Genomic DNA, 55,999 nt, shown 5'->3' with positions numbered 1-55,999 from the left:
AGCGGCGCCAGGATCGTCGGCATCACCCCGTGGCAGGCGCTCGGCCAGCTCGGCGAGGAGATCAACGTCGACGAGCTGCGCGACCTGTCGGCGGCGCTCGGCCTGGTGGCCGACGACGGCGCCAAAGTCCGCGCCTCGCTGACGGCCAGGGCGGCCACGCTGCGCCGCCGGGAGCTGGCCGAGATCGAGGGGCGGGCGGGCGAGCGTTCGCAGTCGATGCTCGTGGCCCAGCTCCTGCTCTGCGCCGGTTTCGTGATCTTTCTCAGTTTTCCAGCCGCAATGAAGATGTTGGGGGTCTGACCGATGCACCATCCCTGGATCGTTTACCTCACCGCGTACCTGGGCGATCGGGTCCACCGTGCGCGTACCGCGCCGACCCGCGGGGCGTCCGCCGTCGAGTGGGTGATCATCACCGCCATCATCGCCGGTGTCGCACTCGGCCTGGCCACCTTGATCAAGAGCCTCGTGGAGCAGCAGCAGAGCAACCTCGAACAGAGCTTCGGCGGTGGCGGCACCGGTGGCAACGGAGGGGACGGCGGTGGCGGCCAACCGTGACCGCCCGGCGGCGACGGACCCCGCGCGGGCCCGGCCGCCGCTGGACGAGCGCGGTGCGACGGTGATCGAGCTGGCCATGCTGATGCCGGTCATCCTCGCGACCGTGCTGCTCATCGTGCAGGTCGCGCTCTGGTTCCACGCCCGCGAGGTCGCCGAGGCGGCGGCCAGGGAGGGCGCCAGGGTGGCCAGGTCGGCGCCGTTCGACTCGGGCGGCTGGCAGGGGGCGGCCACCGGTAAGGCCACCGAGATCGTCCGGACCATCGGCCCCCGGCTGCTGCGCGACGCCGCCGCCACGACCTCCGAGAAGGAGCCCGACGAGCGCTTCGTCACCGTGACCGGCAGCGCGGTCCAGGTGATCCCGCTGCTGCCCGACCTGACCTTCACGATCACCGCCACCTCCGGCGGTCCCGTCGAGTGCTTCCGTCCCGACAACGGCGGCGAGGACTGCGAATGAGCCGCGATCGCGCAGGCCGCGAGCGGGGGTCCATGGCGGTGGAGACCGTCATGCTGGCGCCGGTGTTCCTGCTGTTCCTCATGTTCCTGGCCGGTGCGGGGGTGCTGGTGGAGTCGCAGGGCCGGGTGAACGGGGCCGCCCGCGACGCCGCCAGGTCCGCGTCCGTGCAGCGCACGCTCGACGACGCGGAGGCCGCGGCGCAGGCCATCACGACCGGCGTGCTGGAGGACCGCTGCCGGTCCTCCGCCGTCTCCCTGGACGGGTCGGAGTGGGAGCAGGGCGGCCACGTCCAGGCCGAGGTGACGTGCGAGCTGGACCTCGCCTTCCTCGGCTTCGGCGGCACCAAGCAGCTCACGGGCACGGCCGTGGTGCCGCTGGAGCAGTTCAGGAGGGTCGAATGAGGTCCGGCGAGTCCGGCGAGCGCGGGTCCATGTCGGTGTTCACGGTGCTGTTCTCGGTGGTCGTGTTCCTGCTCGCCGGGCTGCTGGTGGACGGCGGGTCGGCGATCAACGCCCGGCTGCGCGCCGCGGACGTGGCCGAGCAGGCCGCACGGGCCGGGGCCGACCAGCTCGACGTCGACCACCTGCGCCAGACGGGCCAGACACGGTTGCTCGGCGAGGACCAGGTGTGCGCCAGGGCGGACGAGATCGTCGCGGCCCAGGGCGGCGACGACGTGAGCCCCGGCGAGTGCTCGGTCGGCCAGGGCCAGGCGCAGGTGACGGTGACCGTCTTGGTGCGGTGGGAGGCGTTCTTCCTCAGCGCGATCGGCTTCTCCGGCTCCGAGATGACCGGCGAGGCCACCGCTGCGCCGGAAGCGAGATAGCCGAAGAGACAGCCGAAGCGAGACGGCCCAGAGGCGAGACAGCCGAAGCGAGACAGCCGAAGTGAGATGGCCGAAGCGAGTCAGACCGAATCCCGCCACTCGATGGATGCGGGACACCAGAGGCACGACGCTGGAGCGGAGAAAGGAGAGGCGATGCCGTCGCGACAGCCCGCGCGTGCGCACGGACGTCACAGTCCCGTGCGCGCCCCGGCCAGGCGCAGCGCCGGTGACGTGGTCGCCGGGTTCGGGGCGCTGCTCGTGCTGGTGGCGCTCGTGGGCGGGGTGCCGTACGCGCTGCTCACGTTCGTGGGACCGCCGCTCAGGCCCGAGTTGCTCGACCTGGAGACGCTGGCCGGGAGCGTCGGCCCGAGCACGATCATCGCGGTGCTGGTGCTGCTGGTGTGGCTGGCCTGGTTCCAGCTCTTCGCGTGCGTGCTGGTCGAGGTGTACGCCGGGGTCCGCCGGGTCGGCATGCCCGCCCGCGTACCGCTCTCCGGCGGCACGCAGTTCCTGGCCAACAAGCTCGTCTCGGCGGTGTTGCTGCTGTTCACCGCCGGGGCGATGGTGGTGCCGCTGGCCAAGCTGGCCCCCACGCCGGCCGCTCCGCCGGTGACGGCGGTCGCGTACGCGGCCCCGCTGGTCGAGCAGACGCTGGAGACGCCCAAGACCAAGAAGGTCTACGTGGTGCAGCCGCCGCACGGCCGCCACCACGAGAGCCTGTGGGAGATCGCCGAGAAGTGCCTCGGAGACGGCCGAAGGTACCCCGAAATTTACCGACTCAACCAGGCGAAAGAGCAGCCCGACGGCAGCCGTCTGAGGATGGCCGACCTGATCAGGCCCGGCTGGGTGCTCGACATGCCGGACGACGCGAGGAACGTCCACATCGTCCCCGTCGATCAGCCCCGCGACCAGACCCTGCGCGACCACCCCGGCCGGGCCCACGTGGACCGCGACGCCGACGGCCGGCAGGCCGCGGGCAACGGCCAGGCCAAGCACCGCCAGCAGGACCAGCGCGCCGACCGACAAGAGCAGCGGGGCCAGGACCAGGGCAAGAACGGCCAGGACCAGCGCCAGAGCGGCCAGGCCCAGCGGCAGGACGACCGGCGGCCGGACCGGGACCAGCAGCCGGTCATCCAGGAGGCCCGCGACGGCGAGCTGGTCGACTACCTCGCCCCCGCCTCGCTGGCCGCCGCCGGGCTGCTGCTCGTGCTGGCCAGACGCCGCCGCGAACAACTCTGGCGCCGCGTGTTCGGCCGCCGGATCGTCCGCCCGCGCGACGACGCCGCGCAGGCCGAGGTCGCGCTCCGGCTGGGCGGCGACGCGCCGGGCGCCCGCGTCCTGGACGTCGGGCTGCGCATGCTCGGCGCCGAACTGGCCGCCCAGCGCCGCACCCCGCCCATCGTGTACGGAGCCCACCTGTCCGCCCGCACCCTCGACCTGTGGATCCACCCGCCGGACCCCAACGCGCCCGCCCCGTGGACGGCGGCCGACGGCGGCCAGATCTGGCGGCTGCCCGCGCACGAGGGCCGCCTGCTGCCCGACCCCGGGAGCCACGGCCAGGGGCGCGGGGCGCCGTACCCGGGGCTGGTCTCCATCGGCACCGACGACGGCGGGCGCGTGCTCATCGACCTGGAGGCGGCCCAGGGCCTGATCAACGTACGCGGCCCGCAGACCACCGCCGCGCTGGCCGCCCTCGCCGTCGAGCTGGCCACCAACCGCTGGTCCGACCGCATGCGCATCACCCTCGTCGGCTTCGGCGCGGAGCTGACCGCGATCGCGCCCGCCCGCATCAGGGCGGTCGGCAGCCTGGCCGAGGTGCTGCCCGAGCTGGAGGCGAGCGCCGCACCACGCAGGGAGGTGCTCACCGGCCGCATCACCGGCAGCCGGCGCGGCGCCCACTACCTGCTGTCCGCGGTCGCGCCCACGCACGAGGAGGCCCGCCGCCTGGCGCTGCTGGCCCGCCGCGACACCGCCGGCTACGTGCTGGCGGGCGAGGTCCCGCACGCCACCTGGACCCTGGAGATCGGCGACGACGGCAGGGCCAGGATCGCCGAGCTGGGCTTCGAGGTGGAGGCGCAGCTCCTGCCGCGCCGCCACTACCGCGCGCTGGTCGACCTCTTCCGCACCGCCGACCGCTACGACGGCGAGCCCATCCCCGAGGCCGAGCCGCTGGCCGGGCTGCACCCGCCGGCCGTCGAGCTGAGGATCCTCGGCCCCGTCGAGATCGCCGGCCTGCCCCCGCTGGAGGCCGGCCGCATGGAGCTGGCCACCGAGCTGCTGGTCTACCTGGCGACGCACGTGGGCGGCGTCCATCCCGTGGTGCTCGGCGGCGTGCTGTGGCCGCGCGGGGTCCAGGACATGGTCAGGGACGCCACGATCGCCAGGGTCGCCGAATGGCTGGGGCCCGAGCACCTGCTCACCGACGAGGCGGGCCGGTTCAGGCTGGGGCCGGAGGTGCGTACGGACTGGATGTTGTTCCGCGAGCTGGTCCGCCGCGCGCACGGTGACCCGACGACCAGAGCCGTCCTGCTGGAGAAGGCGCTCGGCCTGGTCAGGGGCCCGCTGCTGGCCAGTCGCCGCCCCGGCGGGTACGCCTGGCTGGCGGCCGACGACCTGGAGTACGACGTGTCCGCCGAGGTGGCCGACGCCGCCCACCAGCTCTGCGAGCTGCGGCTCGCGCACGGCCAGCCGGACGCCGCCGTGTCCGCCGTACGGGCCGCGCTGCTGCTGGCGCCCGACGACGAGGGCCTCTGGCGCGACCTGCTGCGGGCCACGCACGCCACCGACGACACCGTACGGCTGCGCGCCGTCGTCGAGGGCCTGACCCGCCGGGCGGCCTCGCACCCGTACGGGGGCGGCATGGCCCCGGAGACCGAGGCGCTGATCGAGGAACTGCTGCCCACGTGGCGCATTCATGTGGTGAGGGAGTCGTCGGCATGATCGGCATGAGACGAGCGGCGATGGTGCTGGGCCTGCTGCTGCTGGTGGTGGCCGGCTGTGGTGCGGCCGAGCGGGCGTACCGGCCTCAGGAGGCCGCGTCCGCGCCGCCGCCGAGCACCGCGCCCCCCAGCCCCACCGGCGAGCAGCCGCGCTCGGGAACCGAGACGGTGGAGATCGCCGAGGGGTTGCGGACGCGCATCGAATGGCCCGCCGACCCCGACCCGCTGCTGAAGGTCATGGTCGACCAGTACGTCGGCACCCGCAGGGCCGTGGCCGAGGGCCTGCGCGTCTACAAGGACGGCCTCGAACTCGACGCGGCCGTCCAGGCGACCGACTGGGTCGAGTCGTTCGCCGACGAGGGGTGGTCGATGCGCGGGGTCGGACGGCTCTACAACCTGCGGGTCAGCGCCCGGATGGGCAAGGGCGCTCAGGTGGACGCGTGCGTCGACGAGTCGGGGATCCGGATGGTCTCCACTCGCACAGGGAAGGCCGTCAGCCCTCAGCCCGACTGGCTCCGCACCCCCTACGGCCAGAGCGTGGCCGCCCGCCGCGGCGACGACGGGGTGTGGCGCATCAGGACCTACGTACCCTCCAGAGAGAGATGCCCCAGATGAAATCTTGGCTAGCGGCCCTGCTCGTGGCTCCGCTGCTCCTCGATCCCGCCCCGGGCCCCGGCGAGCGGACGACGCAGGAGAAGGAGCAGTCCGGCAACACGGTGGGATGGGTCGGGAAACACACCAACATCAACGTCAGCGGTGACGTCAAGGGCGGCCGGGGCGACGGCTACCGCATCCCGCGCCCGTGCTGGTACGAGCCGGGCCCCACCCCGGAGGAGATGCTCCGCCAGCGCTCCGAGGGCCGCGACGCGGCCAACCGGGCACGGATCGACGAGGAGAGCCACCAGGCGTTCATCCAGCAGTTCAAGGACAAGATCGGGGAGGACGGGCGGTGGTGGCTGCCCGGACTGAACGAGGCCGACCCCAACGGCGTGGCCTGCTGGACCGACCTCGAACAGTTCATCTTCGTGCCCACCGGCACCACGCCGCCCTCCGGCCTCACGATCGAGCAACTGGCCCAGATCGCCAGGGCCGCGCTGACCGTGCCCGAGCCCACCGTCAAGCTGAACCCCGACGCCAAGAGCTACGTCAACCTGCCCACCTGGGTGTGGCTCGAAGGCATCGGCCAGCCGACCCGTACGGTCACGGCGGAGCTGCCCGGCGTCATGAGCGTCACCCTGGTCGCGACCCTCGAGAACATCGAGATCGACCCCGGTACGACGCCCGAGCGGGCGGAGGTGGCCGAGAGCGGTTGCGGGGCCGCCGGCAAGGCGTACACCAAGGGCGGCACGTTCTCCTGCGGCGTACGTTACCTGCGCTCGTCGATCGACCAGCCGCGCGAGCAGTACACGATGACCGTCACTACTGTGTGGCCGGTCGAGGTCGAGAGCGAGGGCGGCGTGGTGCCGTTCCAGTTCGCGCCCGTGCAGGTCGAGACCACGCGTGACGTGCAGGTCGGCGAGATCCAGAGCAACGTGCGCCCCTGACCGTGGATCTGCGCCGAGTCTTCAGGGGCCGGTAGGGGGTTGCCGTAGCGGCCGGGGTCGGTGGATCAGTCGAACAGTTCGTCAGTGCTGGTGGCGGTGATGGCCTTGGTGATCCATGATTCGAGGATGTCCGGGTCGGTGCACTCGGTGATGCGGGTGCGTGCCTCGTCGGTCAGGTGGAGGCCGCGTGCGTTGAGGATCAGCAGGATGGACCTGACCTCGCCTTCGACCTTCCCTTCGACCTTCCCTTCGGCTTTGCCTTCGACCTTTCCTTCGGCTATGCCTTCGGTTTTGCCGCGTTCGACCCACTCGCGGACGAAGGGGAGGTGCATCAGGTCTTCGACGCCTACGGTCATCTCGAGCTCCTTGTACAACTTCTCCGCATCGGGCCTGGGCGCAGTCCGTGAAGTCGGTGTTGGCCAGCGATGCTACCGAACGCAGTTGCGTCTTTACTTAACGTTAGCGATACCTCCAGATTCGTGGGCAAGAAGCCATTCTTTGATGGGTATGCCGTAGTAGTAACCCCCATATCCGCCGCTGCTCGGCAGTATCCGATGGCAGGGGACGAACGGGGCGATCAGGTTCTGGGCGCAGGCCGAGCCCGCCGCGCGGGCGGCCGTCCTGGGCAGGTCCGCGCGCTCGGCCAGCTCCGCGTACGAGATCGTGGTGCCCGCCTTGACCTCCCGCAACACTGCGTGCAGCCGCTTGCGGGTGGGGCTGCCGGGCTGCGAGACCGGCACGTCGTCCAGGGCGTCGAGGTCCCCGTCCAGGTAGGCGCGTACGGCCTCCACGGTGGGCCCCACGGCGTCCACGACCTCCAGCCCCTCGGCCTGGAGCGCGGGCGTGAGCCGGACGAACATCTCCTTGGGCTCGGCCGTGAAACCGGCCGCGACCAGCACACCTTCGCGGGAGAGCAGCGACAGCGGCCCCACCGGCGTCGGTACGAGCTGTGCAGCGATCATGAGGAGCTCCAGAGGTGCAGGGCGGCGTACGCCCGCCACGGGCGCCACCGCTCGATGTGGTCTTCGGGAATGCCCAGGGCGGCCATGCGCTTGACGAGCACCAGGTCGCCCGTGGGCCAGGCGTCGGGGTCGCGCAGCGCACGCAGCGCGACGTAGCTGGCCGTCCACGGCCCGATGCCGTGGACGTTCAGGAGTGCGGCCACCGCCTCGGCCGGGTCCTGTCCGCCGTCGAGGTCGAGGTGCCCTCCGGCGAGGAGGGCGGCCAGCTCCTTGAGCGTGTCGATGCGGCGGTTGGTCAGGCCCAGCCCGGTGAGGTCCGTCTCCATGAGCAGGGTCGGCGTGGGGAAGAGCCCGCCGGGCACGGCGGCTCTGGCCACGATGCGGCCGAGCAGGGTACGCGCCCCCGCCACCGAGATCTGCTGCCCCACGACGGCGCGCACGGCCAGCTCGAAGCCGTCGAACGTGCCCGGCACCCGCAACCCCGGCCGCGCCGCGACGAGCGGGCCCAGCGAGGACTGGCCGAGCACCTCCGAGATGGCGTCGGGGTCGGCGTCCAGGTCGAGCAGGCGGCGGCAGCGGGCGACGAGGCGGGCGAGCTGCCGCGTGTCGTCCACGGCCACGTCGAGGGCGACGTGGCCGCGTTGCGGTGTGAGCGTGATCGTCCCGCCCGGTACGGCTCTGGAGTACGACGTCCGGTCCGCCACCTCCAGCCCGGGAATCGCCCGGGAGGCGAGGAACGCGAAGACCCCGTCCACGTCGTACGGCTCCCGCCGGTGCAGCCGCAACCTGAGCGTGGCGGGCCCGGCCGTCTCCGCCGGCGCGTCGGCGGCCACGAGCGCCTCCGCGGTCAGAGGCGTCGCCGTGGTCGCAGAGGTCGACGTGGTCGCAGGCGCCGCCGCGAGCCGGGCCGCGCGTGGACCCGCCGTGGCGCGCAGCTCGCTGGGCGTGAAGCCGTACGTCTCCCGCATGGTCGCGTTGAACTGCCGTACGCTGCCGAACCCCGCCGCGAACGCCACCTCCGTCACCGGCAGCCCCGTCTCGGTCAGCAACTGCTTGGCCAGCAGCAGCCGCTTCGTCCTGGCCACCGCCAGCGGCCCGACGCCCAGCTCGGCCACGAACAGCCGGTGCAGGTGGCGCTCGGTGATGTGCAGCCGCCCGGCCAGCCCGGCGACGCCCCGCTCGTCGGCCGCCCCGTCGTCGATGAGCCGCAGCGCCCGCCCGACGAGATCGCCCCGCACGTCCCAGCCGGGGTCACCGGGGGACAGCTCGGGACGGCAGCGCTTGCACGGGCGGAACCCGGCCGCCTCCGCCGACGCCGCGTGCCGGTAGAAGCGCACGTTGCGGGACGCGGGCGTACGGGCCGGGCAGATCGGACGGCAGTAGATGCGGGTCGTCGTCACCGCCGTGTAGAAGCGGCCGTCGAACCGGGAGTCCCGGGCGGAGACGGCCCGGTAGCAGGAGTCGAAGTCGAGCTCTGAAGGGGCCATGCCTTCGACGGTATGCCCTTCCAGAGAGTGCTGACTGGCGGAAATCAGACGTGATCGTCACCCCACGCGAGCGCCACCGCGCCGCCCCCGTCCCCACGCATGGGGCAGCCCCCGCCGCATGGGGCGGATGCCGCGTGCGGGGCGGATGCCACGCGGGGCGGCCCCAGCGCGGCGGAACGGATTCCCGCGGGTGGAACGGCCCAAGGAGCTCCAGCGCGCGGGAACGGATTCCCGCGGGTGGAACGGCCCAAGGAGCCCCAGCGCGCGGGAACGGATTCCCGCGGGTGGAACGGCCCAAGGAGCCCCAGCGCGCGGGAACGGATTCCCGCGGGTGGAGCGGCCCAAGGCGCGTGGGGTGGATCCGGCAGGCCGGGAGGAGCGCTCCGCGGGCGTGGCGTGGGCCCGCAGGGCGCTCTGTCCGGGTGCTCTGTCCAGGTGCTCTGTCCGGGCGCCCCTGCCTGGGTGCTCTGTCCGGCACTCTGCCTGGGGTGCTCTGCCTGGGTGCTCTGTCTGGGCGCTACTTCGACGAGACGCCGACCCCCAGGTCGAACTCCCGGTAGACCCGGGCCCAGAACCCGTCGCGCAGCCACACCCGCGCCTCCGGGTAGGGCCGCAGCGAGTGCCCGAGCTCCTTCTCCGCCTCGATCAGCAGCTCGGTGTCGATCACGGTCGGCAGGATCGGCCCCGGCAGCAGGTCGCGGATGTTGTCACGGCCCCGGGTGAGGATCCACTTCTGGGCGACGTGCTCGCCCACGTCCTCCACGCGCGGGCGGCTCGGCCCGAGCTTGGCGACCTGGCCGGGCTTGGCGTGCGGTTTGACGGGCGCGCGCCCGGCGAAGACCTGGGCGGGCGAGGGGGCGGCGGCCGGTGGAGCGACCGGCACGGGTTGCGGAGCACGGCTGAAAAAGGGCCTCAGGAAATCAGCGGAGATCACTTCGACGGTGTCGGACTCCCACACCAGGCGCTCGGCCTGGTTGGTGCCGTACGGTGGCTCGACGCCCCAGAGGTGGATGCGCACGCCGTACGCCTGCGCCGCCTCGACCGCCGGGACCATGTCCTCATCGCCCGCCAGCAGGATCGTGTCGGTGACCGCGTGATGCCTGGCCAGTGCCTCCAGATCGCTCCGGATCTGCGCGTCCACGCCCTTCTGCTGGCCACGGGCGTTCAGGTTGCCAAGTCGCACCTTGACCCATGGAAGCTGGGCGATGACCCGCTGGTCGACGGTGGGCACGCGGTCACGGGCTGCGTCATACCAATAGATCCGCAGAAGCTCGCCGGAAATACGTTCCTCTGCATGTTTCTGTAGACTCTGGATGAGCTCATCGGCGGCCACCCGATATTCCTTGCGTTCCTTCGCACCGAGCAGCACTTCACCCGCCGCGGCGTAGAGATAACCTACATCCACCAGGACGGCGTACTTGGCTGCCACAGGATGCGGCATGAGGTCTGGGATGGCCATGTCGTCCTCCAGGCCGCGGTGTTAGTTGATCGGCTGACTATATACGCCTACTTTCTCTAGATAGTCCCAACTCCCGGGGAAGTTGACACCCGATTCTCAGGATCTATCTAGGGTAGTGCGCTCATCCGCCATGCCGACTTCCCTGGGACGACAGGCTTACGCATAGCTCTAGCCGGGTTTCGCCAAGTTTGGCTTCGGGGTATCGGAGAAGTCTCCGTTTCGGCTCGGGCAGTGGTTCGGGTGGCGGCCCGCGCGGCGAGTACGGCCGTCAGGGCCGCGATCTCCTCAGGCGTCGGATCGCCCCGGACAATATGCAGATGTGCCGTCATAGCGGGATGTTCCCATGCTTCTTGGGCGGCAGCGTCGCCCGCTTGTTCCGCAGTGCCCGCAGCGCCCTGACGACCTGGGGCCTGGTTTCGGACGGCCGAATCACCGCGTCCACGTAGCCGCGCTCCGCCGCGATGTACGGGTTGGCCAGCGTGTCCTCGTACTCGGTGACGAGCCTGGCCCGTTCGGCGTCGGGGTCGTCGGAGGCGGCCAACTCACGTCGATACAGAATGTTGACCGCGCCTTGTGCTCCCATGACCGCGATCTGGGCCGTGGGCCAGGCAAGGTTCACGTCCGCGCCCAGGTGCTTGGAGCCCATGACGTCGTACGCCCCGCCGTACGCCTTACGGGTGATGACCGTGATCAGCGGGACGGTGGCCTCGGCGTAGGCGTACAGGAGCTTGGCCCCGCGGCGGATGATTCCGTTCCATTCCTGATCGGTGCCGGGAAGGAATCCCGGCACATCAACAAAAGTCAGGATCGGAATATTAAACGCATCACATGTTCGAATAAATCGGGCGGCCTTCTCGGAGGCGTTGATATCCAGGCATCCGGCGAAATGCATGGGCTGGTTGGCCACGACGCCCACCGGCCGGCCGTCCACCCGGCCGTACCCGACCACCACGTTCGGCGCGAACAACGCGTGGACCTCCAGGAACTCCCCGTCGTCCAGCACGTGTTCGATCACCCGGTGCATGTCGTACGGCTGGTTGGCCGAGTCGGGGATCACCTCGTCGAGCCCGGGATCGGGCTCCAGGTCGTCGGCGGCCTCGAACACCGGCGCCTCGTCCAGATTGTTCGACGGCAGGTACGACAGCAGCGCCTTGACGTAGTCGAGCGCGTCCTGCTCGTCGGCGGCCTGGTAGTGGGCCACGCCCGACTTGGAGTTGTGCGCGTGTGCCCCGCCCAGCTCCTCGAACGTGACCTCCTCCCCGGTCACCGTCTTGATCACGTCGGGCCCCGTGATGAACATGTGCGACGTCTGGTCCACCATCACCACGAAGTCGGTCAGCGCGGGGGAGTAGACGTGGCCGCCCGCCGCGGCGCCCATGATGAGCGAGATCTGCGGGATCACGCCCGAGGCGTGCACGTTGCGCTTGAAGATCTCGGCGTACAGGCCGAGCGCGACCACGCCTTCCTGGATGCGCGCGCCGCCGCCCTCGTTGATGCCGATGATGGGGCAGCCGGTCTTGATCGCCAGGTCGAGCACCTTGACGATCTTCTCGCCGTACACCTCGCCGAGCGAGCCGCCGAACACGGTCACGTCCTGCGAGAACACGCACACCTGCCGGCCGTCGACCGTGCCGTGCCCGGTGATCACCCCGTCGCCGTACGGCCGCCGCCGCTCCAGCCCGAACAGCGAGGACCGGTGCCTGGCGAACTCGTCGAACTCGACGAACGAGCCCTCGTCCAGCAGCGCCAGCACCCGCTCCCTGGCGGTCATCTTCCCCTTGGCGTGCTGCTTCTCCACGGCCGCCGCGGACCCGGCGTGCACGGCCTCCTCCAGCCGCCGCTCCAGCTCGGCGATCTTCCCGGCGGTGGTGTGGAGGTCGCGCTCTTCCGGTTGCGGTTCCGCGGCTGTGCTCATGCGCGCAAGGCTAACTCCTCCTCCTAGAGTGGTTCCATGACGGACGCCGTGCGCACCCATGGCCTGCTCAAGCGATACGGGCAGCAGATCGCCGTCGCGGGTGTGGACCTCGTCGTACCGGCGGGGAGCTTCGCCGGGCTGGTGGGTCCCAACGGCGCGGGCAAGACGACCACCCTGAGCATGATCACCGGGCTGCTCCGTCCCGACGGCGGCTCGGCCGAGGTGGACGGGTTCCACGTCTGGCGAGATCCGGTCGAGGTCAAGGCGCGCATCGGCGTGCTGCCCGAAGGGCTGCGGCTGTTCGAGCGCCTGTCGGGGCGCGAGCTGCTGCTCTACAACGGCAGGCTGCGCGGCATCCCCAAGGCCGACGTCGAGCAGCGCGCGGGCGAGCTGCTGGCCGTGATGGACCTGACCGGCGCCGCCGACAAGCTCGTCGTCGACTACTCCACCGGCATGCGCAAGAAGATCGGCCTGGCCGCCGCGCTGCTGCACAACCCGTCGGTGCTCTTCCTCGACGAGCCGTTCGAGGGCGTCGACCCGGTCAGCGCCAACACGCTGACCGAGGTGCTCCGGCGCTTCACCGCCTCCGGCTCCACCGTGATCTTCTCCAGCCACGTGATGGACCTGGTCGAGCGCCTGTGCGACTGGGTGTCGGTGATGAGCGCGGGGCACATCGTGGCGCAGGGGCCGCTGGCCGACGTACGCGGTGGGCGCAGCCTCAACCAGGCGTTCCTCGAACTCGTCGGACGCGCGCCCGGCGGCGGCGAGACGGGCCTGAGCTGGCTCGGCGCCAAGCCGCGGGCGGAGTCGTGAGCACGCCGTCCGGTGCGCGCCGACCTGGCCACGGTGGCCTCACAGGCACGACGGCCCCCTTGAGCCTCCTGGGCACGGTGACGCTCTTCGCGCGGCTCAAGCTGCGCCTGATGGCCGGGAGCCTGCGCGGCGACCTCCAGCGCAAGCTCGGGTTCGTCTTCACCCTCCTCGCCGCCGCGGGCCTGGCCGTGCTCGGCTTCTTCCTGATGAGCCTGCTGCGGCTGGCGCCGCCCCACGTCGCGCTCTCGCTCGTGACCGTGGTCTTCTTCCTCCTGCTGCTCGGCTGGATGACCGTGCCGCTGCTGGCCTTCGGCCTCGACGACACGCTCGACCCGGCGAAGCTGGCGTTGTTCCCGCTGGACACGCGGCGGCTGGCGGTCGGCATGTTCACCGCGTCGGCGACCGGCGTGTGGCCGGTGGCGATGCTGGCCGCCACGTTCGGCGCCCTGGTCGGGCTGGCCTACGGCCTCGCCGGGCTGACGATCGGGATCCTGGCCGTGCTGCTGCAGTTCGCGCTGTGCCTGGTGGCGTCCAGGCTGGTCACCACCGTGCTGTCGAGCGTGCTGCGCACCCGGCGCGGCCGTGACGTGCTGGCCGTGGCGGCGCTGCTCGTGGTGGTGCTCGTCCAGCTCCCCAACCTGCTGATGAACTCCGGCTTCGGCGACCCCGCGGCCATGCTGTACCGGACGGCCGCCGTGCTCAGGTGGACCCCGCCCGGCATGATGGCCCACGCGATCGCCGACGGCGGCCTCGTCGCGCTGGGCGAGGTGGCGCTGGTGGCGCTGTTCGTGGCGGCGCTGGCCTGGCTGTGGATCAAGGCGCTGAGCCGGGCCCTGGTCACGCCCGACGGCTCCACCCAGGCCGCCTCCGTGCGCAGGCAGAGCGGGCTGGCCGACCGGTTCCTGCCTGACGGGCCGCTGGCCGCCGTGGTGACCAAGGAGCTGAAGTACATCAGGCGCGAGCCCCGCTTCCGCGTGGGGTGGTTCAGCGCCGTCGTGGTGACGGTCGTGTTGTCGGTCTCGCTGAGCAACACGGGCGAGGGCGGGGTCGGGCCTGGCACGCCCATCGTGCTGACCACCATCGGCGCGCTGATGATGGCGCTGCAGTCGGGCAACGCCTTCGGCATCGACGGCCGCTCGCTGTGGATGAACGCCGTCGTCTTCGGCTCGGAACGCGACCTGTCCACCGACCTGGCCGGCCGCCATCTGGCCAACGCGCTGATCGCGGTGCCGCTGCTCGCCGCCGTCGCCGTGGCGACCGGGCTGTTCACCGGCCATCCCGGCTCGATCCTGCCCGCGGCGCTGGCCGGGTGGGGCGCGCTGGGCATCGGGCTCGGGGTCGGCTCGATGACCAGCGTGGTGCTGCCGTACACGGTGCCGGAGCGGGTGAACGCCTTCACCGGGGCCGCTCCCGGCCAGGGCGGGCAGGCGTTCGCCTCGGCCATGGGCGGCGCGCTGGGCATCGGGGCGCTGGTGCTGCCGTTCGTGTTGCCGCTGATGTTCGGGCTCACCTGGGTCTGCGTGCTGGCGCCCGGTTATGGCCTGCTGGCGGAGGTGCTGGGGCGGCGGCTGGCCGCCAGGATCGGCTTCGCGCGTACGCCGGAGCTGCTCGCGGAGGTGTCGAAGGGCACCTGACCAGTGGTCTAGTCCAATTACTGAGACCCGTCTACGGCGTCCAGAATTGACTCGATACCCTTCGAAACATGATTGACCAGGGGTTTGAGCGTCGCAGTGTCGCCGTAACCGAGATGCCGGACGAGCTGCGCCACGATGTGCGCCTGCTCGGCAAACTGCTCGGCCAGGTGCTGGCCGAGCAGGGGGGCGAGGACCTGCTGGCCGACGTCGAACGGCTGCGCAAGGCCGTCATCGCCGCCCGCAGGGGCGAGATCTCGGCCGACGTGATCACCGAAATGATCGCCGGATGGGAGATCGAGCGGGCCGTGGCGGTGGCCCGCGCGTTCACTTGTTACTTTCACCTGGCCAACCTGGCCGAGGAGCACTACCGCATCCGTACGCTGCGCGAACGTGACGCGGAGGGCGCGGTGCAGCGCGAGTCGCTGGCGCAGGCCGTGCAGGAGCTGGGCCACGAGCGCGTCACCGAGCTGCTGGACGGCCTGGAGCTGCACCCGGTGCTCACCGCGCACCCCACCGAGGCGCGCAGACGAGCCGTCGTCACCGCCATCCAGCGCGTCAGCGGCCAGCTCACCGAGTACAACACCCCGGGCCGCGGGGCCTCCGAGCGCGCCGAGAGCAAGCGCCGCATGCTGGAGGAGATCGACCTGCTGTGGCGTACGGCCCAGCTCCGCTCGACCAAGCTCGACCCGCTCGACGAGGTGCGCACCGCCATGGCCGCCTTCGACGAGACGCTGTTCCGCATGGTGCCGCAGGTCTACCGCCTGCTCGACGCCGCGCTCGACGAGGGCACCGGCACCCGTCCCCCGGTGGCCCGGCCCTTCATCCGCTACGGGAGCTGGATCGGCGGCGACCGCGACGGCAACCCGAACGTCACCTCCAAGGTCACCCGCGAGACCGTCCAGATCCAGTCCGAGCACGTGCTGAGCGCCCTGGAGACCGCCTGCACGCGCATCGCGCGCACGCTCACCGCCTCCGCCCAGTTCGCGCCCCGTTCGCCCGAGCTGAAGAGGGCGCTGGCGGCGGCCGTCGACGCCCATCCCGACGTGGTCTCCGAGCTGGCCACCCGTTCGCCGCGCGAGCCGCACCGGCAGTGGCTGCTGTTCGTGGCCGCGCGCATCGCCGCCACCCACCGCCGCGATCTCGACCTGGCCTACCGTTCGCCCGCCGAGCTGCTGGCCGACCTGCGGCTGGCGCAGGAGTCGCTGGCCGCCTCGGCGCCGCGGCAGGCGTACGGCGAGTTGCAGCACCTCATCTGGCAGGTGGAGACGTTCGGCTTCCACCTGGCGGAGCTGGAGGTGCGCCAGCACTCCCAGGTGCACGCGGCGGCCCTCGCGGAGCTGCGGGCGGGCGGAGAGCCGTCGGAGCGCACCGAGGAGGTGCTCGCCACCATCCGGGTGATCGGCTGGATCCAGGAGCGCTTCGGGGTCACGGCCTGCTCCCGCTACGTGGTCTCCTTCACCCGGTCCGCCGACGACGTCGCGGCCGTGTACGAGCTGGCCCGCCACGCCCTCGGCGACCGCGCGCCGGTGCTCGACGTGGTGCCGCTGTTCGAGTCGGGCCAGGACCTGGCCAACTCGCCGCGCGTACTGACCGGCATGCTCGACATCCCGGAGGTCCAGCGGCGGCTGGCCGACACCGGACGGCGCATGGAGATCATGCTCGGCTACTCCGACTCGGCCAAGGAACTCGGCCCCGCGGCCGCCACGCTCCGGCTCTACGAGGCGCAGGAAGAGCTGACCGCCTGGGCCGCCGAGCACGACGTGAAGCTGCGCATGTTCCACGGCCGTGGCGGCGCCCTGGGCCGGGGCGGCGGTCCGGCCAACCGGGCCGTGCTGGCCCAGGCGCCCGGCTCGGTCGCGGGCCGGTTCAAGGTCACCGAGCAGGGCGAGGTCATCTTCGCCCGCTACGGCCACATCGCCATCGCGCGCCGCCACATGGAGCAGGTGGCCAACGCCGTGCTGCTGGCCTCCTCGCCCACGGTCGGGGCCCGCACGGCGAGCGCCGCCGAACGGTTCCGCGGCCTGGCCGAGCAGGTGGCCACGGCCTCCGAGCAGGCGTACCGGGCGCTGATCGAGGCGCCGGGCTTCCCCGAGTGGTTCGGCCTGGTCAGCCCGCTGGAGGAGATCGGCGCGCTGCGGCTGGGCTCGCGCCCGGCCCGTCGCGGGCTCGGCGCGCCGCGCTCACTCGACGACCTGCGCGCGATCCCGTGGGTGTTCGCCTGGGCCCAGACCCGGGTCAACCTGCCCGGCTGGTACGGCCTCGGCACCGGCCTGGCCGCGGTCGACTCCCTCGACGAGCTGCGGGCGGCGTACGCGGAGTGGCCGCTGTTCAATGCGATGCTGGACAACGCGGAGATGTCGCTGGCCAAGACCGACCGCTCGATCGCCAAGCGCTACCTGGCGCTGGGCGGCAGGGACGACTTCGGCCGCCAGGTGCTGGAGGAGTACGACCGCACCCGCGAGCTGGTCCTGCGGGTCACCGGGCACACCCGGCTGCTGGAGAACCGCAAGGTGCTCTCGCGCGCCGTCCAGCTCCGCGACCCGTACGTGGACGCGCTGTCGCACCTCCAACTGCGGGCCCTGCGCGCGCTGCGCACCGGCAACCCGTCGGAGCAGGAGCGCGACCGGCTCTCCACGCTGCTGCTGCTGTCGGTGAACGGGGTGGCGGCCGGGCTGCAGAACACCGGCTGACGCTCCCGGGCCGCCACCGCCGGGGCTACCGGTTCGCGAAAAAGGAGATGATGTCCGAGGTGAGCGCGTCCGTGGCGGTGTGCGCCGTGTAGTGGCCGTGGGCGGGGGCCGGGAGGGTCTTCCACGAGACGAGGTTCGCGTGGTCCCGCTCGGCGAAGCGGCGGATCGACCTGAAGTCGCCCTCGCCCATGGCCAGCGCGGTCGGCACGGTCGTGGGTTCCTTGGGCTGCTCGGCGCGGGCGTTCTCCCAGTACAGCCGCAGCGCCGAGCCGGCCGTCCCGGTGAACCAGTGGACGGCCGCGTTGGCCAGCACGAAGTCGTCGTCCAGGTCGTCGTCGAAGAGCTGGGCCAGCCAGCCGAGGAGCCCGGCGGGCGAGTCGGCGATCGCGTGCGCGAGCGTCTGCGGCTGCTGGGAGTGCAGCACGTTGAAGGCGCCCTTCTCCTTCCAGAACCAGTCGAGCACGGCCAGCCCGGCCTGGTCCTCCTCGCTCAGGTCGGCGAACTCGGCCGGGTCGCCCGACGGGAACGAGAAGAGCTGGGTGACGTGCACGCCCACGACGTGCTCCGGGTCGATCCTGCCGATCTCCGGAGAGATCATCGAGCCGGCGTCGTTGCCGACCGCGCCGTAGTGCTCGTGGCCGAGCCTGGCCATCAGCTCGGCCCACGCCTTGGCGATGCGCTGGTTGTTCCAGCCCAGCTCGCGCGTCGGCCCGGAGAAGCCGTAGCCCGGCAGCGACGGGATGACGAGGTGGAAGTGGCGCGACAGGGGCTCGATGGCGTCGAGGTATTCGACGATCGAGCCGGGCCAGCCGTGGGTGAGGATCAGGGCGAGCGCGTCGGGGTTGCTCGAGCGTACGTGGAAGAAGTGGATGTTCTGGCCGTCGATCTCGGTCGTGAACTGCGGGTAGGCGTTGAGCCTGGCCTCCAGCGCCCGCCAGTCGAACCCGTCGCGCCAGCGGCCGACCAGGCGCCTGACCCGCTCGACGCTCACGCCCTGCTCGGCGCCGGTGATCTCGTCGGTGAAGCGGGTCAGGGCGAGACGGGCGCGGAGGTCGTCGAGGTCGGTCTGCGGGATCTCGATGCGGAAGGGCGTGACGGTGCTCATCGGAGCTCCTCTTTGTGGATCGGAACGCTTCGTTCTGGTTCTAGAGTATCAGAACGGAATGCTTTATTCCACTCAATATCGGGGCGCGGGCTCATCGCTCCGCCTTCCCGCCTGCGAGGATGGGGAGATGCCCGACTCACGCTACTCCGACCTCGACCGGCCCCCGCTCTCGGAGGCGGCACTCAACCGCGCCCTGGTCCGTCCTGGCTCGCTGTGGACCGGTGTCACCGTCGTCGACAGCACCGGCTCCACGAACGCCGACCTGGCGCGGGCCGTTGCCGAAGGCGCCCCCGAGGGCACGGTGCTGGTGGCGGAGGCGCAGGAGGCGGGCCGTGGGCGGCTGGGGCGCGTCTGGGTGGCGCCGCCCCGCTCGGGCCTGACGTTCTCGATCCTGCTCCGGCCGCGCGTGCCCCTGGCCGCGCAGGGCTGGCTCTCCCTCCTGTACGGCGTCGCCGCCGCCTCCGCCGTCCGCCGCCTGGCCGAGGTCGACGTACGCCTCAAGTGGCCCAACGACCTGCTGATCGGCGAGCGCAAGCTGGCCGGGGTGCTGGCCGAGCGGGTGGACGACGCCGTCGTCATCGGCATGGGCATGAACGTCACGCTCAGGCCCGGCGAGCTGCCCGTCGAGACCGCCACGTCACTGGAGATCGAGAAGGCGGCCTGCACCGACCGCGACCCGCTGCTGCGGGCCGTGCTCAGGGAGATCGAGAGCCACTACCGCGACTGGACCGCGGCCATGGGCGACGCGGAGGCGTCCGGCCTGCGCTCGGCCTACCTCGCCGCCAACGCCACGGTCGGGCGGCAGGTACGCGTGGAGCTGCCGGGGGAGCAGTCGGTGACCGGGCTGGCCACCGGCATCGACCGCTTCGGCCACCTCCAGGTGGAGGCGGAGGGCGAGCGCTACACGCTGAGCGTGGGCGACGTCGTCCACGTACGCGCGATCGACTAGCCACGGCGACGGCGGCCCGGCCTGAACCGGTGGCGTTTTCGCGGTGCCGTGGCAGCCGGGCGGCGATGGTGGCACGATTTGGGCCATGACCATTCCCGACCACCATCTGACGCAGGGTGAGCGGCGCGTGCGGTCCTTCCACCCCCATTGGAAGCGGCTCGTCGTCCCCTTCATCGCGCTGGTCCTCATCGCCGCGGTCTCGGGCGCGGCGATCTACTTCGTTCCGAGCGACTTCGCCTACTCCGTCCATGCCCGGATCGCCGTCGTCGTCCTCGGACTCGTCCTGCTGACGATCTGGTCGTTCGTGCCGTACCTGCAGTGGAAGAACACCGGCTACGTGCTCACCACGCACCGCTTCACGATCAGCACGGGGGTGCTCAACAAGTCGACCGACGAGATCCCGATCACGAAGGTCAACACGGTCAGCTCCGACCAGACGTTCGCCGAGCGGCTGCTCGGCTGCGGCACGCTGACCGTCGAGTCCGCGGGCGACCGGGGCGAGATCGTGCTGCGCGACATCCCGAGGATCCAGGACGTCCGCACCGACCTGTTCCGGCTGGTGGAGGACGCCTCCGACGGCGAGGTCGACGGCCGCTGAGGGGGTCTCGCCGCCGTGGGCGGACCCCGTACGGGCCGACCTCACCGAGGAGTGCCCGGCGCGGTGCGGCCCCATGTCTTGCGGAGATCATCCTCCTGACACAAGATGACTGGCATGCCGTACGAAGTGCAGGGCGTCGTCGCCCGAGGCAAGGGTCAGGAAGTTTCCCTCGAGACGGTGATCGTCCCGGACCCGGGTCCGGGCGAGGCGGTGGTCGACGTGCGGGCCTGTGGCGTGTGCCACACCGACCTGCACTATCGGGAGGGCGGGATCAGCGACGACTACCCGTTCCTGCTCGGCCACGAGGCGGCGGGGATCGTCGAGGCGGTCGGCCCCGGCGTCACGGAGGTCGAGCCCGGCGACTTCGTGATACTCAACTGGCGCGCGGTGTGCGGCCAGTGCCGCGCCTGCCTGCGCGGACGCCCGTGGTACTGCTTCGCCACCCACAACGCCCGGCAGAAGATGACCCTCGCCGACGGCACCGAGCTGTCCCCGGCGCTCGGCATCGGCGCGTTCCTCGACAAGACGCTCGTGGCGGCCGGCCAGTGCACGAAGGTCTCGGCCGAGGCTCCGGCCGAGGTCGCGGGCCTGCTGGGGTGCGGCGTGATGGCGGGACTCGGCGCGGCGATCAACACCGGCGGGGTCACGCGCGGCGACAGCGTGGCGGTCATCGGCTGCGGCGGCGTGGGTGACGCGGCGGTCCTGGGCGCGTCGCTGGCCGGGGCCGCGAAGATCATCGCGGTCGACGTGGACGCCCGCAAGCTGGAGTGGGCCAAGGGCTTCGGTGCCACCCACACGATCAACTCGCGCGAGAGCGACCCGGTCGAGGCCATCAGAGACCTCACCGGCGGCCACGGCGCCGACGTCGTCATCGAGGCGGTGGGCCGGCCCGAGACGTACGAGCAGGCGTTCTACGCCCGCGACCTGGCCGGCACGGTCGTGCTGGTCGGCGTGCCGACGCCGGAGATGCGCCTCGAACTCCCGCTGCTCGACGTCTTCGGCCGCGGCGGCGCGCTCAAGTCCTCCTGGTACGGCGACTGCCTGCCCTCCCGCGACTTCCCCGTGCTCATCGACCTGTTCCTGCAGAACCGGCTGCCGCTGGACAAGTTCGTGTCAGAGACGATCGGGATCGGCCAGGTCGAGGAGGCGTTCGCCAAGATGCACCGCGGCGAGGTGCTGCGTTCGGTGGTGGTCTTCTGATGATCGACCGCGTGATCACCTCGGGCACGTTCTCCCTCGACGGCGGCACCTGGGACGTCGACAACAACGTCTGGCTCGTCGGCGACGCCCGCGAGGTCGTGGTCATCGACGCCGCCCACGACGCCGCGGCGATCGCCGAGCGGGTGGGCGGGCGCGCGGTCAGGGCCATCGTCTGCACCCACGCGCACAACGACCACATCAACGCCGCCCGCGATCTGGCCGGGCGGACGGGGGCGCCGATCCGGCTGCACCCGGCCGACCAGGTGCTGTGGGAGCAGGTGTACGGGCCTGAGGTCGCGTACGAGCCGCTGGACGACGGCGAGAAGCTGACGGTCGGCGGGATCGGGCTGCAGATCCTGCACACGCCGGGTCACTCGCCGGGGGCGGTCTGCGCGTACGCGCCCGACCTGGGGGCGCTGTTCAGCGGTGACACCCTGTTCAAGGGCGGGCCGGGGGCGACCGGACGCTCGTACAGCTCGTTCGAGACCATCATCGACTCGATCAGGGAACGGCTGCTCACCCTCCCGCCGGAGACCGTCGTCCACACCGGGCACGGCGATTCGACCTCGGTGGGCGCGGAGGCGCCGCACCTGGAGGAATGGATCGCCCGCGGCCACTGAGGGCGTGGACAGGGGAGTGTGACCCACCCAACATAGGCAAGCCTTACCGAAGTGGGCTACCTTAGGTGTGCCTAACCTATAGGCGCCCAAAGGTGCCGCCCCCTTCGCGAGAGGTAAGTCCCCGGATGTACGTATGCGTTTGTCGTGCCGTGACGGAGAACGACGTGCACGACTGCATCGCCGCCGGGGCGACGAGTGCGAAGCAGATTCGCGACACCACTGGTGCCGGTGGTGACTGTGCCCGTTGTGTACGGAAGATCTGTGCGATCCTGAAACGGTCTGAAGAACTGACGACCGCATAGCCGGATAGCGACGAGGGGCCCGTTATGCAGGGCGACAAGCAGATCATCGAGTTGCTCAACGAGCAGTTGACCGCGGAGCTGACCGCGATCAACCAGTACTTCCTGCACTCCAAGATGCAGGAGAACTGGGGATACACCAAGCTCGCCGAGCACACCCGCTACGAGTCGATCGACGAGATGCGCCACGCCGAGCGCCTCACCGATCGCATTCTCTTCCTGGAGGGCCTGCCCAACTACCAGCGCCTGGGCACGCTGCACATCGGCCAGACCGTCGAAGAGCAGCTCAAGGCCGACCTCGAGGTGGAGATGTCGGTGGTGCACCGGTTGCGCCCGGCGATCCAGCTCATGCGGGAGAAGGGCGACATCACCTCGGCGAACATCTTCGAGGACATCCTCCGGGACGAAGAAGAGCACATCGACTACCTGGAGACCGAGCTGGGGCTCATCCGCAACCTCGGTGAGCAGCTCTACCTGGCCCGCTACGCCGAGCCGCCGTCCACGGACGACTGACCGGCGCCGGATCGGCCTCGCATCGGTCCCGTGTCGGTGCGTTCATTGACATTCCCTGATGTACCCGGATTCGGGCGATTCTGGGGGAAACGCGGGCAGGCGGAGAAGCGAGGCCATCCGGCCGGGAATGATCGTCCGATGAATCCCTGGCCGGTGGCGGCGGCGTTTTAATCGCGACGTACCGTATTTTATTCGTGTTTGCCCAGGTCAATGGATAGGTCAACGACGAGTCAAACCGCGCGCTGTGCCCGGGAAACGATCGCCTAAGGTCCTACGATCGCTTCATGACCTGCGTACTTCTCGCCGAGGATGACACCTCGATTTCTGAGCCGCTCGCGCGTGCGTTGCGCCGCGAGGGCTATCAGGTCGAGGTGAGTCCCGACGGCCCACAAGCCCTGGAAAGGGCGCTATCGGGCGGCATCGACCTCATTGTCCTTGACCTTGGCCTGCCTGAGATGGACGGCCTCGAGGTCGCCCGCCGAATCCGCGCGGAGGGCCACGGCACTCCGGTTCTCATACTCACGGCCCGTGTCGACGAGGTCGACACCGTCGTCGGCCTCGACGCCGGCGCCGACGACTACGTCACGAAGCCGTTCCGGCTGGCCGAACTGCTCGCCAGGGTGCGCGCGCTGCTGCGGCGCGGCACCTCCGAGACCCCGGTCGTCCAGGGCGTGCGCATCGACGCCGACTCGCGCCGCGCCTGGATGGGGGAGAAAGAGCTGCACTTGACCACGAAGGAGTTCGACCTGCTGCGCGTCCTGGTCCGCGACGCCGGCAAGGTCGTCACCCGCGAACAGATCATGCGCGAGGTCTGGGACACCAACTGGTGGGGTTCCACGAAGACACTCGACATGCACATCTCCTGGCTGAGGCGCAAACTCGGCGACGACGCGGCCAAGCCGCGCTACATCACGACCGTCCGGGGGGTCGGCTTCCGGTTCGAGCGCGAGTAGGAGATGCGCCGCCGACTGCTCTCCTCCACCCTGGTCGTCGCGGTTATCGCGGTCCTGCTGCTGGGGGTCCCCCTGGGCGTCGTCGTCAGCCGTCTGATCGTCGATGAGGCGGCTCAGGAGCTCGGGGCGGAAGCCAAGCGTCTCGTGGGAGAGGTGGAGTATGCCCGCGTCCAGGAGACGCCGCTCGACCCCCAGCAACTGGAACAGAAATACCCGGGCCGGTTCATCCAGATCTGGGAACGCGGAACCCCCCTCAGGGTGACCGTCGTCGGCGAGCCCCCGCCGTCCGGTCACCTGATGACGGAGGACGCCCAGACCAACACCGGGGTCTACGTACGGATCAGCCGCGACCGTGACCAGGTCGAGCAGGACGTACGGGCCCGTCTGCTGCTCATCGTGGCCCTGGCCGTCGCCGCACTGGCGGTGGCCGTGAGCCTGGCCGTGGTGCAGTCACGTCGGCTCACGCTGCCCTTGCAGGACCTGGCGAAGATCGCCGACCGGCTGGGCTCCGGGGACGCGCGTCCGAGCAAGCACCGCTACGGAATCCCCGAGCTCGACCGCGTGGCACAGGTGCTCGACCGCAGCGCCACCCGTATCTCCGACCTGCTCACCCGCGAGCGGGAGTTCGCCACCGACGCCTCCCACCAGCTCCGCACCCCGTTGACCGGCCTCACCATGCGCCTGGAGGAGATCGTGGCCTCCTCAGACGAGCCGGAGACCGTGCGCGAGGAGGGTGAGGCGGCGATCGTCCAGGCCGAGCGGCTCACCGCCGTGATCGACGAGCTGCTGGCCGCCGCCCGCCGCCAGCGCCACGCCCAGGCCGAGCCGGTCGCGGTCGACGAGGTGATCATCCAGCAGATCACCGAATGGGAGCCGGTCTTCCGGGACGCGGGACGCATCCTGCGCCTCGAAGGCACCCGAGGGCTGAAGGCCATGGCCACCACCGGCGGATTCGGCCAGGTGATCGCCTCGCTGCTGGAGAACTCCCTGCGGCACGGCGGCGGCCCCGTCACCGTGACCACGACCTGCGGCGAGAACTACGTGGTGATCGAGGTCGCGGACGAGGGCCCCGGCATCGCCGACGAGATCGCCCCCAAGATCTTCGAGCGGAACGTCAGCGGCGGCGGAGGCACCGGGCTCGGCCTGACGCTGGCCCGCGCGCTGGCCGCGGCCGACGGCGGACGGCTGGAGCTGGTGCTGCGGCGGCCGGCGACGTTCGCCATCTTCCTGCGGCCCGCCGAGGACGACGGCAGCAGGAACCGGGTGGTCAGCGGTCCGGCCTGACCCCGCCGGTCTCGGGCAGCTCCACCGGGATCGGCTCGGTGGCCTCCAGGAACACCCACTTCTTGTACGACCAGTAGCGGAACAGCGTGCCGAACCCCACGCCCACGATGTTGGCGATGTTGAGGCTGAGCGGGTCGTCGAGGCCGAGCGTGTAGGTGGCGAAGCCGATCGTCAGCACGCCGAACAGCAGTGCGATGCCGTTGAGCAGGAAGAACAGGAAGTATTCGCGGCCCAGCCCGCTCTGCTCGCGGTCGCGGAAGGTCCAGAAGCGGTTGCCCAGATAGGCGAACGTGGTGGAGACCGTCGTGGCCGCGACCTTGGACGTCATCGGCCCCAGATCGAGCACGACGTTGCAGAAGTTGAGCAACCCCGTGTCGATCACGAACGCGATGGCCCCGATGCTGCCGAACTTGGCGAGCTCGTGCACAAGGGACGAGAACCGCTGGTAGAGGCGTTTGGCGACGTCCACGTCTCTGCTCGGTCCCTTCCTTTGTCGAGCCGGACCTCCCTAGCGTACCGGGGGCGATGTAGCCCGGGTGTCAGACGTATGAACATACCCAGCAAAGAACGCCTCCATAAATATCGTCCTATGACCGGCATAGCTGTTACGGCGGCATTACGCTGCGGTGGCGGCCCGAGGCCCGAGGCCCGAGGCCCGAGGCCCGAGGGTGGGCGGGGGCGCGAGGCGGCGGTCGCGCCTGTGAGCCGCTGGTGAGCCGCTGGGCGGTCGTGCCTGCGAGGCGACCCGGAACGGCCGCCCAGCTCCCGGCGTGGCGATCGCCCTTCGGCATGGTGATCGGCCCCTCGGCATGCTCGGCGTGGGGATCGGCCGTCGTCAGGGGCGGTGCCGGGGCTGGGACGTCGTTGGTCGGGGGCGGTGCCGGGGTCGGGTGTCGTGGGTGCGTCGGGGGAAGTCGTACCGTCCCGGTAAGCTCACCAGGCGTGAGTTCCTACCACCCCATCGGGCCGGTCGTCGGCATCGTCGGCGCGGGCCAGCTCGCCAGGATGACGCAGCCGCCCGCCATCGCGCTCGGCGTCGAGCTGCGGGTGCTGGCCGGCAACCCCGAGGAGAGCGCCGCCCGGGTCGTCGTCGACACGCGCGTCGGAGACTACCGTGATCTTGGTGACCTCCGCGAGTTCGCCCAGGGTTGCGATGCGATCACGTTCGACCACGAGCACGTGCCGACCGAGCACATCAGGGCCCTGGCCGCGGCCGGCCACGTCGTGCGCCCGGGGGCCGACGCCCTCGTGCACGCCCAGGACAAGGCCGTCATGCGCGAGCGGCTCACCGCGATCGGCGCGCCCTGCCCGGCGTGGGCGCGGGTCTCGTCCGCCGACGACGTGGCGCGCTTCGCCGCCGAGCACGGCTGGCCGGTGGTGCTGAAGGCGGTGCGCGGCGGCTACGACGGCCGGGGTGTGTGGGTGTGCCGCACGCCCGACGAGGCCGCGGAGGCGTTCGCGACCGGGGTGGAGCTGATGGCCGAGGCGTTCGTGCCGTTCGAGCGGGAGCTGGCGGTGCTGGTCGCCCGCTCGCCGCACGGGCAGGGCGTGAGCTATCCCGTCGTGGAGACCGTCCAGCAGGACGGCATCTGCGTCGAGGTCATCGCCCCCGCGCCCGGGCTCGACGCCGAGGAGTCCGCCCAGGCCCAGCGCATCGCGCTCAAGATCGCCGACGAGCTCGGGGTGACCGGGTTGCTGGCGGTGGAGATGTTCCAGACGTCCCGGGGGCTGGTGGTCAACGAGCTGGCCATGCGCCCGCACAACAGCGGTCACTGGACGATCGAGGGCTCGACGACCTCCCAGTTCGAGCAGCACCTGCGGGCCGTGCTCGACCTCCCGCTCGGCACGCCGCGGATGACGGCCCAGGTCGTCGTGATGGCCAACCTGCTCGGGGGCGACGACCCCGACCTGTTCAAGCGCTACGAGCACGTGATGGCCCACGACCCGGGCATCAAGCTGCACTTCTACGGCAAGGAGGTGCGCCCCGGCCGCAAGATCGGCCACGTGACGGCCCTGGGCTCCAACCTCGACGACGTGCGCGCCCGCGCCCGCCACGCCGCCGTCTACCTCATGACCGGGGAGTACACGTGAGAGACCGAAGCCGACGACCGGCCGTGTGCGCCGCCGCGGCGCCGGAGAAGGCACCGGAGAAGGAGGCGCTGTGACGATCGGCATCGTGATGGGCAGCGACTCCGACTGGCCGGTGATGAAGGCCGCGGCCGAGGCGGTCGCCGAGTTCGGGGTCCCGTTCGAGGCCGATGTGGTGTCGGCGCACCGCATGCCGGTCGAGATGATCGAATACGGCACCCGGGCGGCCTCCCGGGGCCTCCAGGTGATCATCGCCGGCGCGGGCGGGGCCGCCCACCTGCCCGGCATGCTGGCCTCCGTCACCCCGCTGCCGGTGATCGGGGTACCGGTGCCGTTGAAATACCTCGACGGGATGGACTCGTTGTTGTCGATCGTCCAGATGCCTGCCGGGGTGCCGGTCGCCACGGTGGCCGTCGGCGGGGCCCGTAACGCGGGGCTGCTGGCCGTACGCATCCTGGCCGCCTCCGACGCCGGGCTGCGTGAGCGGATGGTGGAGTTCCAGGGGCGGTTGAAGGAGCAGGCGTACGCCAAGGGCGAGAAACTCCGCGCCGAGGCCGCCGAACTCTGACGCCGCCGAACGCTGTCGGGCTCTGGGGCCGTTGAGCTAGGTGGCGGGCCTGGTCGGAGGGTCTGGTCGATGGGGTTGTTGTCGATGGCGGGCCCGTTGGGAGACGCCTTTTTTCCTGGGCGTACCGGCAGTTAGGGTGCCGCCATGGACGACCCGATCAAAGGACACGCCGCTCGCGTGAACGCCATGGACCCGCTCGTCGCCGGTCAGGACGACCTTCCGGCCAAGGACCAGGACGAATTACTCGAAGCACCCCATGCCGTCGGCCTGGCCTCGGTGGACCGGATCGACCCCGACAGCCTGCAGGCCACCTGGTCCCCGCTGACCGTGCACCGACTGCGGGCGAGGGTCGCGGGTCCCGACCCGGAGGCCGCGTTCGGGTCGCTCCTCGACCGCTGGCTCGCCCGGACCCGCGCTGACACGCCCGGTCAGGCGCTGAGCGTGTCGTGGCCGAGCCGTGACACGGTCCCCGTCAGGGCGCTGGCCGTACGCGGCTTCGCCCCCATCAACGTGGTGGCCGTCCACCGTGTCAGGCCGCCCGCCCCGGCCGCCTCCTCCCTCGCCGTCCGCCCCGCCACCGCGGACGACCTGGAGGCGCTGGTGCGGATGTACGAGCGGCTGGTGGCCTTCGACGCCCAGTTCGGCTGGGTAACGGAGAGGGCGTCCACCGGGGAGCGCATCAGGGAGTCGGTGGTGGCCGAGGTGCTGCCGCATCAGTGGTGCTGGCTGGCCGAGGTGGACGGCGAGCCCGTGGGGTGCGTCGTCGTGGAGCCGCCCGCCCGGTCGGGCTGGATCGCGGACGTCGTGAACGACTCGCCGGTGGGGTACCTGGGGGTCATGTACGTCGAGCCGTCGGCGCGCGGCCGGGGCGTGGGACCGGCGCTCGCGAACGTGGCCCACGGCCGTGCGGCGGCGGAGGGGGTGTCGTCCCTGCTGCTCCACCACGCACTGCCGAACCCGTTCTCGACCCCGTTCTGGGCCCGCCGCGGCTACCGCCCTCTGCTCACCCAGTGGGTACGTCACCCGGTATAGCGGCCTCCTGCCCGCGGGTGCGTCATGAGGACCGGTCAGTACAGCGTTGCCGGAGGTCGTCAGCCACGAGATCGCTCCTTGCCGTCGAGAGACGTCAGCCACTCTGCCGCCTGCTCGACGTGCAGATCACGGAGCCCTCGCCGTGGGCCGACATCGATGATGCGGAAGGCGTCCACATTGTCGTGGGATTTCAGGTATTGACGGTCGGCGCGTTCGAGGTCGTCGTCGAACCATACGAACGGCCTGCGGTTGACGTAGGCGGCGACGGGCGGCGTCTTCGGATGGACGCGAGGTGCGGAGGATCCGGAGTTGACGGGGATCACCGGTAGCTCGGGCAACCCGATCCGGGGTCCGATCTCCCGGTTCGCGTGCTCGACCCAGGTGGTCGCCCACGCCAGTTCGGCTCCGGTCTCGTGGGAGAGCTGCAGCAGCATCGGCCCGTGCTCGGGGTTGAGCACCACCGGGAAGGCCACGCCGTCGCAGACGGCCTTCACGCTCAGCCAGGTGGGGCCTTGCCTGTGATAAGGGTTCAGGACACCGTCAACGTCTAACAAGATCAGGGGACGGAGGTCGTCAGCCACGGCTCCCAGTCTCCCATCTGGCGATGAACTTCCTGACTTCCTCCACCAGCGGGTCAGGTCTGCCGGAATCAGCCCCCAGGCGTGAGCGCGCTCGAAGTACGGCGGGAAGCCCCATCGGCCGTCATGAACGCCTGGTAGTGGCCCGCCTGGGCGTGTCCTGTCCGATGAGGCCCATCGGTGCTGCCTGATCGCGGGCAGTCCGGGGACAGGACAAGAGGGCTGCAACAGTAAGGGCGAGGGGTAGCTCAAGGAGGCGGGGTGAGGGAGCTTCCGGAGGTGGAGCGAGAGGCCGTTTCAGGGGAGAACTGGAGGTCAGGGGCGGCCGAGGGCGCGGTAGTGCCAGCCGGCCGACCGCCACATCTCGGCGTTCAGCGCGTTGCGCCCGTCCACGATGCGCCGGGTGGCGACCACGGCCCCCAGCTCGTCGGGGTCGAGCTGCACGAACTCCTGCCACTCCGTCAGCAGCAACACCACGTGCGCCCCGCGAGCCGCCTCGATGGCCGATTCGCCGTAGTTCAGCTCGGGGTGAGCCTTACGGGCGTTGCCGAGCGCGATCGGGTCGTAGATGGTGACCTGTCCGCCCTGCTGCCCGATCGTGACGGCCACGTCGAGGGCGGGGGAGTCGCGGATGTCGTCGGAGTTCGGCTTGAACGCCGCCCCCAGCACGCCCACCGTGCACCCGTGGAAGGAGCCGCCGGCCAGCTCTCTGGCCAGCTCGACCATGCGGGACCTGCGGCGCATGTTGATGGCGTCCACCTCGCGCAGGAACGTCAGCGCCTGGTCCGCCCCCAGCTCACCGGCCCGTGCCATGAAGGCCCTGATGTCCTTGGGCAGGCAGCCGCCGCCGAAGCCGAGCCCGGCGTTGAGGTAGCGGCCGCCGATGCGGTCGTCGTACGACAGGGCCTCCGACAGCAGCTCGACGTCGGCGTGCGCGGCCTCGCAGACCTCGGCCATGGCGTTGATGAAGGAGATCTTGGTGGCCAGGAAGGCGTTGGCGGCCGTCTTGACCAGCTCGGCGGTGGCGAAGTCGCTCACCACGATCGGGACCTCGCCCAGCGGCTCGTACACCTCGCGCAGCATCTTCTCCGCCTGCTCGGAGCGTACGCCGAGGACGATGCGATCGGGGTGCAGGGTGTCCTCGACGGCGAAGCCCTCCCGCAGAAACTCGGGGTTCCAGGCCAGCTCGGCCGCGCCACCGGCGGGCGAGAGCCGGGCCAGCTTGTCGGCCAGCCGTTCGGCGGTGCCGACGGGCACCGTGGACTTGCCCACCACCAGGCACTGGCGGTCGAGGAGCGGGGCCAGCGATTCGATGGCGTTGTCGAGGTAGGTGACGTCCGCGGCGTACTCGCCGCGTTTCTGCGGGGTGCCGACGCAGACGAAGTGCACGTCGCCGAAGGCGGCGACCTCCTCATATGAGGTGGTGAAGCGGAGCCTGCCGGAATCGAGGCCGCGGCGGAGGACCGGTTCGAGGCCGGGTTCGTGGATGGGGAGCTCGCCTGCGTTCAACCGGCGGATCTTGTCGGCATCGATGTCGAGGCCCAGGACGTCGAATCCGAGATCCGCCATGCACGCCGCATGCGTGATGCCCAGGTATCCGGTCCCGATCACCGTGAGGCGATATGGCACGAGAGAGCTCCTTTCGATCGCGCAGGCATGTTACCGGCCTTAGCTACCTCCTACGTGCCACCTGCACCTCTTCGCAAACCGTACCGGCTGGTAACAAGATGCTCGGACGTCCTAGTATTCGATGCATGAGCTTCCCTCTTTACGCGCCCGCCGAAGAGCACGACATGCTCAGGGAGACGGTCCGGGCCCTGGCCGACGAGAAGATCGCGCCGCACGCCGCCGAGATCGACGAGACCGAGGAGTTCTCCTGGGACGTCTACAAGGCGCTGGTGGCGTCCGACCTGCATGCCGTACACGTGCCGGAGCAGTACGGCGGCGCCGGGGCGGACGCGCTGGCCACCGTGATCGTCATCGAGGAGGTGGCGCGCGCCTGTGCCTCGTCCTCCCTGATCCCCGCCGTCAACAAGCTCGGCACGGTCCCCCTCCTGCTCTCCGCCTCCGAGGAGCTGAAGGGCCGCTATCTGGCGCCGGTGGCGAAGGGGGAGGCGATGTTCTCGTACGCGCTGTCGGAGCCGGAGGCGGGCTCGGACGCGGCGGCCATGAGGACGCGGGCGGTGGCCGACGGGGACTCGTACGTGCTCAACGGCACCAAGATGTGGATCACCAACGCCGGTGTGTCGGAGTACTACACGCTGATGGCCGTCACGGACCCGTCGGCAGGGGCGCGCGGCATCTCCGCCTTCGTGGTGGAGAAGTCGGACGAAGGCGTCTCCTTCGGCCCCAAGGAGAAGAAGCTCGGCATCAAGGGCTCGCCCACCCGCCAGGTCATCCTGGACAACGTCCGCATCCCGGCCGACCGCCTGATCGGCGCGCCCGGCACCGGCTTCAAGACGGCCCTGGCCACCCTCGACCACACCCGCGTCACCATCGCCGCCCAGGCCCTGGGCATCGCACAGGGGGCCTTGGACTTCGCGATCGGCTACGTCAAGGAACGCAAGCAGTTCGGCCGCCCGGTGGCCGACTTCCAGGGCCTGCAGTTCATGATCGCCGACATGTCGATGAAGCTGGAGGCGGCCCGGCAGCTCACGTACCACGCGGCGGCCAAGTCCGACCGGGCGATGAACGGCGTACCCCAGAAGGACCTCACGTACCTGTCGAGCGCGGCGAAGTGCGCGGCCTCGGACGCCGCCATGGAGATCACCACAGACGCGGTGCAACTGCTCGGCGGGTACGGATACACCAAGGACTTCCCGGTCGAGCGCATGATGAGAGACGCCAAGATCACCCAGATCTACGAGGGCACCAACCAGATCCAGCGCATGGTCATGGCCCGCCAGCTCCTCAAGTAGCCCTGACATGCGGAAACCCCGCCTGCTGATCGCCAGCGGCGGGGTTCGATGTATCGTGATCGGGAGCTGAACGATCACTGTTCCGTGCCTGTTCCGTAGGACACTCTGTGCGGACGGAACAGGCGGTCGTCGATCGCCCGGCGGGCCCGGTCGTAGGAGCCGGGCATCATGTGGGCGTACACACGGAGGGTGAAGCCGGGATCGGCGTGGCCGAGGTACTCGGCGAGTTCCTTGACCGAGACCCCACCGGCCAGCATGACGCTCGCGTAGTAGTGCCGGAGCTGGTGCAGCTCCTCCTTGCGGGAGGTGGCATAGCGGCTCCTCTTGCGTGGGTCCTTGTCCGGTGCCGGGATCACGCCCGCGGCCACCAGAGCGGGCTTCCAGACGGTTTCGCTGTAGCTCCTGGCCTTGACGAAGCGATCGTCCGTCCAGCGGAACAACAGGTTGTGCGTGCGATAAGGCGGGTGACCTGCGTCACTGGCAGAAAAACTGCCAGTCGGTGGGCATGCGAAACCGCAGGTTGGCCTTCGACCTGCGGAAACGCCCGTCACAAATCAGTTGCCAACTGTGACGCTACGTGTGCATGGCTTGCCGGTTCTGTGCGGCGTTACCTCGCTTCCCCGTTCATGAGCTGTCGCCACAGCGCTATCGCATCGACGACCCGCACGCGCGGGCTCTCGGCGATACCCCACGGCAAGACGGACCGGTCATACCGCCGAATGAAGCCCTGCCCGCCGGCCATGCACTGCTCGAAGACCAGCGACAGGCACTCGCAGGTATAGGCCCGGACGCGGGCCGCACCCGGACGCTGCTGGACCGGGGTCCACCGCACCGGCACCGCGTCCGGGCGAGGCGCGGCGGGGTGCGTACCGTGGAAGTCGTAGTCATCTACCACCGAGGCTCACCGTCCTTCATGACGCGCGACCCCGACGAGCCACCTTTGGCGCCCGCGGAAACCGCAATCGATGAACAGGCGTTGGTGAGCGAGGAGCCGACCCCGGCCGCGGGACGCACCCATCACGGGGCGGCCAGCCGGAGCGCACTTTGCGGAGCCCCACCCGGAGGGGCCCACCGTCGCTCACCAACGCCATGCGAGCAAGCTAACTCAACCTGTCCTATCCTGTCTACGGCATTCCTAGGACTTCCTGTTCTATGTTGATAGGTCCACCACTACGTAGAGTCGTCCTGTGATTGAGTGGGACCCCAGGCTCTACAAGTGGGAGCAGATAGCCAACGTCGTGGCCGAGCGCATCGACAGCGGCACCTACCCCGCACTCACCTTGATCTCCGAGGTGAAGCTCCAGGAGGAGTTCGACGTCGCACGCGTCACGGTGCGCAAGGCGATGGAGGCCCTCAGAGAACGCGGGCTCATCACCACCAAGCCAGGCAAGGGCTCCATAGTCGTCCCGCAGTAGCCACGGGCACGGGCAACGACGGCCGAAGGCGACGCCGGGCGGCGTAGGCTCCGGCACATGAGCAAGCGGATCGACTACTACGACGACCCGAACGCACCTGCCGCCAACAGCCTCGTGCCGTCCGTGAACGTCGTGGTCACCAACGAGGCCAGCGAACTGCTTCTCATCCGCCGATCCGACAACGGCAACTGGGCGTTGCCCGGCGGCGCCATCGACCTCGGAGAGTCCATCCCCCAGGCGGCTATCAGAGAGACCCTCGAAGAGACCGGGATCATCTGCGAGATCACAGGCTTGGTCGGCACCTACAGCGACCCCCGGCACGTCATCCATTACACCAGCAATGACGAGGTCCGCCAGGAGTTCTCTCTCGTGCTCGCGGCCAGGGCAACGAGCGGTCAGCTAACACCGAGCGCAGAATTCCACACGGGTGCATTGGGTGCCCAGGCACCGGCTTGACAACTACGCCATGCACCAGTCGATGAGGCTGAGGATCAACCACTACCTCCAAGGGGCCGGCCCGCACATCGGTTGAACCACAGCCCGTCCATACGGTCAACCATCAACCGAAGCCGCAGCCACGAGGCAGAAAACCAGCAGGTCAGGAGCATGATCTATTGACCGGATGAGACTTTTCTCTACGGTTTCAAGGGCAGCCCGCCTCCGGCGGCCCGCCGCGCGTCGGGCGGTCGCTGGCCGCGCTGCGGCTCTCCGGCCGGTCGCGGCCCGCGCCTCCCACGCGCTAGAACACATCGGGCCAATTCTTCGAGTCGACGCTCGTGCCGGGGCAAGACCATCTACTCTTAAAAGAGGCATAACACGGTCTACCGGATGGACACGCTATGGATCTTGCTGCTCTAGTGGGCGAGTTGACCCCATATGTTTCTGCGGCCCTTGGCGCATACGGTGGCGCTGTTCTCGCTAAAACTCAAGACCAAGCTGCGGATGCCACGGTGTCATGGGGAAAGAGAATCCTTCAAAGGGTGTTCGGCGTAGCCGAGACGGCAGATGAGTGCCCAAGCAGTATCAAGGGTGTGCTTGATAATCCTGAAGATGCAGATAGTCTGACCACTCTCCGCGCAGACATCCATCAAGTGCTGGCGGAAGACCCGGACCTGGCAAAAGAAGTAGCAGAGATGCTTCAGAGAGCCAAGCAAGAGGCCGCCGTGACATCTTCTGTTACCGTGGTAGCCAACTCTTATGATCACGCACAGCAAGCGGTGCTCGGAGAAGGAACACAGCACAATACATTCAATGCTAAATGATGGAAACAGCTGACCATAACAATGGCGCGATCGGGCGCGTTCAAGCTTTTGATGGTGCCCAGCAGGCAGTTCAAGGGTTGGGCACGCAGAATAACTACTTCTACGCCCGTACCAGTGGAGGACCTGAACGTAAGCCCTTCACGATACATGCTCCTCCCAACCTAATAGGTCGAAGTGCCGAGATGGCACGCCTGAAGACCCTTGCAGCTTCGGAGGAGCCGCACTCGGGGCCAGTAATACTCACAATCCATGGCATGGCTGGTGTTGGCAAGACAGCTCTCATGCGAGTGTTTGCCCAACAACTGCAAGCATCATATCCAGATGCGTGTATCGAAGTGGACCTACAGGGCTTTACGCCCGGCAAGGAGCCACGCAGATGCCTGGAGGTCCTAGCCGAACTGCTGGCACTTGTCGGATTCCAAGGTACGGATATTCCATCTGACGAGAATGCTGCCGCTCAGTTGTGGCGCTCGTGGCTAGCAGGGCGTCGAGTGTTGATATGTCTTGATAATGCACGGGACCCTGATCAGGTCGAGCTCTTGCTTCCTGGTGTGAGCGCAAAAGACTGCCTAGTTCTTATATCGAGCAGGCAACGCCTGGGACGTTTGAATGCTCAGTCCATGCATCTCAAGCCGCTAGAAGAAATTGACGCAGTCGAACTTCTTGTCGGCAAGAATGCAGCTGGCAGAGAGGATCGCGATACGCTTGCAGATGTTGCCGCGGCATGCGGGTTCCTACCGCTGGCTATTCGGGCGGTGGGGGTACTTCTCGAAGTGGCAAAGCCGCGAGATGTTCTGGCAACAATGCGTGAGGCCAGTAATCCGTTCCATTATCTCCCTGTAGAAGAACGAGCTATACGCTCTGCTTTCTCCGTTTCCTATGACGCGCTGTCAAATGATTTGAAGTCATTCCTTCGCAGATGTGCATGGCATGACGGACCGAATTTCGATGACTACTCTATGGCAGCACTTACTCAAGTACCCCGTTACATTGCTGCGGCCCGACTGGCTGACTTGTTTCAATACAACATGCTGCTACAAGTGGGGTCAAGTCGATATAAGCTGCATGACCTGTTCCTGGGATATGTGCGTGAAAGATCAACTCTAGACGAGACCGAAGACCTGATCGGGCGTGCGAGAATTCGACTGTACGAAAGTCTCGATATTCGTCTCGCAGACGCGCTAGCGTTTATCAAGAAACACGACCCGCGGTCCGGTTGGAGTCGCATATCTCCAGAATCGGAAATGGAGGCGATTGAAGACGCGAGGGACTGGCTCACGAGTGCAATAGAGGAAATAAACAATGTAGCTGCTAGTGCCGTGAGGGATCGCTGGGAAGACTGTGCTGTTCTCGTCTCGAACGCTGCATGGTGGCTAATGGCGAGTAAGAGACTTGCGACCTCCCGTAATCTATACTCATTGCTAAGTGAGATCGCAGACGCCGAAAACAACAAAGCATGGAAAGCTGTAGCTGTATCTGGCCTTGGATCTCTTAGTCGTGCACGAAATGAGCTTCAAGAGGCTGAAGATTACTACTCTCAGGCTCTGGATCTATTTCATGATCTGCGCGCCTGGGTTAATTGGGCAAATGTTTGTAGTGGCCTCGCCGAGATCGCGTTCATGCGCGGCGGGTACGATCTTGCTGAGAATCTATATAGAGAAGCGATTGCAATCTTTACCAAGCAACTGCAGTGGGAGTCGAAGATTCGCGCAATACAGGGCTTGGGTGCGATTGCCTTTGAGAGAGGTGATTATGCGACCGCTCTTGAGCGCTGTAGCGGAGCTCTCGCTTTTTGCAAGATGGTCGACGATAGGTTTGGGGAAGCGCAAGCATGTAGTGCATTGGGTAGCATCAACAAGAAACTAGAGAAAATCGATGAGGCTCTACATTGTTACAATATGGCTCGCAATCTATTTGAAGAAATGGGGTTAGGGATAGCGGCCGCCGGCGTGACTGTTGAGCTCGCCGATTTAAATATAGATAGAAAGGAGCACTCCGAAGCGGAGAGGCTGTACTCTGAGGCTGCAAGGACTTACGCCTCCCATGGCGAAATTCGGGGTGAGCTAGAGGCCCATTATGGCGTTGGGCGAGTGGCCTATGACCAGGAAGATTTTGGTGCAGCTATCACAGTCTGGCGTCGGAGTGCCGAGCTCGCTCGCGACAAGGGTGAGATGTGGCACGCAATGAAGTTGACGTTTGCTGTAGGCGCGGCACATGAGTCGATTGAAGAAATAGAAGAGGCAGTAGCATGTTATCTTGAGGCAGAGTCTTGGTATCGAGCGAATGGCTTCCAGGAAGATGCCAGCGAATGCGAGCAAGCGTTGGCAAGGACTCTGAAAATCAATGACGCAAATGGTTAGGCATGCTGAGGAAATCGCTAGCCGTGGCCTACATTTCTTGATGGCACCTTGAAGCCGGTTGGTCCAGGCCAAATGTCAACATTTATCTCATCCCCGCCAGCAAGGTGCTGCACAGCAATGCCGACACAAAGAGCGCATGACACCATCTAGCACCCGCCGCGTGACCAGGCGGAAGACCGCTCGACATTGTGGCTGGCTCCCGATATAAATAGCCCGCCCGCCTCGCACTTTTGGGAGACACGACGTTGCCAGTCGAGGCCGTGACGATCGCTCACTTCGCCTCTCGCCGACCATGGCCGGGGCGATCGACGCCGAGGCCCTCCTTCGTCGGGCCCCGGCACCGGGTGACCATGGCTGAGGTGACAGCAGCGCTGACAGCAACGTCCCCATACGCCGACGCATCTGCGCCACCGTCCACACGTGCCTGACCACGGTCTCCATCACCGGAGCAGGGTGATTGCTCCGCCTGAAAAGCGGACGGTCGCAGCTCTCTCCCGAGACCTCTGCCTCTGCCTCGGCCTACCGCCTATCGATCTCCCTTACCTGGGTGGCTGCTGCCTCTGTGAAGTTCAGTAGGGCGCGGCGGGCCTTGCGTCCTCGGTCCTTCCTGTCTGACTCATCGGATGCTAGTGGGATGTCTTCGGTGTGCTTCAGCGCGAAGTATGCGAGTTCGGTGAGTGCCTCGTTCGCTGCCACCAGACGCAGCCTGAAGAGAGCTGAGGTGGCATCGGTCCGCTTCTTGTAGGACTCATCCCGTGCCGCGATGAACGCCTGGCTTTGCGGGTCTTCCTGCTCGTGATGCCATCGGTCGTTCTGGCTCTGCCGGAAGTCGGTCAACGCGCCGGCGAAGGTACTGTAGGCGGCTAACTGCTCCTGCCAGAGTCGATCTTCTCGTGCGGTCTGACGAGCTTGTCTCGCCGCACGAGTCTGGAACACGTACGTGACCGTGACCCCGAGCAGCGTTCCTGCGACCGCGATGATGCTCGTTATCGCGCTTGCCATTCAGCTAGTGGAACACAGGAACACCTTCAGCCTTGCGGTCTTGCCCCAAGGTCTACTGTTTGAGGATCAGTCGGACGTTTGAGCGACCTTGATGAGAAGTGACACGGTCGCGTTTCCGCTCGTGCGCCTGCCCCGTTCCGTCGCTGTTCCGTGAGAACACCAGAACCAACGAAAGCTGATGAGAGTCGGCCACAGCCGTAATGCCTGATCAGCCCGCTGATCGCCGAGCTTCCCCAAGTGCCTGCGATGGGCGTCGGAGATCACCCAGATCTACGAGGGCACCAACCAGATCCAGCGCATGGTGATGGCCCGCCAGCTCCTTAAGTAGCGCGTTGACGTGCGGAAATCTGGCGCGTTAGTGCGTGTGGTGCCGGGTTTCGCGCGATGCCCGAGCCCGGTGAAAGCGGGCCGCGTTCCGTGATCTGTACAGAGGGCTCGGAGGCTGCCATGATCGCGTCTTATGGACGTTGCCGGCTTCTGGGCGATGATCGAGCGTTCCGCGCAGGAGACGGACACAAGGGCGGAGCGCGTGGCATGGCTGGAGGAGCGCCTGTCCGCTCTGCCGGTCGCAGAGATCGTCGACTACCAGACGTGGTGGACCATCGCCGCCAATCGCGGTTGCTCCTGGGACATGTACGCGGTCTATTGGACGCTCATGGGCAGCGGCTCGTCTGACGGGTTCGAGTACTTCGTGAGCTGGCTGATCAGCCTTGGCCGCGAAGCCTTCGAAACGGTGGCCGACTGTCCCGACGCCGCTGTCGATTTGCCGCAGGTCCAGCACGTCCTGGAGTTGGAGCGCTCGTTCTTTCGCGGCTACAGGCGCGTGACCTGGTCCAAGGATGGAAAGTTCCGCCTCACGCGGCTCACCCGACGCCGGCGTGAGATCTGGACACGGGAGGAGTGGCCAGAGTTCGAACTCCTCGAATACGTGACCTTCGAGCCCTACAAGAAGGCGACCGGCCTGGAAACGGACAGCCTGGGTGATGCCGTCCGGGCTCGGGGCGTGAAGAGCAAGTTCCCCTCCCTGACGTACCATGCGGAGCCCGACGGCGCGGAATGGGACTTCGGAGACGAAGCGGAGTTCATTCGCCGTCTCCCGCGGGTCGCTCGCCACGCCGGGGTCACTCAATAGGTCCGGCCGGCGGGGAGCGGACCACGCCATGGGAGAGGTCCGCGGTTCCGGGTGACCGGTTACCGGCCGGAAGGTGTCTCCTCGTCGGAGGGGGTGTCGTTTCGGGGGTGGATCTGGACGGCTCGTGGGAGGTCTTTGATGCTGCCGCCCTCAGGGATCAGGCCCCAGAGGAACGGGATCAGGTAGCGGGGTGGTTCGCCGAGGAGCGCGGTCAGGTCGTCCTCGGTGACGTCGAGGGTGAAGGGCGAGCCCGGCCGCCGCGGGTCCCACCCTGCTTCGACGGCTCGCCGGATGCATTCGCTGACGAGGACGGGACGGATGGCCATCGTTCGTGCGCCGAACCCGTTGTCCGGCCGGGCAAAGGGGAGCGAGACCGTGAGAACGCCTCCCGCCTCTTCGACTCGCTCGACCGCGAAGCGGATCGGGTTCCACGTGTCGCCCCGGTTGGACGGGTTGTTGCTGACCCGCCAGCGGTAGTCGGTGCCGTCGACGCTGATGCGCCGCGAGCCCTTCTTCGGCATTGTCACAGCCGCCTCCAAGTTCCGGTCGTGCCCGGTCGCCGTTGCGTGGGAGCGTCAGAGTAGCGAGAGCTGATGTGAGAAGCCTGTGAGCGGGCGGGCGCCCGGCCGGTCCGCGTCATCCCGCAGGTACGGGACCTCCTACGTGGGCAGGTCGGTCAGGTCTTCGTCGGTCAGGGTCAGTTCGAAGGCGTTGCCGGCCCGCGACGGGTCCCAGCCGCCCGTGCGGGCCCGGCGGATGGTCGCCGCCACGAGCGCCGGGCGTACGGCGGTCGTGCGCTCGCCCAGCCAGGCGTCCGGACGCGAGTAGGGCAGCGAGACGAGCAGGACGCGGCCAGGCGCCTCGGCCCGTTCCACGGCGAAGGTCATGGGTCCCCAACCGTTTCCCTGGCAGTGGGTCGGCTTGTGGCGTATCCGCCAGCGGTAGCCGGTGCCGTCGACGGTGATGGGGCGTGCGCCCTTCTTGGGGATCGCCACGGTGGGGGACCTCCTGAGTCCGTTCGGTGGAGCGACCGTCGTAGGGTCCCTTCATGAGCGAGGAGCACGCAACTGGTTTGTTGCACCATGTCGAGATCTGGGTCCCCGACCTGCGGCGGGCCACGGTCGGTTGGCAGTGGCTGCTGGAGGCGCTCGGGTACGCGCTCCACCAGGATTGGGAGCACGGGCGGAGCTGGCGGCTGGGGGCGACGTACATCGTCGTCGAGCAGTCGCCCGCGCTCACCGCGGCGCGGCACGACCGGTGTCGTCCGGGGCTGAACCACCTGGCCTTCCACGCGGGGAGCCGTGCGCGGGTCGACGAGCTGGCCGGGCAGGCGCCCGCGTACGGGTGGACGTTGATGTTCCCCGACCGGCATCCGTGGGCGGGTGGGGACCGGCACTACGCCGCCTACCTGGAGGATGGGGACGGGTTCGAGGTGGAGCTGGTGGCGGCCCGCTGAAGGCGGCTCGCTCGTACCCGGAGTGAAATCCACTGGCGCGAGCCCGGGAGACTGCGGCATCATGGCGCACATGATCTACGGAAAGGGCGGCCACCGCCCCAGCCGGTGAACCCCGGCACGAGGAAGCTGAGCGACGACGACCGGCTCACCTTCCTGGCACACGCGATCTCCATGTCCTCCCTGTACGGCCCCGGCCCCTGGCCGCCGCATGCCCAGGAGCTCCCGGACGAGCCGCCTCGCCCTGACGACGGCCGGCCGTACATCTCCAGTGCCGTCATGGACGGCATCAGGACCCACCACTTCGCGATCGACCCCGATCCCGGCGCGGTCGCCGAGGTCGCCGACCTGCTGCGGAACGACGCGCCGTACGAGCGACTGCACGACCGGCTGGCCGCGGCGTCGGCGCTGGCCATCTGCGACGAGCTGCTGCGCGAGCTGTCGCGACGGCCGCCGCTCGGCCAGCGGCTCTACGACGCGGGACGGTGGCTGGCCGAGCACGGCACCCGGCGTGAGGCGACGAAGATCGGTATCGTCCTCGTCGGAGCCTGCGGCGGCGAGCCGGACCGCGAGCTGCTGCTCCTGCTCGGCACGCTGGAGGAGTTCACCCTGTACGCCGTCGTCGCGCTCCTGCGCACCCAGCCCGACCCGGAGCGGGCGGTGTTCGAGCTGGCCGGGCGCGTCAAGGACTGGGGGCGCGTGCACGCGGTCGAACGCCTCGCAGGCAGCCACGACCCCGAGGTCAAGGCTTGGCTGCTGCGCGAGGGCTTCCGTAACGGCATCACGAACGAGTACCTGGCCCCGATCGCCGCCACGACCGGCGACCTGTACTCCGCGCTGCTCGACCCGGAGCCGGACGACGCGCTGGTGGACGGCGCGGGCGACCTCCTGGCCGCGCTCGTCGTCGGCGAGGGCGGCCCGACCTCGGGCATCAGCGCGTACGCCGACGCCGTGCCCGCCCTGGCCCGCTACGCCGACCTGGCCGCGACCCGCGAGGCCACCCTCGGCCGCCTTCTCAGCCTCCTGTCCGTGACCGAGGGGCTGCGCGAGGCGCCCGCGGACGGGTTCGGCTGGCGGGGCGGCGACCTGGAGGTGTTGCGCCGGCGCTACGAGGAGGTGCTGGGGCAGCCCCGCTGGAGCGGCCTGGCGCTGGCGGGCGTGGCGGACCCGGCGGGCGCGGACTTCGGCGCGGCGCTGTACTGCGCGTCCCGGCTCGGCCTGCCGATACTCCCGCAGGCCGAGGCCAGGGTACGGCTGGAGCCCGGCGACGACTCCGCCTGGGCCGCGGTGATCCGCCTGGCCGCGCCGGAGGCGCTCGTCGCGCTGGCCGGCGAGCTGCTGCCGGTGGAGAGCCTGGCGAACGGTCCCGGCGAGCGCCTCTTCGGCGACGGCCACGAACAGGTGCTGGAGTCGGTGGTCGAGGAGCTGGGCGCGTATCCGGGGCTGGGCCTGCCGCTCATCCGGGTGGCGCTGCGCAATCGGCTGATCAGGGTGCGCGCGAACGCGGTGCGGTCGCTGGCCGCGTGGCCGACCGTGCCCGAGGAGGCCCTCACCTGGGTACGGGCCGCGCACGAGGCCGAGCCGGACGACGGCGTACGCGCGGACATGCGCACCCTGCTCACCCGCGACGTGCTCACCCGCGACGTGCTCACCTGCGATGGCGACCGACCGCCGCACCGACGAGACGACGAACGGAGGCGAGGCGGCCATGCGGCCTCGTGAACTTTCCCCGCGCGAACTGCTCGACGAGGTGGAGCCGCTGCCGTACGCGCAGCGGCTGCGCCGCCTGGCAGAACACGCGAGAGCGCTCACCGGCCGCCCCGAGCTGCGGGCGCTGCTGGACGGCCTGGCCGGGCTCGGCCAGTACGAGCGCTCGCTCGGAGTGCGGCTGGCCGTCGTCGCGAACGAGGTCGAGCACGTCACGCGCGCCATGGCCGACCCCGATCCGGACGTCTCCCGGTACGCGATCAACCAGGCGATCCGGCTCGGCGGCCCCGACGACGCCGTCGTGGAGATCGTCCGTACCGCTTCCGCTGACCGCCGGATGGCTGCCTACCGGGCCATCAGGCAGGCCGAGCGGCACGACCTGGCCGGGCGGCTGCTCGACGAGGTACGCGAGCGGTGGGGCGACAGGGAGGCGGCCGGTCTGCTCACGTCGTGCCCGGCCGGGATGGTCGCGGCCCGGCTGGCCGACCTCGCGTACGCGGTGCCGAACTGGGGCGCCCTGGCCCGGCGGCACCCCGTCGTCGTGCTCGACCACGCCGAATCGGTGCTGGCCGAGCTGCCGCGCCCGTTACGTCCCGCGTGGTGGCTCGCGGTCGGTCCCGGGATCGAGGCCGCCGCCGAGCACGTCCCCGAGCGGGTGATCACGCTGCTGGAGCGCCACTGGACCGACAGGACCTGGCGGTGCGCGGGACGGCTGCTGGACGCCGACCTGGAGCGTACGCTGGCCCTCTACCTCATCCCCGGGCGGGAGCCGCAGCTCGCCGGGCTGCTGCGGCGGCGGGCCGTACGGCGGCGGCTGGCCGCACTCACCGACGACCGGCTCGGGGAGCTGGGACGCGCGGTGCGCGAGCACGATGACTGGTTGGTCGACCTGCTGCTGGCGGTGCCGCCCAGCCGCAGGGAGGCGGTGTTCGCCGCGGCGACGGAGGGTGTCGACGTCTCCCAGGCGGTCTGCTCGGAAGACCTGCTGAAGGTCCTGCCGCTGGGCCGCCGCGTCGCCGAGGCCCGCCGCATGCTGGGGCTGCGTTCCGTCGCCGGAGACCCGTACCACGTGCTCGAGGTCACCGCCTTTCTCCCGTACGACGAGGCCGAGGAGACGTTGCGGGCCGTCACCCGCCGCTCCGACGGGCGCGAGCGCGCCAACGGCTACCTCCACCTGATCGCCTGCGCCGGCCGCGCCCGCGACCCCGAGATCGTCACCCGCCTGATGGACGCGCTCGGTCGGCTGCGCAACGAACAGGACCCGGTGCGCCTGGCCGCCGCCGGGGCGCTGGCGGAGATCCCGCCGCGACTCTTTCTGGCCGCGCACGTGCCCGCCCTGGACCGGCTCGTGGACGACGCGCTCGCCGCCCGCGACTGCTCCCACTCCACCCGGGTCGTCCTGGCCCGCCTGGCCGCCGGCGTCTTCGGGGAGGGCGCGCGGCGGGACGACCCGGCCCTGCTGGAGTACGGACTGCGGGTCTTCGAACGGGTCACCGGCCACACGGGCACGGTCTACCTGCGCCCGCTGGCGCACGTGCTGAGGCGGGGCCAGGAGGCCGTACTGGGGCGCAGGCTGGCGCCGTACCTGGCGGCGGAGGCCGACCACGACCGCCACGACCTGGCCTTCATGCTCGCGGCGGCGCTCGGCCGGCGCGGCCACGACGTGCCGGAGCTGCAGGACGCGCTGGAACGCGCGTTGACCGCCGCGAGCGACTCGGACGCGCTGCGGGCGATCGAGCTCTGGCTGGAGCCGCCGCGGACGCGGGGGCGGCGGGTGGAGGCGCTGCTGGCGTCCGACCCGTCCGTGGTCGTGATCGGCCGGGTGTTCGACGTGCTGGCGTGGCAGCGTACGGATCTGCTGGACGCCGCGCTGGGCCGTCGAGCCCCGGTGGGCCGGTTCGCCAAGAAGGGGGTGCGGCGGGTGCCGCATGCCCGCCGTCAGGCCGTACGACGGTGGACGGCGGCGCAGCGCGAGGCGTACCTGGGGCTGATGGAGCGGGTGGCGGGGAACCGCAAGCTGCCCGCGCGGGAGCGTGCCCAGGCGGTGCGGATGATGGGCGAGGTCCCCGCGGCCGAGGCCGGGAGGTTGCGGCCGTTCCTGACCTCGGACGACGCCCTGCTGCGGCGGGCGGCGCTGACCGCGCTGCCGTGGACGGCGCGTCCGGGGGAGGTGCTGGCCGACCTGCTCGCGTACGCCGGTGGGGACGACGCGCACGTGGCCGTGTACGCGGCGGCGCGGGCGGCTCGCCACGTGCGTCCCGCCGAGTTGCCCGCGGCCCTGGAGCCGGTGTTGGACGGTGGCAAGGTGACCGCGCGCAAGGAGGCGGTCCGGCTGCTCGCCCGCCACCGCGCGCCCGGCGCGACCCGGCTGCTGCGCGACCTGTGGGCGGCCGACGGCCAGCACAAGGACGTACGGGTGGCGATCGGGTCGGCGGTCATCGACCTGCTCGCCGAGCCCGAGGCGTGGGAGGTGCTCAGGGGAGCGGTGACGGAGGCCGGGGACCTGGCGGCCCCGGTGCTCGGCACGCAGCCGCTGGCCGTGCCCGAGCGGTGGCGGGCGGAGTTCGGGGAACTGGTCGTGGCCGCGACGCGGGCACCGGACCGGCGTACCCGGGCGAGCGCCGTCATGGAGCTGCGTCACTGGGTGGTCTACGCGCCCGGCGCCATGGACCGGCTGGCGGAGATCGTCTGCGAGCTGCGCGAGACCGCGAACTGGCAGGACGCCGCGCGCGGGCTGGTGGTCGGCGCGTGCTCCGGGGTACGGCCGGAGGCGCTGCGGGCGGCGGTGCGCACGCTGGCAGCCGCGCCCGCCGAGCCCGACGCCGGGGCCGACCGCGACCTCCCGGCGGCCCAGCGGCTGGCGGCCGTCGTCACGTACGTGCGCCTGTGGCACCGGGTGGAAAGGGAGCCGGTGCCGCCCGGCGTCCTGGGGGCGGCCGACGACCTCCCGGTGAGCCTGGCGGCCGGGCTCCTGGCCGGGACCGCCGACTGGGACGCCCCCCGCGACGTGCTGGCGCGGCTGGTGGAGACGATGCCGGGAGTGCTGGCCGCCGTCGAGACGGGCGAGGCGCTCGCGGAGTCCACCGTGCACGTGCCGCCGGAGCGGGTGCTGCCGCACGCGCGGTGGCTGGCCGCCGAGGGGGAGACGGGCGCGCTGCTCGCCACGGCGCTGGCGGCGTCGTGCGGGCCCCGGTCGGGGTGGGCGGAGCCGTGGCGGGAGCTGCTGCGACGCGTACGCGCGGGCGACTTCCCCGAGGCCGCCCACCGCGCGCGACGCGTCAGAACGGTGGAGGAGTAAGCGGCGGAGTTCAGACCGCAGAACGATCGAGCAGCACGGTCAGAACGGTCGATCAGTAGTTCGCAGGCACTTCACTCCCAATTTCACCATTTGTCAGACATAAGCATGTGTGCGGTATACCGTCTCGTTTCGGATTGATCATCTGAATGCCGAAGACAGACGGGTACTGCACCATGCGCAAGGTCCTGACGCTCACCCTGGCCGCCACCTCCACCACCGCCCTCCTCGGCACCCTCCTCGGCGCCCCGGCCGTCGCCGCCGACCGCCCACGCGAGCTACCGGCGGAGATCAACGGCGGCGCCTGGACAGCCGGACACGTCCAGGGCATGGCCATCGACCAGCGCAAGGGCTACATGTACTTCTCCTTCACCAACCTCCTCGTCAAGACCGACCTGGCGGGCAACCTCGTCGGCTCCGTGACGGGCTTCACCGGCCACCTCGGCGACCTGGACTTCAACAGCCAGGACGGCCGCGTGTACGGCTCGCTGGAGTACAAGGCGCAGGAGTCGTTCTACATCGCGATCTTCGACGTGGACCGCATCACCAGCCCCGACATGGACGCCCAGACCACCGACGTGGTCAAGACGGTCTACCTCGAGGAGGTCGTGGCCGACTACACCGCCGACATGAACGGGGACGGCAGGTTCGACGGCAACGTGGGCAACACCCCCGACCACCGCTACGGCTGCAGCGGCATCGACGGCGTCTCGTTCGGGCCCGAGTTCGGTAAGAAGAACGGCGGCCAGAAGCTGACCGTGGCCTACGGCGTCTACGCCAACACCGGCCGCCAGGACAACGACCACCAGGTCCTCCTCCAGTACGACATCCGCCAGTGGAAGAAGTACGAGCGCCCGCTCACCGAGAGCGAGCCCCACAAGAGCGGCCCCGAGCGGGTGGACGGCAAGTACTTCCTCTACACCGGCAACACCACCTACGGCGTGCAGAACCTCGAGTACGACGAGCACACCGGCAACTGGATGATGGCCGTCTACAAGGGCACCAAGCCGCAGTTCCCCAACTACCCGTTCTTCATGGTGGACGGCGACGAGCGGCCCAGGACCGGCGAGATCGCCGGGCAGCCGCAGGCCGAGCGGGGCAAGCTGCTCACGCTGGCGCCCGGTGGCCTCCAGGACGCCGCCACCGGCGTCAGGGGCTGGCAGTTCACCGGCGAGTACGGGCTGGTCTCGCTCGAGAAGGGCCGCTACTACGTGGCCAAGGCCGGTACGGTCACCGAGAACGGCGTCACCAAGCACACCGGCCAGGCCCAGCTCTACCGCTGGACCGGCCAGTCGCCGACCCCGTTCGAGCAGCTCGGCTGACGATCCGGTTCGGAAGAGCCCTCCCGCCGCGTCCCCGGCTCCATCGGCTGGGGACGCTGTCGGCGAACGTCACCTAACACCAGCAACACATTTCCCTGTGAGCCCACTCCGTTGCCTGCGGCCCGTCGGTAACGGCTGTTAGGGTCGTCCCTCATCCCTCGAACGAGTAAAGAATCCTGCATGGGAGGGTCATGAGGATCACAGGAAAGATCGCGGTGGTCGCCTCCGCACTGGCCGCGGCCGGTGTGGCGACGACGCCCGCCGCGACGGCGCAGGCGACCTCGGCGCAGGCGGCTCCGGCGTGGGTGGCCTACTACGGGCTGACGGCCGCGAAGAGCGCCGAACGGGTGCGCCAGTTGGAGGAACAGGGTTACCGGCCGATCACGGTCAACGTTTCTGACGGCGAGAAGTACGCGGCCGTCTGGATCAAGGACGGCTCCTCTACCGAGTGGGGGATCTGGCAGGGCATGACGGCCGAGGAATACCGGCAGCGGTTCGACGCCGGGCTGAGGTCGGGCGCGCAGCCCGTCTCGGTGTCGGCCACCGGCCCGGCCGACTCGGCCGTGTTCACCGTCATCTTCGAGAAGAAGAAGGGAGACTTCCTCGCCAAGTCGAATCTCACTCCCGCTCGCTTCGCCGCCGTCAACAAGGAGGCCGCCGCCAAGGGCCTGGCGCTCAGCTCGGTCGACGCGTTCGGCACCGCGGGCGACGTCCGCTACGCCGCCGTCTGGAGCGCCAACACCGGGGGCGCCTGGAACTACACGTACGGCAAGAGCAGGCAGCAGCACGAGGCCGAGGTCTACGCCAAGAAGGAGGAGGGTTACCGGCCGGTCAGGGCGAGTGTGGCGCCCGACGGCACGTACGCGGCCGTGTGGCGCAAGGACGGGGTCAAGTCCTGGGCCCACTACGTCGACATGAGCGCCTCCGGCTACCAGAAGCGCTTCGACGACCTCAAGGGCAAGGGCCTGCACCCGGTGCAGGTCAACGCCGAGAACGGCAAGTACGTCGCCATCTGGGAGTAACCGCCGCCACCTGGAGGTGGCGACGGATCGCCGGCCGATGATTGCGGGCCGGCACACGTAAAGGCACATGGGTGCGGTTGTGGCCGCCGACCGGTCACGCAGCAGAACCGCACCTACACTCGCCCCGATCACTTGCACGGGCCCGGAGCCGCGCCTGCACGCGCCCCGACCATTTCCTCGGGCCTGGAGCCGCGCTTGCACGCGCCGCCGACCATTTCCTCGGGTTCGGAGCCGCGCCTGCACGCGCCCCCGATCACTTCTCCAGGACCTGGACGTCGCCCGACGTGCTGCGGGCCACGATCGTCCCGGTGCCCTTGTCGCCGTCGTCCTTGATCTCCGAGCGCGAGTCGCCCTCCGTGCTCTTCGCCGTCACCGCGTACGAGCCGGACGGCACCCTGGCCGTCACCTTGCCGTCGCGGGACTGCAGGTCCACCGTGGTGGGCACGCTGGCGAAGGCCACGTCGATGGAGCCGTCCGAGGTGCGGCACCGTACGTACCCGGACTTCAGGCCGTCGCCTGTGATGGGGCCCTCGCTGCTCAGCCGCAACCGGCCCGAGGCACCGGTGACCTGGATGCGGTCGCGGCTCTCGACGTCCACGTCCTGGGCGAGCCCCTGGAGGACGACACCGTCCGCCGCGTCCACCGACAGCCGTACGCCGGGCGGGACCTTGACGTGGTAGCGGGCGCCGCAGTCGCCGAAGACCATCGAACAGGAGGCGCTGAGCCGCAGGGTGCCGTCGCGCAGCGACCAGGCGGGGCCGTCGGTGACCGCCTTGCCGCGCAGCCAGCGTTCGACCTGGACGGCGCCGCCCGTGCCCTGGAGCACGCGTACACCGCCCAGGCTTGCGTTGATCTTCAGGGTGGTTCCCGTGAAGGGGAACGACTGGGCGGCGTGGATCTCTTCGGCGTCCAGATCCATGCCGCAACCGGTGGACGCCGCTGTCAGGAGCGCCGCGCATGCCGTGATGACCGCGATCTGCCTCATGCACACGATGGTCGCCGAGCCGGGCCGCCGGGCCATCGGCCGTCCGGCCCAACCCGGTACCGGCCGCATCGACCATTCGGCCGGTACGGAACCCCGCGGCCCCTCCCGGCGACGCCCGCTCGCCTGAAGCACCCGCCCAGAGCGGCGGACTACCTGACATGGCCCGCGCTCACAGGGCCGACAGCAGTGCCGCCACCTGCCCCAGCGGGTCGTCACCGATCGGCCGGACCGTCACCGTGCCCGCCCCCGCCGCCCACAGCTCCTTGACGTGCTCAGCCGCCGCCTCCGGCGTGCCGGACGCCATCGCCACCTGCTCCGGCGCGACCCCCAGGAACCCGGCCTGCCCCTCGACGATCGGCGGGATGTCTCCCGAGGCGTCCGCCCCGACGCGCAGGAACGTGAACACCACCAACTCGTGCTCCGGCCCCGCGCCGATCTGCGAGATGATCTCCGGCAGGTCGGCGGGCCCGAGGCCCTCGGGCACGATCGTGCCCTGCGCCACCCGCCCCGACAGCGCCAGTGAGCGCGGGCCCTTCACCCCGGCCAGTACGGGCGGCGGCTCGGCGGGCGGGTGCACCAGCGACACGCCGTCGAGGTGGACCGCCCTGCCGTCGAGGGTCACCGTCTCGCCGCGCAGCAGCGCGCTCACGGAGGTGATCGTCTCCTCCAGGAGGGCGAGCGGCGACGGCACGGCCGCGCCCACCTGACGCATCCAGCCCTGTACGCCGTGCCCGATCCCGGCCGCCAGCCGCCCCGGGTGCACCCGGGCCAGGTTTCCCAGCTCCATGGCCAGGAGCATCGGGTTGCGCAGGGGAGCAGGTGTGATGCCGATGCCGACGCGCAGCCGCGAGGTGACGGCCAGCGCCGTGGCGGCCGCCGAGACGCCGCCCGTCCAGCCGAGATCCTCCACCACCCACAGGTCGTCGACGGACGTCTCGTCGAGCGCTTCGGCGAACGGGACGAGCCGCTCGGGCGGCAGGTCCCGGTCGAACATGACCCCAAGTCTCTTCATGCTCTCCAGTAATAGCGGAACAACCGGCCGACCTCCGAGTATCCGGCGCGCAGGAACGCCTCGGCCGTCGGGACGTTGGTGATGTCGGTGGCGGCCACGATGCGTTCCAGGCCCGCCTCGGCGAGCGTACGGGTGCCTCGGGCCAGCAGGTCGTTGACCAGGCCCCGGCCGCGGTGCTCTGGGACGACGCCGATGTAGGCGATGGAGTGGTCGTCGGGCGCCACCAGGCCGACGGGGGAGCCGTCGAGGTGCCCGATGACGAACCAGTCGGGCTTGGCCTTGCGGCTCATCAGGTCGTCGTACATCCATCGGGCCTCCTTCTCGGGGCCCGACGTGGCCACCTCGACCCGGGTGTCGTGGTCGAGGGAGCCCGCGGAGACGCGTACGAGGAGGTCGATCACCTCGGCCGCCGCCATGTCCCGCGCGGGCCGGTACGTCAGCCTGCCCGGGTCCTCCGGGAGGTCGCTGCCGGCCACCCACTCCAGCAGCAGCCGCTCCACCTCCATCGCGAACCCGGCTTCGACCAGGGCCTCGTGCTCGACCGCGCGATCCATGACGGGGGTGAGGCCGGGCTGCAGCGAGATGTCGTGGATCACCTTGCTCAGTCCCATCGCCTCCAGGCTGCGGCGCAGCAGGCCGGCCGCGGCGACCGGGTCGGGCCCCGGGGCGAACTGCCAGACGATCGCCGGCTCCGAGCCAGGGAAGGGCGCCCAGTAGGCCAGACGGGCCTGCCCCTCGGCGAAGCACCACTCCGGCCGGGTCCTGCCCTCGTCGAAGGCGGAACGGAGCTGGGAGCGCGCGGGCTCGGGGAACTGGTCGAACAACGTGAAAGCCTCCGCACATGAGGGGGCTCTCCCGCGACATCAGAACGTCGGGGGGAGGTGTACCCGAGATGACACGACCATGTTCTCGCACACCTCCCGCCACTCGAGCCGACCGAAGGCGGCAGCGCAGCCGCTCACCGCAGCACGGTGGAGTGGCTCAGGCGGCGCTGCCGAGTGCCTCGCGCGCCTCGGTGAGGGAGTGGCTCGTCGCGAAGTGCCGGTCGAGATTCGTGATCGTCAGCAAGTGGCGGATCATCCCCGGCGCGAGCACCAGAATCATCCGGCCGTTCATCCGCCGGACGTGGTTGTGCGCCGCCACCAGCACCCCGAGCCCGACGGAGTCGCAGAACGGCACTTCGGTCAGGTCGAGGACGACGTTGAGCGGGTCGGCGGCGGCCATCGCCTGCTCCAGCTCGGCCTGCAGCCGGGGTGCACCGGCGACGTCGAGGTCGCCCGCCACGTGCACCACCGTACAGGGGCCTTCCCGCCAAGACCTGACCACCATGGGCCTCACCCGTCCAACGGCCGGTTTGTTAAAGCTATTTCTTACATATGTTCTGCATTGCCGTTTTGGTGGTTGGTGTAACGCCGGGTTTGGCGGTCGGTGTGGAATCGGCCTTCTGCTGCTTGACCTTGAGCTGGTCGCTGCCCAGCACCAGCTCGATGCGCTTGACGTCGGCCTTGCGCAGCTCGGCCCCAGGAATGGCGGACGCCACGATCTTGGCCGACTCCTCCATGCCCGCGGCGTAGCGGATGACGGTCTGCTCGTAGTCCTTCTTGGCGGTGTTGCCCGGGTCGCCGGGCACCTTGAAGCCGTAGGCGACGAGGTCCGTCTTCGCGCGGGCGGCCAGGCCCGTGATGAGGGTGCCGTTCTTGACGTCGAGCGAGATCTGGCCCGGCGCGATCGAGGACGGCTTGGCCGACGGCGACGGCTTGGCCGAGACGGTCGGGGAGGGCTTGGCCGGGTCCTGGTCCGCGTCGATGTTGGCGAACATGTCGCGGGCGGCCTGCTTGTCCCAGAGCACCGCGGACTCGCCGGTGGGCGCCTTGAAGTCGACGTTGGACAGCGGCACCTCGGCGAACTTCACGTCCTGCAGCGAGACGTCCCTGAGCTGGGTGGCCAGCCCGAGCAGCCCGTCGTCGGGATCGACCTTCACCGTGCCGAGCGTCGTGTTGACGAACGAGGCCAGCTTGGCCGGGTTGGCCAGCGTGTCGGCGCTCAGCGCCCGGTTGAGCAGGGCCGAGATGACCTGCTGCTGCCGGTCGATGCGGTCGAGGTCGGAGCGGGCGGTGGCGCGGGTGCGGGCGTAGCCGAGCGCGCGCACACCGTCGAGCTGGTGGGTGCCGGCCGGCAGGTTGAGCGCGATCTTGGTGTCGTTGATCGGTACGGGGGTGCAGACGGTGACCCCGCCCAGGGAGTCGACCACGTCGATGAAGCCCAGGATGTTGACCTCGATGTAGCGGTTGATCTGCAGCCCGGTGGCCGCCTCCACCGTCTGCTTGGTGAGCTTGGGCCCGCCGAACTGGTACGCAGAGTTGATCTTGTGGTCGCCCTTGCCCGGGACCGTCGTCCAGGTGTCGCGCGGCAGGCTCACCACGGTGACCTTCTTGTGGTCCTCCGACAGGTGGATGACCATCATGGTGTCGGTGCGCTGGCCGGACTCGCGGCCGAGCTTGAGCCGGTTCTGCTGCTGGCGGGTGAGGTCGTCGCGCTTGTCGACGCCGACCAGCAGGATGTTCTCGGCGCCATGGGACGAGGCCGCGGTCACGCCCGCGTCGACCGTGCCGATCTGGCGCGGGGTCGCCCACACCACGCCCGTGGTGACCAGCACACCGGTGGACAGGAAACCGGAGATCAGCACGTTGCGGCGGCGGGCCTTGGCACTCCTGCGCGGCTTCCGGGTGCGGACGGGTGTGAGCTTGACGCCTCCGTAGGCGTCACCGCCCACGAGCACACCGCCGTCCTCCTCGCCCGGCTCGGCCATGCCGTCCCCCTTTTGTCACGCCGGAGGATCGGGCGTTCGATTGCCCTCCTCCCCTGGTCGTACAGTAGCGTGAGCCCCGCCATGAAGCAGTTCCCCGACTCGCCGCACGCGCCCGCGGAGACGCGCGGCTGGCCCCCCATCTCCGTCATCATGCCGGTCCTCAACGAGGAGCGGCACCTTCGCGAGGCCGTCGACCAGGTCCTCGCCCAGAGCTACCCCGGCGAGATCGAGGTCGTCCTCGCCGTGGGTCCGTCCCGAGACCGCACCCAGGAGGTCGCCGACGCCATCGCGGCGGCCGATCCGCGGGTGACGGTGGTGCCCAACCCGACCGGCCGCACGCCCAACGCGCTCAACGCGGCCATCGCGGCCTCACGCAACGACATCGTCGCCCGGGTCGACGGGCATGCCATGCTGCCGTCCGACTACCTGCGCGTCGCGGTCGAGACGCTCGCCGAGACCGGCGCCGACAACGTGGGCGGCATCATGGCCGCCGAAGGGATCACCCCCTTCGAGCAGGCCGTCGCCTGCGCCATGACCTCCAAGATCGGCGTGGGCGCGGCCGCCTTCCACGTGGGCGGCACGGCCGGTCCCGCCGACACGGTCTACCTGGGCGTCTTCCGCCGCTCGGCGCTCGACCGGGTGGGCGGCTACGACGAGCACTTCCAGCGCGCCCAAGACTGGGAGATGAACCACCGCATCCGGCAGAGCGGCGGGCTGGTGTGGTTCCAGCCGCGCATGCGCGTCTCCTACCGGCCGCGGCCCGACGTCAAGGCGCTGGCCATGCAGTACTTCCACTACGGGCGGTGGCGCCGGGTGGTGGCGCGCACCCACGAGGGCACGATCAACCTGCGGTATCTCGCGCCGCCTGCCGCCGTGCTGGCCATGCTGCTCGGGCTGGTCGTGTCGCCGTTCTTCCCGCTCGCGCTGGTCGTGCCCGGTGGCTACGTCGCCGCCGTGGTGGCCGGGTCCGCGCTCACCGGCGGCGGGCTGCCCGCCGCGGCCCTGCTGCGGCTGCCGGTCGTCTACGCCGCCATGCACTGTTCCTGGGGCTGGGGCTTCCTGACCAGCCCGAGAAAGCTCGCCCGGCCCCTGCGCTGAGCCCTCGTCAGTCCGTCGCCTCGACCCTCGCCGGGCCCGGCGAGGGTCCCTTCCCGGCAGGCGGGCGGGCGGTCACGAGCCGGAGAAGACGCGTTCGACGGCGGCGTCGAAGCGGGTGAGCGCGTCCGGGTACTCCGGGCCGAACAGGTAGCTCCTGAGCTTGATCCGGGCGCGGGCCAGCGTGTCCTCACCGTCCAGGAAGTCCGCGAGCCCCGACAGGTCCGCGCCCAGCAGCACGCCCGCCTCGGTGCTCGGGTAGCGCTTGTGGAAGGCCCGCTCGGGCAGGCCCGCCACGTTCGTCACCGCGTACGGCTTCTCGCTGGCCAGGAAGTCGGCCACGACGCTGGAGATGTCGCTGATCAGCAGGTCGCACTGGTCGAAGCAGTCGTAGAGGTGCGGCTCCTGCCCCGTGACCACCAGGTGCCTGATCCGCGGCTCCGCTCCGGCGGCCCGCGACGGGTGCCGGGCCTTCGACTTGGCCAGCTCCGCCGCCTCGATCATGGTCACGATCTTGCGGTGCGCCCGGGTGGCGGTCTTGTCGCGGGTGCCGGTCAGCGGGTGCGGCTTGTAGATGACGCGCAGCGGCGGCCGGTGGTCGAGCAGCGCCCGTACGATGCGCGGGCCCATGGTGATGAGCGAGGTGTGGAACAGGTCGTCGTTCCAGCCCTCCCAGGTGGGGGCGTACAGGACGGTCCGGTACGGCGTCTTCGGCTCCTCCGTCGAGATGCCCTCCAACTGCGGCCGGCCGACCTCGTGGATGCTCTCGTCCCTGACGCCGACCTTGGCCCGGCGGTAGCGGTCGCGGCCGGCCGGCCCGGCCACCCACACCTCGTCGTACACCCGTGAGAACGGGTTGAACGACGCCTCCTTGTCGCTGTCACCGTGGTTGAGGAACGCGCTGCGCAGGGTCGGGATGCGCAACATGTGCACGTTCCTGCCGACGTTGGCGACGTACAGGCAGAGCCTGGCGCCGGCGAGGGCGCGGAAGCTCATCAGGTCGGCCGACGACGGGATGCAGACCATCGGCAGCCGGGTGCCCTCCAGGTGCGCGGCCATGCCGCGCTCGCGCAGGACGACGATGGCCCGCCGGGACATGCGTTCGAGCGTGGGCAGCCACATCCTGGCCTGGTAGGCCGCGGCGGTGGCGCCGGAGAAGTACAGGATGACCTCGGGGCGATACCTCTCGACCTGCTCGCCCACGACCTCCAGGACACGGGCGCGGTCGGTGAGGGGGGTGGCGCGGCGGACGTACGGGATGAGGGCGAGCGCCGCCGTCAGCCCCGCCACGAGCGCCAGCCCCGCGCCGAGCGTGGCGGGGACGGCGCCCAGGACGGCGCCGAGCACCGGGAAGGCGTCCAGGTAGAGGAAGGGCACGCTGCGGCCGTCGCGCAGCGGCCTGGGCGGCATCCTGGGGATGCGCAGGGCGGAGACGTCGAGGTTGCGGGTGGTCACCGGCATCCTGCTGAGCATCTGCCGCAGCCGCAGCGCCAGCCCCGTGTGCAGGGCCCGCACGCCGTGGATCGCGAGCACCCCCGCCGCCAGGGCCACGAACCACGGCGAGTCGGCTCCCGTCGTCCGCGCCACCAGCAGCAGCGCCATGGTCTCCCTGGCCGCGAAGCGCAGCGTGATGCCGAGGTGCACCTTGGCGAGCAGGTCGGGCAGCGGCCGGCCGGCGCGCGGGGCGACGCACTCGACGGCGTACGACGCCGCGGCCACCAGCCCGAACACGACCGGCGCCGGCCACAGCGCGGCCACCAGCAACACGGGATAGCAGCCGAGCAGCGCCGCGATCACGATGAGTCCCCTCATGCGTTCGCACGGTAACAACCCGCGGGTCAAGTGCCGTCCACGCCCACGTCTATGACTTGCCCTGTTAGGCCGGAGATGAGGATGTCCAGCGAGGTCTGAGCGTCGAGGAGCGGAGAGGTGCTGGTATTGAGGCAGTTGACCCGGATGCCGTCGGCGGCCCATTCGAGGGCCAGCGCCCGGGTCAGCGCCGCCACTGCCGCCGCGCCGGAGGCGTGCAGCGCGCCGGAGCCGGGCGGCACCTGGAACAGCAGGCTTCGGCGCAGGTGCGGCCGGGCGGCGCGGGCCACGTTGAGCGCGGCCAGGTGGCCGGCGGCGACCGCGTCGAAGACGGCCTCG

53 protein-coding genes and 2 pseudogenes (1 of these 55 cut by a window edge) are annotated in these 55,999 nt (G+C 69.8%); 34 read left to right on the top strand and 21 right to left on the bottom strand.

Translation table 11 applies throughout. The features are described from left to right. The 8 genes from ABD844_RS45145 to ABD844_RS45110 form a co-directional block, all read left to right on the top strand. A protein-coding gene (locus tag ABD844_RS45145; protein WP_344893415.1) for a type II secretion system F family protein crosses the window boundary here: on the top strand, window positions 1-300 show its final stretch. 621 nt of this gene lie to the left of the window's left edge; the window shows 300 of its 921 coding nt (coding positions 622-921); its start codon lies beyond the left edge, outside the window; it ends in the stop codon at window positions 298-300. Between the two features lie 3 nt (window positions 301-303). Next, a complete protein-coding gene (locus ABD844_RS45140) occupies window positions 304-555 on the top strand; it encodes a hypothetical protein (RefSeq protein ID WP_344893410.1) in 252 nt (83 codons plus the stop codon). Further along, a complete protein-coding gene (locus ABD844_RS45135; RefSeq protein ID WP_344893407.1) occupies window positions 539-1,009 on the top strand; it encodes a TadE/TadG family type IV pilus assembly protein in 471 nt (156 codons plus the stop codon). The genes ABD844_RS45140 and ABD844_RS45135 overlap by 17 nt, the downstream gene beginning before the upstream one ends. Further along, the gene (locus ABD844_RS45130; RefSeq protein ID WP_344893404.1) at window positions 1,006-1,410 is read left to right on the top strand and encodes a TadE/TadG family type IV pilus assembly protein; all 405 of its coding nucleotides are present in this window, start codon (window positions 1,006-1,008) and stop codon (window positions 1,408-1,410) included. Before ABD844_RS45135 ends, ABD844_RS45130 begins: the two co-directional genes overlap by 4 nt. Continuing rightward, window positions 1,407-1,832 carry a pilus assembly protein TadG-related protein gene (locus ABD844_RS45125; protein WP_344893401.1) on the top strand — a complete coding sequence of 142 codons (426 nt, stop codon included), beginning with the start codon at window positions 1,407-1,409 and terminating at the stop codon, window positions 1,830-1,832. The genes ABD844_RS45130 and ABD844_RS45125 overlap by 4 nt, the downstream gene beginning before the upstream one ends. A 153-nt stretch (window positions 1,833-1,985) precedes the next feature. Next, complete coding sequence (locus ABD844_RS45120; protein WP_344893398.1) at window positions 1,986-4,772, top strand: AfsR/SARP family transcriptional regulator; 2,787 nt, start codon at window positions 1,986-1,988, stop codon at window positions 4,770-4,772. Then, complete coding sequence (locus tag ABD844_RS45115) at window positions 4,769-5,386, top strand: hypothetical protein (protein WP_344893395.1); 618 nt, start codon at window positions 4,769-4,771, stop codon at window positions 5,384-5,386. The genes ABD844_RS45120 and ABD844_RS45115 overlap by 4 nt, the downstream gene beginning before the upstream one ends. Further along, window positions 5,383-6,315, top strand: coding sequence for a hypothetical protein (locus ABD844_RS45110; RefSeq protein WP_344893393.1), 933 nt, complete (start codon window positions 5,383-5,385; stop codon window positions 6,313-6,315). Before ABD844_RS45115 ends, ABD844_RS45110 begins: the two co-directional genes overlap by 4 nt. A gap of 65 nt (window positions 6,316-6,380) precedes the next feature. On the opposite strand, the gene ABD844_RS45105 is transcribed toward ABD844_RS45110, so the two are convergent. From ABD844_RS45105 to ABD844_RS45080, 6 genes are all read right to left on the bottom strand, one after another. Further along, window positions 6,381-6,671 carry an RpnC/YadD family protein gene (locus tag ABD844_RS45105; protein WP_344893391.1) on the bottom strand — a complete coding sequence of 97 codons (291 nt, stop codon included), beginning with the start codon at window positions 6,669-6,671 and terminating at the stop codon, window positions 6,381-6,383. A gap of 93 nt (window positions 6,672-6,764) precedes the next feature. Continuing rightward, window positions 6,765-7,277, bottom strand: coding sequence for a methylated-DNA--[protein]-cysteine S-methyltransferase (locus tag ABD844_RS45100; protein ID WP_344893389.1), 513 nt, complete (start codon window positions 7,275-7,277; stop codon window positions 6,765-6,767). Next, on the bottom strand, window positions 7,274-8,764 hold the full coding sequence (locus ABD844_RS45095) for an AlkA N-terminal domain-containing protein (RefSeq protein ID WP_344893386.1): 1,491 nt from the start codon (window positions 8,762-8,764) through the stop codon (window positions 7,274-7,276). The genes ABD844_RS45100 and ABD844_RS45095 overlap by 4 nt, the downstream gene beginning before the upstream one ends. Before the next feature lie 517 nt (window positions 8,765-9,281). After that, on the bottom strand, window positions 9,282-10,223 hold the full coding sequence (locus ABD844_RS45090; RefSeq protein WP_344893383.1) for an NYN domain-containing protein: 942 nt from the start codon (window positions 10,221-10,223) through the stop codon (window positions 9,282-9,284). 107 nt (window positions 10,224-10,330) lie between these two features. Next, window positions 10,331-10,552, bottom strand: a complete 222-nt coding sequence (locus ABD844_RS45085) for an acyl-CoA carboxylase subunit epsilon (protein ID WP_344893380.1) — start codon at window positions 10,550-10,552, stop codon at window positions 10,331-10,333. Next, entirely contained in the window at window positions 10,549-12,138 is a 1,590-nt protein-coding gene (locus tag ABD844_RS45080) for an acyl-CoA carboxylase subunit beta (protein WP_344893377.1), read from the bottom strand. Before ABD844_RS45080 ends, ABD844_RS45085 begins: the two co-directional genes overlap by 4 nt. 36 nt (window positions 12,139-12,174) lie before the next feature. On the opposite strand from ABD844_RS45080, the gene ABD844_RS45075 reads away from it, so the two are divergent. The 3 genes from ABD844_RS45075 (at window position 12,175) to ABD844_RS45065 (ending at window position 17,275) form a co-directional block, all read left to right on the top strand. Next, window positions 12,175-12,951 (top strand): ABC transporter ATP-binding protein, encoded by a 777-nt coding sequence (locus tag ABD844_RS45075; protein WP_344893374.1) that lies wholly within the window; start codon window positions 12,175-12,177, stop codon window positions 12,949-12,951. Window positions 12,952-13,010: 59 nt separating this feature from the next. Further along, complete coding sequence (locus ABD844_RS45070; protein ID WP_344893371.1) at window positions 13,011-14,585, top strand: hypothetical protein; 1,575 nt, start codon at window positions 13,011-13,013, stop codon at window positions 14,583-14,585. Between the two features lie 68 nt (window positions 14,586-14,653). Further along, a complete protein-coding gene (locus ABD844_RS45065) occupies window positions 14,654-17,275 on the top strand; it encodes a phosphoenolpyruvate carboxylase (RefSeq protein ID WP_344893368.1) in 2,622 nt (873 codons plus the stop codon). A 25-nt stretch (window positions 17,276-17,300) separates the two neighbouring features. On the opposite strand, the gene ABD844_RS45060 is transcribed toward ABD844_RS45065, so the two are convergent. Then, window positions 17,301-18,380, bottom strand: a complete 1,080-nt coding sequence (locus ABD844_RS45060; protein WP_344893365.1) for an epoxide hydrolase family protein — start codon at window positions 18,378-18,380, stop codon at window positions 17,301-17,303. 127 nt (window positions 18,381-18,507) lie between these two features. Between ABD844_RS45060 and ABD844_RS45055 the strand changes: the two genes are divergently transcribed. From ABD844_RS45055 to ABD844_RS45020, 8 genes are all read left to right on the top strand, one after another. Next, window positions 18,508-19,329: a biotin--[acetyl-CoA-carboxylase] ligase gene (locus tag ABD844_RS45055; RefSeq protein WP_344893362.1), complete on the top strand. Its 822-nt coding sequence runs from the start codon at window positions 18,508-18,510 to the stop codon at window positions 19,327-19,329. A gap of 85 nt (window positions 19,330-19,414) precedes the next feature. Beyond that, window positions 19,415-19,927, top strand: coding sequence for a PH domain-containing protein (locus ABD844_RS45050; RefSeq protein ID WP_344893359.1), 513 nt, complete (start codon window positions 19,415-19,417; stop codon window positions 19,925-19,927). Window positions 19,928-20,041: 114 nt separating this feature from the next. Continuing rightward, complete coding sequence (locus ABD844_RS45045) at window positions 20,042-21,127, top strand: S-(hydroxymethyl)mycothiol dehydrogenase (protein WP_344893356.1); 1,086 nt, start codon at window positions 20,042-20,044, stop codon at window positions 21,125-21,127. Beyond that, window positions 21,127-21,747 (top strand): MBL fold metallo-hydrolase, encoded by a 621-nt coding sequence (locus ABD844_RS45040; RefSeq protein ID WP_344893353.1) that lies wholly within the window; start codon window positions 21,127-21,129, stop codon window positions 21,745-21,747. The genes ABD844_RS45045 and ABD844_RS45040 overlap by 1 nt, the downstream gene beginning before the upstream one ends. A 125-nt stretch (window positions 21,748-21,872) precedes the next feature. Then, window positions 21,873-22,049, top strand: coding sequence for a (2Fe-2S)-binding protein (locus tag ABD844_RS45035; protein WP_344893350.1), 177 nt, complete (start codon window positions 21,873-21,875; stop codon window positions 22,047-22,049). A gap of 24 nt (window positions 22,050-22,073) precedes the next feature. Next, window positions 22,074-22,559 carry a bacterioferritin gene (bfr, locus tag ABD844_RS45030; RefSeq protein WP_344893347.1) on the top strand — a complete coding sequence of 162 codons (486 nt, stop codon included), beginning with the start codon at window positions 22,074-22,076 and terminating at the stop codon, window positions 22,557-22,559. 284 nt (window positions 22,560-22,843) lie between these two features. Beyond that, a complete protein-coding gene (locus ABD844_RS45025; RefSeq protein ID WP_043620820.1) occupies window positions 22,844-23,512 on the top strand; it encodes a response regulator transcription factor in 669 nt (222 codons plus the stop codon). Between the two features lie 3 nt (window positions 23,513-23,515). After that, window positions 23,516-24,796: an ATP-binding protein gene (locus tag ABD844_RS45020; RefSeq protein ID WP_344893344.1), complete on the top strand. Its 1,281-nt coding sequence runs from the start codon at window positions 23,516-23,518 to the stop codon at window positions 24,794-24,796. On the opposite strand, the gene ABD844_RS45015 is transcribed toward ABD844_RS45020, so the two are convergent. Continuing rightward, the gene (locus tag ABD844_RS45015) at window positions 24,780-25,265 is read right to left on the bottom strand and encodes a GtrA family protein (protein WP_344893341.1); all 486 of its coding nucleotides are present in this window, start codon (window positions 25,263-25,265) and stop codon (window positions 24,780-24,782) included. The two genes, ABD844_RS45020 and ABD844_RS45015, sit on opposite strands and share 17 nt — an antisense overlap. Window positions 25,266-25,738: 473 nt before the next feature. On the opposite strand from ABD844_RS45015, the gene ABD844_RS45010 reads away from it, so the two are divergent. The 3 genes from ABD844_RS45010 to ABD844_RS45000 all read left to right on the top strand — a co-directional run bounded on the left by ABD844_RS45010 (window position 25,739) and on the right by ABD844_RS45000 (window position 28,484). Beyond that, the gene (locus ABD844_RS45010) at window positions 25,739-26,887 is read left to right on the top strand and encodes a 5-(carboxyamino)imidazole ribonucleotide synthase (RefSeq protein ID WP_344893338.1); all 1,149 of its coding nucleotides are present in this window, start codon (window positions 25,739-25,741) and stop codon (window positions 26,885-26,887) included. An 88-nt stretch (window positions 26,888-26,975) separates the two neighbouring features. Beyond that, complete coding sequence (gene purE / locus ABD844_RS45005; RefSeq protein ID WP_344893433.1) at window positions 26,976-27,452, top strand: 5-(carboxyamino)imidazole ribonucleotide mutase; 477 nt, start codon at window positions 26,976-26,978, stop codon at window positions 27,450-27,452. 144 nt (window positions 27,453-27,596) lie between these two features. Beyond that, on the top strand, window positions 27,597-28,484 hold the full coding sequence (locus ABD844_RS45000; RefSeq protein WP_344893335.1) for a GNAT family N-acetyltransferase: 888 nt from the start codon (window positions 27,597-27,599) through the stop codon (window positions 28,482-28,484). Between the two features lie 59 nt (window positions 28,485-28,543). On the opposite strand, the gene ABD844_RS44995 is transcribed toward ABD844_RS45000, so the two are convergent. After that, window positions 28,544-29,065: an HAD domain-containing protein gene (locus tag ABD844_RS44995; protein ID WP_344893332.1), complete on the bottom strand. Its 522-nt coding sequence runs from the start codon at window positions 29,063-29,065 to the stop codon at window positions 28,544-28,546. Between the two features lie 312 nt (window positions 29,066-29,377). Beyond that, entirely contained in the window at window positions 29,378-30,691 is a 1,314-nt protein-coding gene (locus ABD844_RS44990) for a UDP-glucose dehydrogenase family protein (RefSeq protein WP_344893329.1), read from the bottom strand. Window positions 30,692-30,816: 125 nt separating this feature from the next. Between ABD844_RS44990 and ABD844_RS44985 the strand changes: the two genes are divergently transcribed. Next, window positions 30,817-31,980: an acyl-CoA dehydrogenase family protein gene (locus ABD844_RS44985; RefSeq protein WP_344893326.1), complete on the top strand. Its 1,164-nt coding sequence runs from the start codon at window positions 30,817-30,819 to the stop codon at window positions 31,978-31,980. Between the two features lie 74 nt (window positions 31,981-32,054). Here ABD844_RS44985 and ABD844_RS44980 read toward each other — a convergent pair whose 3' ends face one another. After that, window positions 32,055-32,420 carry a tyrosine-type recombinase/integrase gene (locus tag ABD844_RS44980; RefSeq protein WP_344893323.1) on the bottom strand — a complete coding sequence of 122 codons (366 nt, stop codon included), beginning with the start codon at window positions 32,418-32,420 and terminating at the stop codon, window positions 32,055-32,057. Between the two features lie 747 nt (window positions 32,421-33,167). On the opposite strand from ABD844_RS44980, the gene ABD844_RS44975 reads away from it, so the two are divergent. The 4 genes and pseudogenes from ABD844_RS44975 (at window position 33,168) to ABD844_RS44960 (ending at window position 37,017) form a co-directional block, all read left to right on the top strand. Then, complete coding sequence (locus ABD844_RS44975; protein WP_344893321.1) at window positions 33,168-33,395, top strand: GntR family transcriptional regulator; 228 nt, start codon at window positions 33,168-33,170, stop codon at window positions 33,393-33,395. A 57-nt stretch (window positions 33,396-33,452) separates the two neighbouring features. After that, window positions 33,453-33,927: pseudogene (locus tag ABD844_RS44970) on the top strand (NUDIX hydrolase). A gap of 307 nt (window positions 33,928-34,234) precedes the next feature. Further along, entirely contained in the window at window positions 34,235-34,657 is a 423-nt protein-coding gene (locus ABD844_RS44965; RefSeq protein WP_344893319.1) for a hypothetical protein, read from the top strand. Continuing rightward, window positions 34,654-37,017: a tetratricopeptide repeat protein gene (locus tag ABD844_RS44960; RefSeq protein WP_344893316.1), complete on the top strand. Its 2,364-nt coding sequence runs from the start codon at window positions 34,654-34,656 to the stop codon at window positions 37,015-37,017. The genes ABD844_RS44965 and ABD844_RS44960 overlap by 4 nt, the downstream gene beginning before the upstream one ends. 519 nt (window positions 37,018-37,536) lie before the next feature. Here the strand turns inward: ABD844_RS44960 and ABD844_RS44955 are convergent. Beyond that, the gene (locus ABD844_RS44955) at window positions 37,537-38,019 is read right to left on the bottom strand and encodes a hypothetical protein (protein WP_344893313.1); all 483 of its coding nucleotides are present in this window, start codon (window positions 38,017-38,019) and stop codon (window positions 37,537-37,539) included. A 460-nt stretch (window positions 38,020-38,479) separates the two neighbouring features. Between ABD844_RS44955 and ABD844_RS44950 the strand changes: the two genes are divergently transcribed. Continuing rightward, window positions 38,480-39,151 (top strand): DUF4240 domain-containing protein, encoded by a 672-nt coding sequence (locus ABD844_RS44950; protein ID WP_344893310.1) that lies wholly within the window; start codon window positions 38,480-38,482, stop codon window positions 39,149-39,151. A 59-nt stretch (window positions 39,152-39,210) separates the two neighbouring features. Here ABD844_RS44950 and ABD844_RS44945 read toward each other — a convergent pair whose 3' ends face one another. Further along, window positions 39,211-39,678 carry a hypothetical protein gene (locus ABD844_RS44945; protein ID WP_344893307.1) on the bottom strand — a complete coding sequence of 156 codons (468 nt, stop codon included), beginning with the start codon at window positions 39,676-39,678 and terminating at the stop codon, window positions 39,211-39,213. 132 nt (window positions 39,679-39,810) lie between these two features. After that, complete coding sequence (locus ABD844_RS44940; protein WP_344893304.1) at window positions 39,811-40,146, bottom strand: hypothetical protein; 336 nt, start codon at window positions 40,144-40,146, stop codon at window positions 39,811-39,813. Window positions 40,147-40,199: 53 nt separating this feature from the next. On the opposite strand from ABD844_RS44940, the gene ABD844_RS44935 reads away from it, so the two are divergent. From ABD844_RS44935 to ABD844_RS44915, 5 genes are all read left to right on the top strand, one after another. Then, a complete protein-coding gene (locus tag ABD844_RS44935; protein ID WP_344893301.1) occupies window positions 40,200-40,607 on the top strand; it encodes a VOC family protein in 408 nt (135 codons plus the stop codon). A 105-nt stretch (window positions 40,608-40,712) separates the two neighbouring features. After that, window positions 40,713-42,326, top strand: coding sequence for a hypothetical protein (locus ABD844_RS44930; protein WP_344893298.1), 1,614 nt, complete (start codon window positions 40,713-40,715; stop codon window positions 42,324-42,326). Beyond that, a complete protein-coding gene (locus ABD844_RS44925; protein WP_344893295.1) occupies window positions 42,262-45,609 on the top strand; it encodes a hypothetical protein in 3,348 nt (1,115 codons plus the stop codon). Before ABD844_RS44930 ends, ABD844_RS44925 begins: the two co-directional genes overlap by 65 nt. A 146-nt stretch (window positions 45,610-45,755) precedes the next feature. Beyond that, window positions 45,756-46,928, top strand: a complete 1,173-nt coding sequence (locus ABD844_RS44920; RefSeq protein ID WP_344893292.1) for a hypothetical protein — start codon at window positions 45,756-45,758, stop codon at window positions 46,926-46,928. Between the two features lie 191 nt (window positions 46,929-47,119). Then, on the top strand, window positions 47,120-47,950 hold the full coding sequence (locus tag ABD844_RS44915; protein WP_344893289.1) for a hypothetical protein: 831 nt from the start codon (window positions 47,120-47,122) through the stop codon (window positions 47,948-47,950). A gap of 253 nt (window positions 47,951-48,203) precedes the next feature. Here ABD844_RS44915 and ABD844_RS44910 read toward each other — a convergent pair whose 3' ends face one another. The 5 genes from ABD844_RS44910 to ABD844_RS44890 all read right to left on the bottom strand — a co-directional run bounded on the left by ABD844_RS44910 (window position 48,204) and on the right by ABD844_RS44890 (window position 52,756). Beyond that, window positions 48,204-48,935: a DUF4097 family beta strand repeat-containing protein gene (locus ABD844_RS44910; RefSeq protein WP_344893286.1), complete on the bottom strand. Its 732-nt coding sequence runs from the start codon at window positions 48,933-48,935 to the stop codon at window positions 48,204-48,206. 169 nt (window positions 48,936-49,104) lie between these two features. Then, the gene (locus ABD844_RS44905) at window positions 49,105-49,947 is read right to left on the bottom strand and encodes an LLM class flavin-dependent oxidoreductase (RefSeq protein ID WP_344893284.1); all 843 of its coding nucleotides are present in this window, start codon (window positions 49,945-49,947) and stop codon (window positions 49,105-49,107) included. Further along, window positions 49,944-50,771, bottom strand: a complete 828-nt coding sequence (locus tag ABD844_RS44900; RefSeq protein ID WP_344893282.1) for a GNAT family N-acetyltransferase — start codon at window positions 50,769-50,771, stop codon at window positions 49,944-49,946. The genes ABD844_RS44905 and ABD844_RS44900 overlap by 4 nt, the downstream gene beginning before the upstream one ends. 157 nt (window positions 50,772-50,928) lie before the next feature. Next, complete coding sequence (locus tag ABD844_RS44895; protein WP_344893279.1) at window positions 50,929-51,276, bottom strand: STAS domain-containing protein; 348 nt, start codon at window positions 51,274-51,276, stop codon at window positions 50,929-50,931. A 34-nt stretch (window positions 51,277-51,310) separates the two neighbouring features. Further along, entirely contained in the window at window positions 51,311-52,756 is a 1,446-nt protein-coding gene (locus tag ABD844_RS44890) for an LCP family protein (protein WP_344893276.1), read from the bottom strand. An 81-nt stretch (window positions 52,757-52,837) separates the two neighbouring features. Between ABD844_RS44890 and ABD844_RS44885 the strand changes: the two genes are divergently transcribed. Then, on the top strand, window positions 52,838-53,854 hold the full coding sequence (locus ABD844_RS44885) for a glycosyltransferase family 2 protein (protein WP_344893273.1): 1,017 nt from the start codon (window positions 52,838-52,840) through the stop codon (window positions 53,852-53,854). Window positions 53,855-53,926: 72 nt separating this feature from the next. On the opposite strand, the gene ABD844_RS44880 is transcribed toward ABD844_RS44885, so the two are convergent. Beyond that, a complete protein-coding gene (locus tag ABD844_RS44880) occupies window positions 53,927-55,663 on the bottom strand; it encodes a CDP-glycerol glycerophosphotransferase family protein (protein ID WP_344893270.1) in 1,737 nt (578 codons plus the stop codon). A 26-nt stretch (window positions 55,664-55,689) separates the two neighbouring features. After that, window positions 55,690-55,999: pseudogene (locus tag ABD844_RS44875) on the bottom strand (2-C-methyl-D-erythritol 4-phosphate cytidylyltransferase); the annotation flags it as partial.

The sequence above is a fragment of the Nonomuraea antimicrobica genome, from assembly GCF_039536965.1.
GTDB classification, from domain to species: domain Bacteria; phylum Actinomycetota; class Actinomycetes; order Streptosporangiales; family Streptosporangiaceae; genus Nonomuraea; species Nonomuraea antimicrobica.
This window is presented reverse-complemented; position numbering and strand designations above follow the sequence as displayed.

Bases quoted from the DNA above. Each gene is read 5' to 3' on its own strand.
- ABD844_RS44925 (WP_344893295.1), top strand. From the start codon at position 42,262: ATGGCGACCGACCGCCGCACCGACGAGACGACGAACGGAGGCGAGGCG.
- ABD844_RS45040 (WP_344893353.1), top strand. From the start codon at position 21,127: ATGATCGACCGCGTGATCACCTCGGGCACGTTCTCCCTCGACGGCGGC.
- ABD844_RS44915 (WP_344893289.1), top strand. From the start codon at position 47,120: ATGAGGATCACAGGAAAGATCGCGGTGGTCGCCTCCGCACTGGCCGCG.
- ABD844_RS44960 (WP_344893316.1), top strand. From the start codon at position 34,654: ATGATGGAAACAGCTGACCATAACAATGGCGCGATCGGGCGCGTTCAA.
- ABD844_RS45065 (WP_344893368.1), top strand. From the start codon at position 14,654: ATGATTGACCAGGGGTTTGAGCGTCGCAGTGTCGCCGTAACCGAGATG.
- ABD844_RS45060 (WP_344893365.1), bottom strand. From the start codon at position 18,380: ATGAGCACCGTCACGCCCTTCCGCATCGAGATCCCGCAGACCGACCTC.
- ABD844_RS45125 (WP_344893401.1), top strand. From the start codon at position 1,407: ATGAGGTCCGGCGAGTCCGGCGAGCGCGGGTCCATGTCGGTGTTCACG.
- purE (WP_344893433.1), top strand. From the start codon at position 26,976: ATGGGCAGCGACTCCGACTGGCCGGTGATGAAGGCCGCGGCCGAGGCG.
- bfr (WP_344893347.1), top strand. From the start codon at position 22,074: ATGCAGGGCGACAAGCAGATCATCGAGTTGCTCAACGAGCAGTTGACC.
- ABD844_RS44905 (WP_344893284.1), bottom strand. From the start codon at position 49,947: ATGAAGAGACTTGGGGTCATGTTCGACCGGGACCTGCCGCCCGAGCGG.
- ABD844_RS45130 (WP_344893404.1), top strand. From the start codon at position 1,006: ATGAGCCGCGATCGCGCAGGCCGCGAGCGGGGGTCCATGGCGGTGGAG.
- ABD844_RS44885 (WP_344893273.1), top strand. From the start codon at position 52,838: ATGAAGCAGTTCCCCGACTCGCCGCACGCGCCCGCGGAGACGCGCGGC.
- ABD844_RS44880 (WP_344893270.1), bottom strand. From the start codon at position 55,663: ATGAGGGGACTCATCGTGATCGCGGCGCTGCTCGGCTGCTATCCCGTG.
- ABD844_RS44920 (WP_344893292.1), top strand. From the start codon at position 45,756: ATGCCGAAGACAGACGGGTACTGCACCATGCGCAAGGTCCTGACGCTC.
- ABD844_RS45025 (WP_043620820.1), top strand. From the start codon at position 22,844: ATGACCTGCGTACTTCTCGCCGAGGATGACACCTCGATTTCTGAGCCG.
- ABD844_RS45115 (WP_344893395.1), top strand. From the start codon at position 4,769: ATGATCGGCATGAGACGAGCGGCGATGGTGCTGGGCCTGCTGCTGCTG.
- ABD844_RS44950 (WP_344893310.1), top strand. From the start codon at position 38,480: ATGGACGTTGCCGGCTTCTGGGCGATGATCGAGCGTTCCGCGCAGGAG.
- ABD844_RS44890 (WP_344893276.1), bottom strand. From the start codon at position 52,756: ATGGCCGAGCCGGGCGAGGAGGACGGCGGTGTGCTCGTGGGCGGTGAC.
- ABD844_RS45020 (WP_344893344.1), top strand. From the start codon at position 23,516: ATGCGCCGCCGACTGCTCTCCTCCACCCTGGTCGTCGCGGTTATCGCG.
- ABD844_RS45120 (WP_344893398.1), top strand. From the start codon at position 1,986: ATGCCGTCGCGACAGCCCGCGCGTGCGCACGGACGTCACAGTCCCGTG.
- ABD844_RS44985 (WP_344893326.1), top strand. From the start codon at position 30,817: ATGAGCTTCCCTCTTTACGCGCCCGCCGAAGAGCACGACATGCTCAGG.
- ABD844_RS45095 (WP_344893386.1), bottom strand. From the start codon at position 8,764: ATGGCCCCTTCAGAGCTCGACTTCGACTCCTGCTACCGGGCCGTCTCC.
- ABD844_RS45075 (WP_344893374.1), top strand. From the start codon at position 12,175: ATGACGGACGCCGTGCGCACCCATGGCCTGCTCAAGCGATACGGGCAG.
- ABD844_RS45055 (WP_344893362.1), top strand. From the start codon at position 18,508: ATGCCCGACTCACGCTACTCCGACCTCGACCGGCCCCCGCTCTCGGAG.
- ABD844_RS45085 (WP_344893380.1), bottom strand. From the start codon at position 10,552: ATGACGGCACATCTGCATATTGTCCGGGGCGATCCGACGCCTGAGGAG.
- ABD844_RS45080 (WP_344893377.1), bottom strand. From the start codon at position 12,138: ATGAGCACAGCCGCGGAACCGCAACCGGAAGAGCGCGACCTCCACACC.
- ABD844_RS44935 (WP_344893301.1), top strand. From the start codon at position 40,200: ATGAGCGAGGAGCACGCAACTGGTTTGTTGCACCATGTCGAGATCTGG.
- ABD844_RS44895 (WP_344893279.1), bottom strand. From the start codon at position 51,276: ATGGTGGTCAGGTCTTGGCGGGAAGGCCCCTGTACGGTGGTGCACGTG.
- ABD844_RS45090 (WP_344893383.1), bottom strand. From the start codon at position 10,223: ATGGCCATCCCAGACCTCATGCCGCATCCTGTGGCAGCCAAGTACGCC.
- ABD844_RS45105 (WP_344893391.1), bottom strand. From the start codon at position 6,671: ATGACCGTAGGCGTCGAAGACCTGATGCACCTCCCCTTCGTCCGCGAG.
- ABD844_RS45100 (WP_344893389.1), bottom strand. From the start codon at position 7,277: ATGATCGCTGCACAGCTCGTACCGACGCCGGTGGGGCCGCTGTCGCTG.
- ABD844_RS45000 (WP_344893335.1), top strand. From the start codon at position 27,597: ATGGACGACCCGATCAAAGGACACGCCGCTCGCGTGAACGCCATGGAC.
- ABD844_RS45035 (WP_344893350.1), top strand. From the start codon at position 21,873: ATGTACGTATGCGTTTGTCGTGCCGTGACGGAGAACGACGTGCACGAC.
- ABD844_RS44965 (WP_344893319.1), top strand. From the start codon at position 34,235: ATGGATCTTGCTGCTCTAGTGGGCGAGTTGACCCCATATGTTTCTGCG.
- ABD844_RS45110 (WP_344893393.1), top strand. From the start codon at position 5,383: ATGAAATCTTGGCTAGCGGCCCTGCTCGTGGCTCCGCTGCTCCTCGAT.
- ABD844_RS44955 (WP_344893313.1), bottom strand. From the start codon at position 38,019: ATGGCAAGCGCGATAACGAGCATCATCGCGGTCGCAGGAACGCTGCTC.
- ABD844_RS44910 (WP_344893286.1), bottom strand. From the start codon at position 48,935: ATGAGGCAGATCGCGGTCATCACGGCATGCGCGGCGCTCCTGACAGCG.
- ABD844_RS45045 (WP_344893356.1), top strand. From the start codon at position 20,042: ATGCCGTACGAAGTGCAGGGCGTCGTCGCCCGAGGCAAGGGTCAGGAA.
- ABD844_RS45140 (WP_344893410.1), top strand. From the start codon at position 304: ATGCACCATCCCTGGATCGTTTACCTCACCGCGTACCTGGGCGATCGG.
- ABD844_RS45050 (WP_344893359.1), top strand. From the start codon at position 19,415: ATGACCATTCCCGACCACCATCTGACGCAGGGTGAGCGGCGCGTGCGG.